The sequence below is a fragment of the Undibacterium pigrum genome (assembly GCF_003201815.1).
GTDB classification, from domain to species: domain Bacteria; phylum Pseudomonadota; class Gammaproteobacteria; order Burkholderiales; family Burkholderiaceae_D; genus Undibacterium; species Undibacterium pigrum.
The window spans coordinates 1-55,191 of sequence record NZ_QJKB01000005.1; the positions used below are offsets into that span (position 1 = coordinate 1).

A 55,191-nucleotide genomic window follows, 5' to 3' on the forward strand; every position below is an offset into this window, starting at 1 on the left:
AACCCGATCGCGATGGAAGAAGGCTTGCGCTTCGCTATCCGTGAAGGTGGCCGTACAGTCGGTGCTGGCGTTGTTGCTAAAATCATCGAGTAATATCTGCTGTAATTTGTAGTATACTAGTTGGCTGTCGTATTGAATTTAATGCGGCAGCCAATTTAGTTTTCGCTCTTTATTAAATATGCCGGCGGCTCTGCCGTACCTGGCTCGCTCTTTATAGGAATGAACATGTCCACACAAAATCAAAAAATCCGTATCCGTCTGAAGGCTTTCGATTACAAACTGATCGATCAGTCCGCTCTGGAAATCGTAGAAACAGCCAAGCGCACTGGCGCTGTTGTTAAAGGCCCAGTTCCTTTGCCTACACGTATCCAGCGTTTCGACGTACTGCGTTCCCCGCACGTGAACAAAACTTCCCGTGATCAATTTGAAATCCGTACTCACCAGCGTTTGATGGACATCGTTGACCCAACTGACAAAACAGTTGACGCGTTGATGAAACTCGATCTGCCAGCTGGCGTTGACGTAGAAATCAAACTGCAATAATTCTTATTGATTTGAAAATACTGATGCAAATTAGTATTTTCAGAAAAATACTGAAAATTCGACATACCACAATTTTTCGAAAATTCAAATAAATTAGTCTTGTAAATAAAAAATTTGCGGGCTATAATCGAAGGCTTAGATGTAGGTCAGCTCCGGCTGGCCTATTCGTTTAAGTTTTTTAAACATCAGCCTCACCCAATCGTAGGTGAGAATGGAGAAAACAAATGAGCTTGGGCCTAGTTGGTCGCAAGGTTGGTATGATGCGCATCTTTACAGATGATGGGGATTCGATTCCTGTTACTGTTTTGGACGTATCCAACAACCGCGTGACGCAAGTCAAAACTCCTGAAACAGACGGTTACTCCGCTGTTCAGGTAACTTTCGGTCAGCGCCGTGCATCCCGCGTAACAAAAGCGGCTGCCGGTCACCTCGCAAAAGCAGGTGTTGAAGCTGGTACTGTATTAAAAGAATTCCGTATTGATGCTGCTAAAGCTGCTGAACTGAAAGCAGGCGATGTTGTGCCTGTTGGTATGTTCGAAGCTGGTCAAAAAGTAGACGTGCAAGGCGTAACGATTGGTAAAGGCTATGCCGGTACTATCAAACGTCACCATTTCTCTTCTGGTCGTGCAACTCACGGTAACTCCCGTTCGCATAATGTACCTGGTTCTATCGGTATGGCGCAGGATCCAGGTCGTGTATTCCCTGGTAAGCGCATGACTGGTCATCTGGGTGATGCAACTCGCACTGTGCAAAATCTGGAAATCGCTCGCGTAGATGCAGAGCGTCAGTTGTTGCTGGTGAAGGGTGCCGTGCCGGGTGCAAAAAATGGTCAGGTGATTGTATCTCCTGCTGTTAAAGTTAAAGCCAAGAAGGGAGCCTAATCCATGGAACTGAAGCTCCTAAACGAACAAGGTCAAGCAGCGTCGAACGTAGTCGCTCCTGATACTATCTTTGGTCGTGACTACAATGAAGCCTTGATCCATCAAGTCGTCGTTGCATTCCAAGCCAATGCTCGTAGCGGTAATCGCAAACAAAAAGATCGTGAAGAAGTCCATCACACAACCAAGAAGCCTTGGCGTCAAAAAGGTACTGGTCGTGCACGTGCTGGTATGTCTTCTTCTCCATTGTGGCGTGGCGGTGGTCGTATATTCCCGAACACACCTGATGAGAATTTCTCTCACAAAGTTAACAAAAAGATGTATCGCGCAGGTATCTGCTCGATTCTGTCTCAGTTGGCTCGTGAAGGTCGTTTGAATGTGGTTGACGATGTTACTGTTGACGCACCTAAGACAAAACTGTTGTCCGACAAACTGAAAGCAATGGGTTGCCTGGATTCCGTCCTGATCATCACTGACGAATTCAACGAAAACCTGATGTTGGCAGCGCGTAACCTGGTAAACGTTTTGGTTGTTGAGCCACGTTATGCTGATCCAGTTTCTTTGGTGTTCTACAAGAAAGTGTTGATCACTAAGCCAGCACTGGCAAAGATTGAGGAGATGCTGGCATGAGCGCACAAGTCAAAATTAGCGAAGAACGCCTGATGAAGGTGTTGCTGGCTCCTGTTATTTCTGAAAAAGCAACTATGGTTGCTGAAAAGAATGAGCAAGTGGTTTTCCTGGTTATGCCAGATGCAACCAAGCCAGAAATCAAAGCTGCCGTCGAATTGCTGTTCAAAGTACAAGTTGAATCCGTACAAGTAGCGAATCGTCAAGGTAAACAAAAACGTACCGGTAAATTTAATGGCCGCCGCAATCATACAAGACGCGCTTTTGTATGCTTGAAGCCAGGTCAGGAAATTAACTTCACTGAGGGGGCATAAGCATGGCACTCGTTAAGATGAAGCCAACCTCACCAGGTCGTCGTGGTATGGTGAAGGTAGTGACAGAAGGCCTGTACAAAGGTCGTCCGTTCGCTGCTTTGTTGGAAAAGAAATCAAAAACTGCTGGCCGTAATAACAACGGTCACATCACTACCCGTCATATCGGTGGTGGTCACAAGCAGCATTATCGTCTGGTTGACTTCAAACGCACCAAAGATGGTATCCCTGCAAAAGTAGAACGTATTGAATACGATCCTAACCGTACAGCACACATTGCTTTGTTGTGCTACGCGGATGGTGAACGTGCATACATCATTGCCCCTAAAGGCATGGCTGCTGGTGATCAGGTCATGAACGGCTCTCAAGCGCCGATCAAATCTGGTAACTGCTTGCCTATCCGTAATATCCCGGTCGGTACAACTATGCATTGCGTAGAAATGCTGCCAGGTAAAGGTGCTCAGATTGCACGTACAGCTGGTGCTGGCGTTGTCCTGATGGCACGCGAAGGTACTTACGCTCAGGTTCGTCTGCGCTCCGGTGAAGTTCGTCGTATTCATATCGAATGCCGCGCGACTATCGGTGAAGTAGGCAACGGTGAGCATAACCTGCGCAAAATCGGTAAAGCTGGTGCAATGCGTTGGCGCGGTGTTCGTCCTACCGTTCGCGGTGTGGTCATGAACCCGGTCGATCACCCGCACGGTGGTGGTGAAGGTAAAACTGCAGCCGGCCGTCACCCAGTATCACCATGGGGTCAGCAAACCAAGGGTAAGAAGACTCGTCGCAACAAGCGCACTACTTCGATGATCGTCTCACGCCGTGGCAAGAAATAAGGGATAAAACATGACACGTTCATTGAAAAAAGGGCCGTTTTGCGACGCCCACCTGGTGAAGAAAGTCGAAACCGCGCAAGCGACTAAAGACAAAAAACCAATCAAGACTTGGTCCCGTCGTTCGACAATTATGCCGGACTTCATCGGTTTGACCATTGCGGTTCATAACGGTAAGCAACACGTACCAGTTTATGTTTCCGAAAACATGGTTGGTCACAAGCTCGGCGAATTCGCGCTGACCCGTACGTTCAAGGGTCACGCTGCCGATAAAAAGGCTAAGAGATAAGGACCGATGATGGAAACTAAAGCAAATTTGCGCGGTGTGCGTCTGTCTGAGCAAAAAGGTCGCCTGGTGGCTGACCTGATTCGCGGTAAAAAAGTAGATCAGGCATTGAATATCCTGGCATTCAGCCCTAAAAAAGGTGCTGCGATCATCAAGAAAGTGTTGGAGTCTGCAATTGCAAACGCCGAGCACAATGATGGCGCGGATATCGACGAGCTGAAAGTAAAGACTATCTATGTCGAAAAAGGTGCGATTCTGAAGCGCTTCACAGCACGCGCTAAGGGTCGTGGTGATCGTATCTCTAAACAATCCTGTCACATTTATGTGACCGTTGGTAACTAAGGAGTCACGATGGGACAGAAGATACATCCAACCGGTTTTCGTTTGGCAGTAACACGTAACTGGTCTTCTCGTTGGTATGCTGGCAATGGTAACTTTGCCACTATGCTCATCGAAGATCTGAAGGTACGTGAATACCTGAAGAAGAAACTGAAAAACGCGTCTGTAGGCCGCATCGTTATTGAGCGTCCTGCTAAAAACGCACGCATCACGATATACAGCTCCCGTCCAGGCGTTGTGATCGGTAAAAAAGGCGAAGACATTGAAGTATTGAAAGCCGACTTGTCGAAATTGATGGGCGTGCCAGTGCACGTCAACATCGAAGAAATTCGCAAGCCAGAAATCGATGCTCAACTGATCGCTGATTCTATCGCTCAGCAACTGGAAAAACGCATCATGTTCCGCCGCGCGATGAAACGTGCGATGCAAAATGCAATGCGTTTGGGCGCTCAGGGTATCAAGATCATGTCTGGTGGTCGTTTGAACGGTATCGAGATCGCACGTAAAGAATGGTATCGCGAAGGCCGTGTGCCTCTGCATACTCTGCGTGCTGACATCGACTACGGCTTTGGCGAAGCATCCACAACTTACGGCATTATTGGCGTAAAAGTATGGGTCTACAAAGGCGATCGTTTGGCAAATGGCGATGCGCCTGTTATCGAATCGACACCGGAAGACGACAAAAAACGTCGCGGTCCACGTCGTGATGATGGCAAGCCAAATAGCCGTCCACGCGCCAAGCGTCCAGAAGGACAAACACCGACGACCGGCGCAGCAGCCCCGGCAGCCAAGCGCGTACGCGCAAAAGCTGACGCTGCAGCACCGGCTGAGAAAGCAGGAGAATAATCATGCTGCAACCAGCACGCAGAAAATATCGTAAGGAACAGAAAGGCCGTAACAAGGGTATCTCGCATACTCGTGGTACAGCAGTTTCCTTCGGTGAGTTTGGCTTGAAGGCAGTTGGTCGTGGTCGTATCACAGCGCGTCAGATTGAAGCAGCGCGTCGTGCAATGACTCGTCACATTAAACGCGGTGGCCGTATCTGGATCCGCATTTTCCCGGACAAGCCAATTTCCCAGAAACCAGCGGAAGTCCGTATGGGTAATGGTAAAGGTAATCCAGAGTACTACGTTGCCGAGATTCAACCAGGCAAAATGTTGTACGAAATGGATGGTGTCGATGAGACGCTGGCACGCGAAGCGTTCCGCTTGGCTGCAGCTAAATTGCCGCTGTTGACAACGTTCGTCGTCCGTCAAGTCGGCCAATAATAGGAGTTGTAAATGAAAGTATCTGAACTCCAAGGTAAGGATCAGGCGGCTTTGACCAAAGAACTGAATGAATTGTTGAAGGCACAATTCAGCCTGCGTATGCAAATCGCTACGCAACAGCTGACTAACACTTCTCAATTGAAGAAAGTTCGTCGTGACATCGCACGTGTGAAAACCGTCATGAACCAGAAGGATGCCAAATAATGAACGATCAAGTTAAAGTCGCACTGAAGCGCACATTGATTGGCAAGGTTGTTTCCGACAAGATGGACAAAACCGTAACAGTGGTTGTTGAACGTCACGTTAAGCATCCTTTGTACGGCAAGATCATCGTCCGTAGTGCTAAGTACCACGCACACGATGAAGCGAACCAGGCAAAGGCCGGCGACACCGTTGAAATTCAAGAAGGTCGTCCTATCTCCAAGACTAAAGCTTGGACAGTGACACGTGTGGTTCAAGTCGCACAAGTAGTATAAATTTATTGCACAAAAAGTTTTTTGGTGTAATAATGATGGGCTGTCATTTGCAAAGTATGCGAGTGGCAGCCTAAATGTCTTTCATAACGCCCTCTTGTTGTGAAAGTGGTTAAAAAATCGTCCACCTAATCAGTTGGCTCGTGCATTGTAGGTTATGTAGGGGTTAGCTGGCGGGACCAAGACTGACTACAAATTTGCATTGTGCAAGTTGTGTGGATTAAGTTGGGAAAGAGAACATTATGATTCAAACAGAAAGCCGGCTGGAAGTGGCTGACAATACTGGTGCGCGCGAAGTTCTGTGCATTAAAGTGTTGGGCGGTTCCAAGCGTCGTTATGCGGGTATTGGTGACGTAATTAAAGTCACTGTTAAGTCTGCTGCTCCGCGCGGTCGTGTAAAAAAAGGTGAAATTTACAACGCCGTTGTCGTGAGGACAGCTAAGGGTGTTCGTCGTCAAGATGGCTCGTTGGTCAAATTTGATGGCAATGCTGCAGTATTGTTGAATGCAAAACTTGAGCCTATCGGTACTCGTATTTTCGGCCCAGTAACACGCGAACTGCGTACTGAGCGCTTCATGAAAATCGTGTCTTTGGCTCCAGAAGTGCTGTAAGGGGTCGTGATGAATAAAATTCGTAAAAACGACGAAGTCATCGTCTTGACGGGTAAAGACAAAGGTAAACGCGGTCAGGTGCAAGTTTGCATCGATAGCGATTACGTTGTTGTTGCAGGTATTAACGTCGCTAAAAAAGCTGTTAAGCCTAACCCAATGACTGGCGCAGTAGGTGGCATCGTGGATAAAGTGATGCCGATTCATGTGTCGAATGTTGCATTGTTTAATGCAGCGTCTGGCAAAGCAGACCGTGTAGGCTTCAAGGTAGTGGATGGCAAGAAAGTCCGTATCTACAAGTCGACTGGCGAAGTTGTGAAGGCATAACATCATGGCCCGTCTACAAGCAATATATAAAGATAAAATCGTTGGTGAACTGACTGAAAAGTACGCGTACAAATCAGTTATGGAAGTTCCACGCATCTTGAAAATCACCCTGAACATGGGTTTGTCTGAAGCAATTGCAGACAAAAAGATTATTGAGCATGCAGTTGGTGACCTCACCAAGATTGCTGGTCAAAAACCAGTAGTTACCAAAGCTCGCAAAGCGATCGCTGGTTTTAAAATCCGTGAAGGTTATCCAATTGGTTGTATGGTAACTTTGCGTGGCGCTCAGATGTATGAATTCCTGGACCGTTTCATCACAGTGGCTCTGCCACGTGTACGTGACTTCCGTGGCGTTTCTGGTCGTGCGTTTGATGGTCGTGGTAACTACAATATCGGTGTCAAGGAACAGATCATTTTCCCTGAAATCGAATACGACAAGATCGACGCGTTGCGTGGTATGAATATCAGTATCACGACAACAGCAAAGACCGACGACGAAGCGAAAGCACTCCTCGCCGCATTTAAATTTCCGTTCAGAAACTGAGGTCGCCATGGCAAAACTGGCACTGATTAATCGTGAGCAAAAGCGTGCAGACCTGGTGAAGAAATTCGCTGGTAAGCGTGCCGAATTGAAGGCCATCATTGATGACCAATCAAAGACTGAAGAAGAGCAGTACGCTGCCCGTCTGAAGTTGCAGGCATTGCCACGTAACTCCAATCCGACTCGTCAGCGTAACCGCTGCGCTTTGACAGGTCGCCCACGTGGAACATTCCGTAAATTCGGTTTGGGCCGTATTAAACTCCGTGAAGTCGCCATGCGTGGTGAAATCCCGGGTATGACTAAAGCCAGCTGGTAATAGGAGAATAAGCAATGAGTATGAGCGATCCTATCGCCGATATGCTGACCCGCATCCGTAACGCACAAGTTGTTCAAAAGACTGTCGTCGCGATGCCGTCCTCCAAAGTAAAGATCGCAATTGCGAACGTACTTAAAGACGAAGGTTACATTGAAGATTTCGCAGTTTCTGAAACTGCAGGTAAGTCCGAATTAAAAATCGGCTTGAAATATTACGCAGGACGTCCTGTGATTGAACGCTTGGAACGTGTATCACGTCCAGGTCTCCGTATTTACAAAGGTAAAGACGAGATCCCAAGTGTCATGAACGGTTTGGGAGTGGCGATCGTTTCCACACCACAAGGCGTCATGACTGACCGCAAAGCGCGCGCAACCGGTGTCGGTGGCGAAGTGATTTGCTACGTCGCCTAAGGAGTGAAAGATGTCTCGAGTAGGTAAGATGCCAATCGCTTTGCCGGCAGGTGCTGAAGTCACCATTTCGACAGAGCAGATTACAATTAAAGGCCCACAGGGCGTGTTGTCTCAAGCCTTGAACGGCCTGGTGACAGTTGCGAACGACAATGGCACTTTGAGTTTTTCCCCAGCTAATGATGGTCGTGAAGCCAATGCGATGAGCGGTACCCTGCGTGCCCTGGTCAATAACATGGTTAACGGCGTCACTAAAGGTTTCGAAAAGAAACTGAATCTGGTCGGTGTTGGTTACAAAGCGCAAGCGCAAGGCGACAAATTGAATTTGTCTCTTGGTTTCTCGCACCCGGTTGTTCACGCAATGCCAGCTGGCGTTACATGCGCAACACCAACTCCAACTGAAATCCTGATCAAAGGGATTGATAAGCAAAAAGTTGGTCAGGTTGCCGCTGAAGTTCGTGCATACCGCAGTCCAGAGCCTTATAAAGGCAAAGGCGTTCGCTATGCGGACGAAGTGGTTGTGATTAAAGAAACCAAGAAGAAGTAATAGGGGTTGACGATGGACAAGAAACAATCACGTCTGCGCCGCGCACGTCAAACCCGTGCCAAGATCGCAGAACTCAAAGTGAACCGCCTGGCCGTGCATCGCACAAACCTGCACATCTATGCAAACATCATTGGCCCAGACGCCAAAGTGTTGGCATCGGCTTCTACCGTAGAGGCAGAAGTACGTGCAGAGTTGGCTGGCAAGTCTGGTGCAGGCGGCAACGCTGCTGCAGCGAGCTTGATCGGCAAACGTGTTGCAGAGAAGGCAATCAAAGCAGGGGTTACCGAAGTTGCGTTTGACCGCTCCGGTTTCCGTTACCACGGTCGCGTCAAGGCGCTTGCAGAAGCAGCCCGTGAAGCTGGCTTGAAGTTCTAAGGAAAATTTGTCATGGCAAAAATGCAAGCAAAAACAGCAGCCGACAAGCCGGATGATGGCATGCGCGAAAAAATGATCGCGATCAACCGCGTGACCAAAGTGGTCAAGGGTGGTCGTATCATGGGTTTCGCGGCGCTGACAGTCGTTGGTGACGGCGATGGCCGTATCGGTATGGGCAAAGGGAAATCGAAAGAAGTTCCTGTTGCTGTACAAAAAGCGATGGAAGAAGCACGTCGTAAGATGATCAAAGTGACTTTGAAGAACGGTACTCTGCAACACACCGTTACTGGCAAGCACGGCGCGTCTTCCGTCATGATTTCTCCAGCAAAAGAAGGTACTGGCGTTATCGCCGGTGGTCCAATGCGCGCGATTTTTGAAGTAATGGGTATTGTTAACGTCGTGGCGAAATCCAACGGCTCCACAAATCCATACAACATGGTTCGTGCAACTTTGAATGGTTTGGCCAAGATGAGTACTCCATCTGAAATCGCTGCAAAGCGTGGCAAAACTGTTGAAGAAATTCTCGGTTAAGGAGCACCTCATGTCTAAGACAGTAAAAGTGCAATTGGTTAAAGGTTTGATCGGCACACGCCAGGATCACCGTGCAACTGTACGTGGCCTGGGTCTGCGTCGTGTTAATTCAGTTTCCGAATTGGAAGACACGCCATCCGTACGTGGCATGATCAATAAAGTCTCGTATCTTGTGAAGGTTGTATCGTAAGCCGTCAGGTTTGCGATCGGAGCAAATTATGGAATTGAATACAATCCAGCCAGCTGATGGCGCAAAACACTACAAACGTCGTGTTGGTCGCGGTATCGGTTCAGGCTTAGGTAAAACAGCGGGTCGCGGTCATAAAGGCCAAAAATCCCGTTCAGGCGGCTTTCATAAAGTCGGTTTTGAAGGCGGTCAGATGCCTCTGCAACGTCGTTTGCCAAAACGTGGTTTCAAATCACTGGCAACACCGTACAAAGCAGAAGTTCGCCTGACAGATCTGGAAAACCTGCCAGTCACAGAGATCGACGTTTTGGCTTTGAAACAAGCTGGCGTAGTTTCTGAACTCGCACGTGTAGTCCGCGTGATCTTGTCTGGTGCTATCACCAAGAAAGTTTCTTTGAACGGCTTGATCGTCACTAAAGGCGCTAAAGCTGCAATCGAAGCTGCTGGTGGCACAATCGCTTAATTAAAGCAGACAACCGGAGCATTAATTGGCAACATCTCCACAACAAGCTAAAAGTGCTGCAAGCGGGTTTCCCTGGGGGCGACTCTGGTTCTTGCTGGCAGCACTGGTTGTCTACAGGATTGGTGCACATGTTCCTGTACCGGGTATAGACGCCAAAGTGCTGGAAGATATGTTCAAACAAAACCAGGGTGGTTTGCTGGGTATGTTTAATATGTTCTCTGGTGGTGCGATGCAGCGATTCACTGTATTTGCACTCGGTATCATGCCGTATATCTCTGCATCTATCATCATGCAGTTGATGTCGATAGTTTCTCCGCAACTGGAAGCTCTCAAAAAAGAGGGTGAATCCGGTCGTAGAAAAATTACGCAATTTACCCGGTATGGCACTGTGGTTCTGGCCTTAATCGAAAGTTACTTTATCGCATTTGGTCTGGAAGGTCAGGCCGGTCTGGTACTTGATCCTGGCATGGCATTTCGTTTAACGACGGTATTGTCGCTGGTGACGGGCACCATGTTCCTGATGTGGTTAGGTGAGCAAATCACTGAGCGAGGTCTGGGAAATGGTATTTCGATCATCATTTTCGCTGGTATCGCAGCAGGTTTGCCTGGTGGTCTGAGTAATTTGTTTGAACTGGTTCGCACCGGTCAGATGAGTAACTTTGCTGCTCTGGTTATCTGTGTTGTTGTACCTGCAGTAACGTTTGCAGTGGTGTATGTCGAGCGTGGTCAGCGCAAGATCCTGGTGAACTATGCAAAACGTCAGGTTGGTAACAAGATTTATGGTGGTCAAAGCAGTCATTTGCCACTGAAGCTGAATATGGCTGGTGTAATTCCTCCTATTTTTGCTTCTTCCATCATCTTGTTCCCGGCGACGATTACCAGCTGGTTTACTAAAGGTGCAGAGTCTTCAACAAGTGGTTTTATCACTTTCCTGAAGGATCTGGCTGCGTCGATGGCGCCTGGTGAACCTATACACGCTTTGTTGTATGCAATAGCGATCATTTTCTTCTGCTTCTTTTATACCGCTTTGGTATTCAACAGCAAAGAAACCGCTGATAACTTGAAGAAGAGTGGCGCTTTTGTTCCTGGGATACGTCCTGGCGACCAGACCGCACGCTATATCGACAAGATCTTGATGCGTTTGACGCTGGCAGGTGCGATTTACATTACGCTGGTTTGTCTGTTGCCAGAATTTTTGATTGCGAAGTGGAAAGTACCATTTTATTTCGGCGGAACGTCTCTGCTGATTATCGTGGTGGTGACCATGGACTTTATGGCGCAGGTACAGAACTATGTTATGTCCCAGCAATATGAATCGCTTCTTCGTAAAGCAAATTTCAAGGGCGGGATTCCTTCGAGGTAATCGCCCAGGGGACAGCAGATCGAATGGCAAAAGACGACGTTATACAGATGCAGGGCGAGATTCTTGAGAATCTTCCGAATGCAACATTTCGAGTTAAGTTGGAAAACGGGCATGTTGTACTTGGCCATATTTCAGGGAAGATGCGAATGAACTATATTCGTATTCTTCCAGGTGATAAGGTGACAGTGGAATTGACGCCTTATGATTTGAGCCGGGCGCGAATAGTGTTCCGTACCAAGTAAATTTAAAATGAACTAGAAGGAAAGAGGGCAAAAATGAAAGTTCTCGCATCAGTTAAGCGGATCTGCCGCAACTGCAAAATCATCAAGCGCAAGGGTGTTGTTCGTGTTATATGCACAGAACCACGCCATAAGCAGCGCCAAGGTTAATTTAACGTTATTGAACGAGGAATAACGAATGGCACGTATCGCAGGGGTTAATATCCCAAATCATCAGCATACCGTAATCGGCTTAACAGCTATCTATGGTATTGGCCGTCAACGCGCACAGAAAATCTGTGACGCAACAGGTGTTTTGACCAATAAAAAGGTTAAAGATCTGGATGACAACGAACTCGAGAAGCTTCGCGACGAAATCGGTAAATTTATCGTCGAAGGCGACTTGCGTCGTGAACTCTCCATGAACATCAAACGTTTGATGGACTTGGGTTGCTACCGTGGTCTCCGTCATCGTAAAGGCTTGCCTTGCCGTGGCCAACGTACACGCACAAATGCGCGTACTCGTAAGGGTCCACGTAAAGCAGCGCAATCTTTGAAGAAATAATCCAGGCTAGCCCGGATCCAAGGAAAACATTATGGCAAAAGCTCAAAATAACGCTGCAGCAGCACGTGCGCGTAAGAAAGTTAAAAAGAACGTTGCAGAAGGTATTGCTCACGTTCACGCTTCTTTCAACAACACCATCATCACGATCACTGATCGTCAAGGCAATGCGTTGTCTTGGGCAACTGCCGGTGGTGCTGGCTTCAAAGGCTCACGTAAGTCTACTCCGTTTGCAGCGCAGGTTGCAGCAGAGGCAGCTGGTAAAGTTGCGGTTGAATGCGGTATCAAAAATCTGGAAGTTCGTATCAAAGGCCCAGGCCCAGGTCGCGAATCTTCAGTACGCGCTTTGAACAATCTGGGTATCAAGATCTCCCTGATTCAAGACGTTACTCCAGTTCCACATAACGGCTGCCGTCCTCCAAAGCGTCGTCGTATCTAAGGAACACTAAGATGCTTGTTATTTGAGCATCTTACTAAGCAGATTTATTCTCTGCTGGCATTCTGGCGGAATCTCCGTTAGAATGCAGACCCGCCATTTCGTTGGCGGGTTTTGTGTTGTGGAAATTCTAGAGTGCACAAAAAATAATCAAAGGCTTAGCCTTTGTTGTTAAGACCACCGTCTGTTCGCAGGTAGATCAGACTAGCGTAGTGTAGAAAACATTACGTCATTTACAAGGAAAACATCGTGGCACGTTATATCGGACCAAAAGCAAAACTTTCCCGTCGCGAAGGCACGGACCTGTTCTTGAAGAGCGCACGTCGCTCCCTGGACTCTAAATGCAAACTGGACGCAAAACCAGGTCAACATGGTCGCACTTCTGGTGCTCGTACCTCTGACTACGGTAACCAATTGCGCGAAAAGCAAAAAGTTAAACGTATGTACGGCGTTTTGGAACGTCAGTTCCGCCGCTACTTCGCTGAAGCTGACCGTCAAAAAGGCAACACAGGCGAAACACTGTTGAAATTGCTGGAATCCCGTCTGGACAACGTTGCTTACCGTATGGGCTTCGGCTCCACACGCGCTGAAGCACGTCAGCTGGTGAGCCATAAAGCATTCACAGTCAACGGTATCGTTGTTAACATCGCTTCTTACCAAGTTAAAGCTGGTGACGTAGTTGCTGTTCGTGAAAAAGCGAAGAAACAAGTTCGTATCGCTGAAGCTCTGTCTCTGGCAGAACAATCCGGCATGCCTTCATGGGTAGCTGTTGATGCGAAAAAACTGGAAGGTACTTTCAAGTCCATGCCAGATCGTAGCGATATCGCTCACGATGTCAACGAATCCCTGATCGTTGAATTGTATTCTCGTTAATACTCAAGTTTCACCGCCTGCCTGTTTTACTACAGGCAGGCTTTTTTCTTTAATGCCGTCAGCCTTATCGGTGTAACGAACCGAGGGTATTGAAAAGGACATTCATGCAAAACAATCTGTTAAAACCACGTATTATCGATGTGGAAATGTTGGGTGCCGGTCACGCTAAAGTCGTGATGGAACCGTTTGAACGTGGCTATGGCCACACACTGGGCAACGCATTGCGTCGCGTACTGTTGTCCACTATGGTTGGTTATGCGCCGACTGAAGTTGTGATCGCTGGTGTAGTTCATGAATATTCTTCCCTCGATGGCGTGCAAGAAGACGTAGTCGACATCCTGTTGAACTTGAAAGGCGTAGTCTTCAAGTTGCATAACCGTGATGAAGTCACGCTGACATTGAAAAAAGATGGCGAAGGCGCTGTATTGGCTTCCGACATCGATCTGCCGCATGACGTAGAACTGATTAACCCAGATCACGTTATCGCCAATCTGACAGCCGGCGGTAAGCTGGACATGCAGATCAAGGTAGAAAAAGGCCGCGGCTATGTGCCAGGTAACGTTCGTCGCTTGTCTGAAGATGCGAACAAAACCATCGGTCGTATGATACTGGATGCGTCTTTCTCCCCAGTACGTCGTGTTTCTTACGCTGTGGAATCTGCCCGCGTTGAACAGCGTACTGATCTGGATAAACTGGTTATCAATATTGAGACCAACGGCGTTATCTCCCCAGAAGAAGCAATCCGTCAATCTGCCCGCGTGCTGGTTGATCAATTGAATGTCTTCGCTGCACTGGAAGGTACTGAAGCCGCTGCTGAAGCTCCATCCCGCGCACCTGCAGTTGATCCTGTCCTGTTGCGTCCAGTCGATGATCTGGAACTGACAGTACGTTCAGCTAACTGCCTGAAAGCAGAAAACATTTACTACATTGGTGATCTGATCCAGCGTAGCGAAAATGAACTGTTGAAGACACCAAATCTGGGTCGCAAGTCCTTGAATGAAATCAAGGAAGTTTTGGCTTCCCGTGGTTTGTCTCTGGGCATGAAACTGGAAAACTGGCCACCTGCTGGCCTGGAAAAATAATTTTGTCCAACGGGTGGGCTGAGACAGCCTGCCCGTTTTTTAACCGTAGTAAAAATAATTACCGGCCCGCGATAAGTTTGCTTATCGATAGAAGAGCTGGCATTTAAATCTGAAAGGAAATACCATGCGTCATCGTCACGGCTTACGTAAGCTGAATCGTACTTCTTCCCACCGTCTGGCAATGCTGCGCAACATGACAGTATCCCTGTTGCGTCACGAAGCCATCAAAACAACTTTGCCAAAAGCCAAAGAACTGCGCCGCGTTATCGAGCCGATTCTGACTTTGGGTAAAACCGACACACTGGCTAACAAGCGTCTGGCTTTCTCCCGTTTGCGCGACCGCGAAATGGTAGTCAAGCTGTTTGCTGAACTGGGCCCACGTTACGCAAATCGTAACGGCGGCTACCTGCGTATCCTGAAAATGGGTTTCCGCGTTGGCGACAATGCTCCTATGGCATACGTTGAACTGCTGGACCGCCCAGAAGGCGTAGATGCAGCTGATGCACCAGTTGCTGAGTAATTAGGCCTGGGCTTCATGCTCAATCCTGCTTAAGCTTAAAAAAGCCGTTCAGTGTAAACTGAACGGCTTTTTGCTTATGGGGCGCTGATGTATGCGCTCATCCGCATGGCAAGTCGCGACTAATACTCATGTAAGTCAATCATTTTCTTTCATGTGTGCTGTAATGCTTTTGTATGATGCACGACCAAATATCATGCAGGTTTTATTCAACTGATTGACGCTTTCAGCCTGGGAATAGCGATGGATAATGATAATGTGATCCTGGTATTGACCAATCTGCCAGACCGCGAAACCGCCAAAAAACTGGCCAGCCTGATCGTTACTGAAAAATTGGCTGCCTGCGTGAACATTTCTGCTGATATATTGTCCATCTACAACTGGGATGGTGAACAACAGGCCGACACTGAAGTGCAATTGATGATCAAAACCCGGCAAGCTTGCTATGCCGGGCTGGAAGCACTGATCATCGCCCAACATCCCTATGATCTACCCGAAATAATAGCCATCCCCCTGGTGGCCGGATTGCCGGCTTACCTGGACTGGGTGAGAAAAGAAACCGAAACGCCATGAATGCCTCAATACCGCTGTTTTCTGCACCCCTGCCAGCCAAGTCACAGAACTTCCGGATAGCACAGCTATGGCGCCTGTGTGCCCTGGTGTTTGCCATGTTGTTCGCATCCTTATTCTCATCCTTCGCCAGCGCAGAAGACTTCCTCGATCCTGAAGTCGCGTTCAAGGTATCCGCCAAAATGGCAGAGCCAGGCGTGGCCGAAGTCACTTTTACCATAGCAGACGGCTATTACCTTTACCGCGAACGTTTCAAATTCAGTTCCGACGATGCCAAACTCGGCGAAATCGACATGCCCAAGGGCAAGGTCAAGTTTGATGAAACCTTCCAGAAAGAAGTCGAGACTTACCGTAAATCCCTGGTGGTGCGCATACCTGTACAGGCTGCAGCAGATTTCACGCTGAACATAGGTCGTCAGGGCTGTGCCGATGGTGGTCTTTGTTATCCGCCGCTGGAAACGCCTGTCAAATTGCAGATAGCTGATGCGAGTGCCGCAAGCACACAATCAGCTGTGAATGCAGGCACTAACTCCGCTGCCAGTGCTGGTACAGAAAATAATGTCAAAACGGCAGAAGCCAGTCATGATGAAGAGACTAGCAGTATCAGTGCAGCCTTGAAGAGCGGCAGGCTGGTGCTGATCCTGCCCTTGTTTCTGTTGCTCGGTCTGGGTCTGTCGTTTACGCCCTGCGTCTTGCCCATGGTGCCTATCCTGTCTTTCATCATCGTGGGCGAAGGCACAGGCATCAAACGTAGCCGTGGTTTTCTCCTGTCCTTGTGCTATGCCCTGGGTATGGCGCTGGTGTACACCGCACTTGGTATTGCCGCTGGCCTGGTCGGTGAAGGCTTGTCGGCAACTTTGCAAAACCCCTGGGTACTGGGCGCATTCGCCTTGTTGATGGTGATACTGTCACTGTCCATGTTCAATGTGTATCAATTGCAGGTGCCAGCCGCCTTGCAAACCAAGTTGACTCAGGCATCTGAAGGCCAGCGCAATGGCAAACTGATAGGTGTGTTTTTCATGGGGGCTATTTCAGCCCTGATCGTCGGCCCTTGCGTGGCCGCACCACTGGCAGGTGCTCTGGTGTATATCAGCCAGACCCGTGATGTTGTTGTCGGTGGTTCTGCCCTGTTTGCCATGGCGATGGGCATGAGTGTACCTTTGCTGCTGGTAGGTATCTCGGCTGGCAGCCTGTTGCCACGTGCAGGCATGTGGATGGAAAGCATCAAGCGTTTCTTTGGTGTCCTGATGCTGGCCATGGCCTTGTGGATGATTAGCCCAGTGATACCTGTCTGGGCACAAATGCTGGGTTGGGCTATCTTACTGATCGCCTATGCCAGCTATCAATTATTCTTCCAGCGTAGCGGTATGTTTGCCAAAGCAGTATCTGTCATATTTTTCCTCCTGGGGACTGCGCAACTGGTCGGTGTTGCCACAGGCGGCCGTGATGTATTTTCCCCTGTTGCCCACTTGTACGGCGGTAGCACAGAACATGTGAAATTTACCCGTGTGCGCAGCATTGCCGAGCTCGATGCTGCCGTGGCGCAATCCAAGGGCAAGACGGTCATGCTGGATTTCTATGCGGACTGGTGTGTCTCCTGTAAAGAAATGGAAAAACTGACTTTCCCCGAAGCTAAAGTCAAAGCCAGGCTGGACAATATGCTCTTGCTGCAAGTCGATGTCACCGCCAATAATGCCGACGACAAAGCCTTGCTGAAGCGCTTTGGTCTGTTTGGTCCGCCAGGCATTATCTTCTTTGACGCACAGGGTAAAGAAATCCAGGGCCAGCGTGTCATCGGTTATCAGAATGCAGACAAGTTCCTGCAATCACTGAATCGTGCAGAAGGAAAATAAGACATATTCGAAGAATGTATAAGCATGCAACTAATCTATCCTTGAGTAAGCAGGGTAGAGCGGCTATATTCGAGTTCTCGTTTCTTTTTGGAGAAAAAAATGACTTTGCGTTTAGGCGATATCGCCCCTGATTTCGAGCAAGATTCTTCTATTGGTCCTTTGAAATTTCATGAATGGGCAGGCAATTCCTGGGTGGTTTTGTTTTCTCATCCAGCTGACTTCACACCTGTCTGCACGACAGAACTGGGCCTGACTGCAAAGCTCAAGCCAGAGTTTGACAAGCGCAATGTAAAAGCAATCGCCTTGTCAGTCGATGGTGCAGAATCCCATCTGCAATGGATCAAGGATATTGAAGATACACAAAAAACCGTCGTCGGTTTCCCTATCGTTGCTGATGCTGACAAGAAAGTTGCAGCACTGTATGACATGATCCATCCTAACCAGTCCGAGACTGTTACGGTGCGTTCTTTGTTCGTCATCGATCCGAACAAAAAAGTTCGCCTCATCATCACTTACCCGCTGACTACAGGCCGTAATTTTGACGAAGTCTTGCGCGTCATTGATGCCCTGCAATTGACAGATGGTTATACCGTTGCGACACCAGGTAACTGGCGCGATGGCGATGACGTGATCATTCCTCTGTCTATCAAGGATGAAGAAGTCATCAAACAAAAATATCCTAAGGGTTATACCGCGGCACGTCCGTACCTGCGTGTGACGCCACAACCCAACAAGTAAGCCGATATCTAGTTACCAAAAGCAAAAAGCCACGAATGTATCGTGGCTTTTTGTTTTGCTGTTCTGGAAAGAAGATGACGCTTATCTCGACGGCACTATCATTTCAGCATAGTCATACAAAGCACCCAAAATCTCTTCTGCCGCTTCATCTGCTGTTTCTGACAAAGTATCGATCTCATTGAAATACATTTCCACCGTCCTGGCATTGCCCGCACCATCAAGCAGACGTGCGGCGCGGTGTTCTTCCCAGTTTTCCTGTTCTTCCATGCTCAGGCTGTCATGGAAGTTGCGTGCGCGGTAGCGGAACAGTAATTCAGTCAGGCGCGGGTCCTGGAAGCTGACGCTGGCCTTGGCCAGTTGCGTGCCATTCATGCGGCGCAAGTCATTCAAGACACGACGGTCACCGGCACCGACAAAGCCGCCGTACAAATCTTCGTCGACATCGCTGACTGCGGCCTCAGGGCGGGCATATACCTCTTCCCATATCGCCTTGGCAGAGTCCGGCAGGGACGCTGCCTTGATGATGTGCTCTTGCACCTGATGCATATTGATCTTCCAGCGCTCAGCCATGGGCGCTGACAAGGTTTTCAGGTTGCCGATGACGATGGGGGATTTGTTGATGTGTATACTTTTTACCGGCAGGCGCTGCACGCCTTCAGGCAAAGCATCGCTCTTGCTGAACATGCGTAGCTGTATGGTCTCAGCATCCAGTCCGGCCAGTTCTGACGGATCATGGGCCAGGTCCCAGGCGATGACTTCATTCTTGTTCTTGGGATGCATGGCCAGTGGCCACATGACGGCCAGGCAACCGCGTTCAACCGGGAACATGCCAGACACATGCAGAAACGCTTTGTTCAGGACCGGCATATCAATTTCTGCCGCTACCTTGTCTTTCTTGTGCAAGGCAAAGCAAAAATCAAATAGCTTGGGCTGGCGTTCGCGTATCAGGCGTGCCAGTGCTATCGTGGCACGCACATCTGACAAGGCATCATGGGCTGCTTCATGTGCAATGCCATTCGCCTTGGTCAGATGCTCAAGGCGAAAGCTGGGCTTGCCTTCATCATTCTTTGGCCAGTTGATACCCTCAGGGCGCAACGCATAACAGGTGCGCACCATGTCCATGATGTCCCAGCGGCCGCAATTGTTTTGCCATTCGCGCGCGTATGGATCGATAAGGTTGCGCCAGAACATGAAGCGGGTAATTTCATCATCGAAGCGTATGGTGTTATAGCCCACGCCTATGGTGCCGGTCTTGCCCAGTTCCTGTTCTATCTTTGCTGCAAATTCATGTTCAGGTATGCCGCGCTCCAGGCAGGTTTGTGGCGTGATATGGGTGATCAGGCAAGACTGTGGGTCAGGCAAAAAATCATTGGCGGGCTGGCAGTACAGCATGACTGGTTTGCTGATTTCATTAAGCTCGGCATCGGTGCGGATGGCGGCAAATTGCGCAGGCCTGTCGCGACGAGCGACAGCGCCAAAGGTTTCATAGTCATGCCAGAGAAAAGTATGTTCTTGCATTGGTATTTAAATTTTTTTGTGTGTTCTGAAATAGAAAATTTTGCAGCTTACTCTATCCTGCGACTGGCCTGGTCTTGCAAATAACGCTGGCTGCGGAAATAAATCAGCAAGAGCACGACGATGACACCCATGCCCCCCATGGTGTACCAAAAGCCGGATGCATGCTTGAGCAAGGGCATGACTTCAAAGTTCATGCCAAAGATGCCTGTGATTAATGTCAGTGGCATGAACAGCGCAGTAATCACAGTCAGGGTGCGCATGATTTCACTGGTTCTGTGTGCCATCGCTGCAAAGTGGATTTGCACTGCAGATTCCAGTGAGGCCTCAAGCCTGCGCGCATGATTCAGTACGCGGCTGATATGTTCCATCACATCATTGGTACGCACCAGCAGCAAGTCCTTGGCACGGCTATTGCCATCGTGGGTGTCGACGATGTGGTCGCGCAATTCCTGCATGGCATCGCGCTGTTCTTCGCACAGGTTATCGAGCTTGCGCAATTCCACACGAGAGTCGAGCAAGGCCAGCCAGTTATTGAAAGGGCGGCGCGGGTCCAGCAAGGCATGTTGCCAGCGATCTAGCTGCTGGGTCAGCGGCTGGCGCAATTCCAGGTATTGATCGACCATGGCATTCAAGAGCCGTAACATCAGCTCTTCCGGCGAGGCTGGGAGGCGGCTGCCATGGGTATTATTTTCAGCCCGCAATTTATAATCCAGCAGGCGCTGACGTGCCAGTTCTACCGTGCGGCTTTGTGCCGGGCGCACCGTCACTAACGCATTTTGCATGAGTAAGAACGAGACAGGTGTGGTCGCCAGTTTATTCAATGCGGCAGGTATCTTGCGCTTCACACCATTCTTGTTATCGCCATTCGCTTCTGTCAGTGTCAGCTTGCGAAACACCACCATCTCATATTCTTCAGTCGCATCGAAATAAGAAGGGTGGGAGAGATTGCTGACATCTTTCAAATGCAATTCATAAATCTGTGTACCTGTGATGGCTTCAACACGGTTGCGCCAGGCTTCGGGGTCAGCAGCAACTTCTTCATGACTGGCATCCAGCCATAAAAAACCACCGACATTGATCAGGGTTTCAGGTTGCTCAGGATTTTGCAAGACCTGCGTATCGTTAATGTGGAAGATGTCCATGCGTCTTTTGTCGTGAAAAAATAAGCCAGAGTCCAGCCAGCGAAATCAGGCAGGTGGCAGTAAGCAATGCCTGCACTGGTGTGGATAAAGCAAAAGAATAAAACCAGCTGGCAGTCAATAAATTCATCATCAGTATGCACAGTATACGCAGGGTTTCAGGCAACAGATAAATACGGCCTCTTTCCATCAAACCGCCTATACACCACAAACCCATGACCAGCCAGCTAAGATAGATGGCTGCATTCAAGGCGCTGATGGATTTATACACGATCAGATAATGCGTCGCTGCCTGCAACAGCAAGATGAACTGCACTATGCAATACCAGGTGGTGGCCTTGCTCATGACAGGGTCATAAGTGGGCCTGTGAATATCAAATGTTGAAGCGGCAGATTGTGCCATGAGGTCAGCAGGGCGCCAGCCTGGAGGGCGCAACCATATCTGCAATTTATCCAGCCAGCTCTTGGTATGCCAGGCATCACGCCAGACTTGCTCATATACTTCAAGATTAGCCCATAAGGGGTTCCAGCTACGCAGCGGCTTGCGCGTGCCGTAGACTATATCCACATGATCAAGTTCTTCTATAAATGTACCAAACAGCCTGTCCCAGACCACCAGTATGCCGCCAAAATTCTTGTCCAGATACATGTCATTGACAGCATGATGCACACGGTGGTTCGAGGGGGAAACAAACACACGGTCAAACCAGCCCAGCTTGCCTATTTGCTCGGTATGCACCCAGAACTGGTACAGCAAATCAATGAGGGCAACAGCAATAAACACTTCCAGCGGAAAACCTATCAGTGCCATCGGCAAATAAAATATCCAGCCAAACAAGGGACCGGTGCTGGTTTGCCGCAATGCCGTACTCAGATTGTATTGTTCACTCTGGTGATGTACCACATGGGCAGCCCATAGCAGGTTGGTCTGGTGCCCCATCCTGTGCAGCCAGTAGTATAAAAAATCGTAGAGCAGCAGTGCGCTTATCCATACCCAGACACTGTCTGATGGCAGGCTGAACAGTGAAAGATGCTTGAGCACCAGGGCATACATGCCTATCGAAAACAGCTTGGAAAATGCGCCTATTATCTGGCTCATGACGCCCAGGGAGAGGCTGTTGAGCGAATCATTAATGCGGTATAAGTGACGCTGCCGCTTGCGTGCCACGACAAACTCAAGGGCGATCAGGATGAAGAAAATCGGGCTGGCAAAGGTGATGATTTTTTCATGCATGATCCTGGCCCTGTTCAGTATTTATTCTGTGGTGGAGGTGACCGAAGCTGCAATCAGCCACAGCGCCAGATAATAGCTGCTGAGGATGAGTAAAGGAGAATGCGCAATAGGTGCGTAAAAACGGTGATAGGCCAGCAGCGTGTCAGACAGCATGAAGCACAGGCCACCAATCAATGCCAGGCGGCCAGAAATGCTGCGCAATTGCAGGCCGCGGCTGATGGCTTGCGCCGTCATGCAAAGCAGCAGGCAGACATAGGCAACAACAGGAATTTGCAAGGCAGCTGGCAAATCCGGCCAGAGTACCACCAGATTGAGTATGCCAAGTGCAGCAATGCCAGCAAAGGCCAGCGGCTTTGCGGCGAAGCAGCTATCGGTGAGCAGGGCGCGCAAGAAGCAGATATGGGCCAGCAAAAAACTCAAGAGGCCACACAAAAAACCATGACGAAATACTGTGCCCGGTAACATCAGAAAGATGTCGCCAATCAGCGAAAAAACTATGCCTGCCAGTATGGCTTTTTGATAGCTGTGACTGATGACAGGTTGACTGCGCCAGGCAAAAAAGAAGATGCTGAGCGTCGTCAGCGGCTTGAAAATATAGTGAAGATATTGCGCACTGCTGATTTCTTTCCCCAGTTCTGCGCCGACGATGGTCAGCGCAGCGAAAATAAAAATAAAGGCAGAGCGCAACATCGCAGACATGGCGGTCAGCCAGTATGTTTCAGCAGGCGCGCAATGTCGCGGGCGAAGTAAGTCAGGACGCCATCAGCACCGGCGCGCTTGAATGCCAGCATGGATTCCATCATGGTCTTATTATGATCTAGCCAGCCATTTTGTGCGGCTGCCTTGATCATCGCATATTCACCGCTGACCTGATAGGCAAAGGTCGGTACCTTGAATTCGTCCTTGACCCTGCGCACGATATCCAGATAAGGCATGCCGGGCTTAACCATGACCATGTCAGCACCTTCGGCGAGGTCCAGCGCTACTTCGCGCAAGGCTTCATCGCTATTGGCCGGGTCCATCTGATAATTGGCCTTATTGCTCTTGCCCAGGTTGGCAGCAGAACCTACGGCTTCGCGGAAAGGACCGTAAAAGGCCGAGGCATATTTGGCTGAGTAAGCCATGATACGGGTGTGGATGAAATTATTGGCTTCGAGTGCATGGCGTATCGCGCCTATGCGGCCATCCATCATATCGCTGGGGGCAACGATATCGACACCAGCCTCTGCCTGCACCAAGGCCTGGCGTACCAGCATGGCGGTGGTTTCATCATTGAGGACATAACCGTCTGCATTGATCAGGCCATCCTGGCCGTGGCTGGTATAGGGATCAAGTGCCACGTCAGTCAGCACACCCAGTTCAGGAAAGCGGCTTTTCAGTTCGCGCACAGCGCGCGGGATCAGGCCTTTAGGATTGGTGGCTTCTATGCCATCCGGTGTTTTCAATTGCGGGTTGATGGCGGGGAATAGCGCCAGCACCGGTATGCCCAGGGCGACGCAATCTTCGGCCACGCCCATGAGCAAATCTATCGTTACTCTTTCCACGCCAGGCATGGATGAAATTTTTTCACTTTGATTGACGCCGTCGATGACAAAAACCGGGTAAATCAAATCCGACGCAGTCACCGTATTTTCGCGCATGAGCGCGCGGGAAAATGCGTCCTTGCGCATGCGGCGCATACGGATTGCAGGGAAGTGTGCAGAGGGGTGAGATGGCTTTATGGATGACATAGTCAGATGGAAATCAAATGAAAAGAATTTTATGCAGGTTAATGAAACTTTTTTTAAGTTGCAACATCTTAATGCATAGGTTGGATCAACTCCACGCCTACCGCTTCTCCTCCCTGAGCGGGCACCGTGCGTCCCTATTCGTAACGGTGTTATTACCCCGGCAAAAACTAATTTTGCCGGGGTTTTTTTATTCTGCGTCAGCTAGCTTGTTGGCCTGCGTTTCTGCGGGTGCTGCCGATGCGTTTTCTTCAGCTTCTGCATCAACGGTATCAACGATAGGATCACGGTCCAGTCCCACCAGACGTTGCACTGCTGCATCGGCTTCTTCCAGGCCTATGCGTTTCAGTGCAGAAAATAATTGCAGGCTAAAAGGGAAGAGCGGGCCTTCATCATCAACGTAACTGTCGAGCACTGCTTTGGCCTTGCGCAAAGCATCGGTACATTCGCTGCGATTAAGTTTGTCGGCCTTGGTCAGGATGCAGTGGATGGGGCGGCCTGTTGGTGCAAACCATTCCAGCATCTGTATATCCAGATCAGTGAAAGGACGGCGGGCATCCATGATCAGGACCAGGGCAGCCAGTTGCGTGCGTCTTTGTACGTAGGCACCAAGTAACTGGTTCCAGTGTTGTTTCGCTGCACCCGGTACTTCGGCGTAGCCATAGCCTGGCAAATCCACCAGCAAGGCGCGAATTTCATCGACCCTGGTTTCATCCTTGCGATGCTGGCCCACATGGGCACCACCGATGGAAAAATAATTGATATGTTGTGTGCGGCCCGGTGTTTTTGAGGCGAAACAGAGTTTTTTCTGGTTGCACAGGGTATTGATTGCGGTCGATTTGCCAGCGTTGGAGCGGCCAGCGAAAGCAATTTCCGGCACGTGGGTGCGCGGGAGATCGCGCAGATGATTCACCGTAGTGAAGAAGCGGGCTTGCCAGAGGATAGACATAGAGGAAAGGAATAATGGAAAAATGCAACATAAGGCAGTAAAAACGCCTGAAAGCTATTGTACAATAAGGGGTTAGGTCTTGGGCAGCGATTAAAAAACATGCTCACTTACCGGTTTTGAACGTATTTTGTTGCCAAAAAGTGCTGTTTACGTATCAAATTAGCTGCAAAGCGTCGCCAATAGGGCAGATTTCCATTATTTAGTCTCAGGGTGTTTGAATGAACCGTGCTTTTTTATCGTTTACTAAGTCCATCAGCGTCGCAGTCCTGGCGGTGTCTTCTTTTGCTTCTTCAGTTTACGCTAATGAAGTAGCCAAACCAGCCAAAGCTGATCCAGCCAAAGGCGAAGCGCTGTATACCAACGGCGATGCAGCACGCGGCATTACTGCCTGCGCATCCTGCCATGGTGCAGCTGGTAACTCCACCATCGCTGCCAATCCTAAACTGTCTGCCCAGCATGAAGCTTATCTGGTCAAGCAATTGACAGATTTTACTGGCGACACACGCAAAAATGCCATCATGACTACCTTTGCCAAGGCCATGACTGCAGATGACATTAAAAACGTTTCCGCTTACCTGTCCACGCAAAAATCCAAGCCAGGCACAGCAAAAAACAAAGACATCGTAGAACTGGGCAAGCAAATCTATCGCGGTGGTATTGCTGAGAAAAATGTTCCAGCCTGCGCAGGCTGTCATAGCCCGAATGGTGCTGGTATCCCTGCACAATTCCCACGCATCGCTGGCCAACACCAGGACTACACTATTGCCCAGCTGACTGGCTTCCAGAACGGCTCTCGCAAGGATGGCGCAAAAATCACTGGCGCACGCCAAAACAGCGCACAGATGATGACCATTGCCAAGAAAATGTCTGAAGATGAAATTAAAGCTGTCGCGGATTACGTTGCAGGTTTGAAATAATAAATAAAGATTAAGTAATTGAGGAGGGGGTGGCAATAGCCATCCCCTTTTTTCATGATGGACGCGGCTAAGTACCTGGCTAGGCGTGTTTCAGCCAGTTTTTGATGAAGCGTGTACTATTCGTGGCACCTGGATGTTGATGTAAAACACTTCCTGGTCAGGATGTTTGCACTAACATCTGCCTCAATTATTTTCACAGCGCAAGCTTACTAAGCAACATCATCAGTAATTATCGGCAATTATTAGTAATAAGCAGAGAGTATGGAAAACAAGACAGACGGCGATCAGCCTGCAGATACGGGTGGCATACAGTTACAAACACGGCGTGCCTGGCTGGCAGACGCAGTGGAGTTGCTGTCATCCATGCGCTTTGCCATTAGCCTGCTGACACTGATTGCGATTGCGTCAGTGATAGGTACGGTGCTCAAGCAGAATGAGCCCATGCCTAATTATGTCAATCAATTTGGCCCGTTCTGGTTCGAGATTTACGGCAAACTCAGCCTGTACTCATTGTACTCGGCATGGTGGTTCCTGCTCATCATGACTTTTCTGGTGACATCGACATCGCTGTGCGTGATACGTAATGCACCCAAGATGCTGAAAGACATGCGCAGCTGGCGCGATACTGTGCGTGAGCAATCGCTGCGCAATTTCCATCACCGCTCTGAGTGGTATAGCAACAATGCCAGGGCAAAGGTGACGGAACAAATCCTGGCCCACCTGAGCAGGATAGGCTATCGCTTCAAGCTAGTCGAAAAAGATGGCGCAACCCTGATTGCAGCCAAGCAAGGGGCGGCAAACAAATGGGGTTATATTTTCGCCCATAGCGCTATCGTCATCATTTGCATAGGCGGCTTGCTGGATTCTGAATTGCCTATCCGGTTTCAGCAATGGTTCATGGGTAAAGTGCCTTTCGAAGGCAGCGGCGTTATCTCCAAGATACCTGAGCAACATCGTTTGTCGCTGTCTAACCCTACCTTCCGCGGCAATACCATGATCCCTGAAGGGGCTAGCAGCAGTACCGCCATCCTGCCGCAGGCTACTGGAGTGCTGGTGCAAGACTTGCCTTTCACGATCAAGCTGAAAAAATTCACGATAGATTTTTACTCCACAGGCATGCCCAAGCTGTTTGCCAGTGATGTAGAAGTGACTGATCATGAAAGCGGCAAATCATTTTCCTCTGTCATCAAGGTCAATGAACCTTTGATCTACAAGGGCATTGCTGTTTATCAATCGAGTTTTGAAGATGGCGGTAGCCGTTTGCAGGTCAAGGCTTACCCCATGCTGGGGCCGGATATCAGTACCTTGCCCATGAATGGTGAAATGGGTGGCAGCACCGCCCTTAAGACAGGTACGGGCAATGACTATACTATTGAGTGGTCAGGCTTCCGGCCTTTCAACGTCGAGAATATGGCGCGCAATGGTACCGATGTCAGGGCGGTTAATCCAAATCAAAGCCTGAATGAAAAAATTACGGCTGACCTGGACAAGCATCTGGGTTCCGCCGCCAAGAATGCCAATAGCAAGGACTTAAAAAACGTCGGCCCCAGCCTGCAATACAAGCTGCGTGATAAAACCGGCCAGGCCAGGGAATTCCACAACTATATGCAACCTGTCCTGATTGATGGCGCGTATATGATTTTGGCGGGTACCCGCGATACGCCGTCCGAGGCTTTCCGTTACCTGCGCATACCGGCAGATGATGAAGACAGCGTCAAGGAATGGATGCGTTTGCGTGCTGCTGTGCAAAACCCGGAGTTGCGTGAACTGGCAGCAAAACGCTATGCCAAACGTGCACTGCCAGCCAATATGCCAAATGTAGAGCAGGTACAGGCGCAATTGACAGAATCAGCCAGGAAAAGCCTGAGCATTTTTGCTGGAGATGAAAAACAATCCGGCTTTGTGGCGATTTCCAAATTCCTGGAGCAAATTCCGGCGGCAGAGCAGGGCAAGGCTGCCGATGTCTTCATGAAGATTTTGAATGGCAGCATGTGGGATTTGTGGCTGGTCGCCCGGGAAAAAGAAGGCTTGCCAGCGCTGGAGCTGGATGAAAAACATGCGCGCTTTTTGCAACTGGCGACGGGGGCGATTTCTGATGCGTTTTTCTATGGCGCACCAGTTTTCCTGCAACTCACCGGTTTTGAAGAGGTCAAGGCATCTGTACTGCAAGTGACGCGCTCACCAGGCAAGAATGTCGTGTATCTGGGCTGTTTATTGCTGGTACTGGGTGTTTTTTCCATGTTTTATATCCGTGAACGCCGTCTCTGGGTCTGGATAAAGGATGACTTTGCTGGAACACATGCACTCATGGCACTCAGTTCCCAGCGCAAGACCCTGGACTTTGAAAAAGAATTCGAGCAATTGAAGATGCACTTACAGCAATTGAGTACGCAGCCTTAAGGTGGTAAAGAACCGCGGTAAGAAGCTGTAGTAATAAGCCACGGCAAGAAGCGAAAATAACAGCGTAATCGACTACACTATGAAGCATACGGCCCAAGGGTCATGCATCTGGGGACATATGATGGAAATCACACAGAACTACACACCCTACCAGAGTTTTTTTAAACGACTCTCCATTGCTGACTGGCTATATGCAGCGGTCTTGTGCCTGGCATCGCTGTATGCCTTCAGCCGTTTTGGTGCCTATATGGATGTCTATGAAAAAGGCATACTCCTGCTGGCAGCGCCTACGTTTGCCGTATTGGGCTGGCATTGGAAATCAGTGCGCACTTTGATGTTGATACTGGCGGTATTAAGCTTGCTGGCCATACAGATGTATGGCGGCTCGCTGGATATGGCGAACAAGAAATTCTTTTTGAAATATCTCTTGTCCAGCCAGTCTGCCATTCTGTGGATGAGCACTTTGTTTTTTCTGTCCACCCTGTTTTACTGGGGTGGCCTGATTGCCCGTTCAGACTTTGGTGCCTCCGTCGGCTCAGTGCTGTGCTGGTCTGCCGTGGTTATGGGTTTCACAGGCATGCTGGTGCGCTGGTATGAGTCTTACCTGATAGGTGCGGATGTTGGGCATATTCCTGTATCGAATCTGTATGAAGTGTTCATCCTGTTTTCCATGATTACAGCCTTGTTCTATTTATATTATGAGCAGCAATACCGCACTCGTCAGTTAGGCCCGTTTGTCATGCTGATCATTTCGGCGGCAGTTGGTTTCTTGCTGTGGTACACCGTCAGCCGCGATGCTGCTGAAATCCAGCCTCTGGTGCCTGCCCTGCAAAGCTGGTGGATGAAAATCCACGTACCCGCCAACTTCATTGGTTATGGCACTTTTGCCCTGGCAGCCATGGTATCTGTGGCTTATTTGCTCAAGTCCAAAGGCTATCTGGTTGACCGCCTGCCTGCTCTGGAAGTGCTGGACGATGTCATGTACAAGGCGATTGCCGTGGGCTTTGCCTTCTTTACTATTGCCACTATTCTCGGTGCCCTGTGGGCCGCTGAAGCCTGGGGTGGCTACTGGTCATGGGACCCGAAAGAAACCTGGGCACTGATCGTCTGGCTCAATTATGCGGCCTGGTTGCATATGCGTCTCATGAAGGGTTTGCGTGGTCAGGTTGCTGCCTGGTGGGCGCTGGTAGGCTTGCTGGTGACTACTTTCGCTTTCCTGGGCGTGAATATGTTCCTGTCCGGTCTGCATTCTTACGGCACGCTGTAAGTTTTATTGTAAATTTGCGTTAAATTTGTAAGGATCAGCAGGATTCTGCGACTCATGAGAAACTAGGGCGCGACGGTGATGTCAAATGATCGTTGCGCCAGTCTCAACCACGGAGTCCACCATGCTGATCAAACGTAGTCCCAATGGCATAGACCTGCCTTATTCTTCTGAAATCACACCCCGCGAGGTATTCGAGGCGCGTCGCGATTTTATCCGCAAGATGGCGGTGGGTTCCATCGCTGGTACTGCTCTGTTTGAAATGGCTAATCGCGCCGCTTTTGCCCAAAATGCAGGCGCACAAAAACTGGCAGCCAACCTCAATTCTGCCTATGCCCTGGTGGAAAAGAAGACAGCCTACAAAGACGCAACGACTTACAATAATTTCTATGAGTTCGGTACTGACAAGGCCGATCCGGCAGTGACTGCTCACACACTCAAGCCACGCCCATGGTCTGTCAGCATAGAAGGTGAAGTCAAAAAGCCAATGACGCTGGACCTGGACAGCCTGATGAAACTGGCCCCGCTGGAAGAGCGTATCTACCGATTGCGTTGCGTAGAAGGCTGGTCCATGGTGATACCGTGGACAGGCTATTCACTCTCCAACCTGATCAAAAAAGTCGAGCCCACTGGCAATGCCAAATATATTGAATTCGTTACCCTCGAAGACAAAAAGCAAATGCCAGGCTTGCGCAGCCCCGTGCTGGAATGGCCGTATGTAGAGGGCCTGCGCATGGATGAAGCCAATCATCCTTTGGCCTTGTTGACCTTTGGCATGTATGGCGAAGTCTTACCCAATCAGAATGGCGCACCGGTACGCATGGTCTTGCCCTGGAAATATGGTTTTAAATCAGCCAAATCCATCGTCAAGATCCGCTTTGTCAAAGACCAGCCGCGCACGGCCTGGAATATTGCTGCACCCAGCGAATACGGTTTTTATTCGAATGTGAACCCGGATGTCGATCACCCGCGCTGGTCGCAGGCGACCGAGCGCCGTATTGGTGAAGATGGCCTGTTTGCCCGCAAGCGCAAGACGCTGATGTTCAATGGCTATAGCGAAGTGGCGTCGCTGTATTCTGGCATGGACTTGAAAAAGTTTTTCTAGGATACACGCCCTATGTTGCTTACCAATAAGCAGGTTTCCCGCTTCAAGATAGTCTTGTTTATCCTGGCGCTCTTGCCGTTTATCCGGCTGGTCAGCTTTGTGTTTCTGGATAAGCTGGGGGCAAATCCGGTTGAATTTATTACCCGTAATACCGGCGACTGGACCCTGTATTTCCTGTGCATGACTCTGGCAGTGACGCCATTGCGCAAGCTCTTGCACATGCCCTGGCTGATACGCTGCCGCCGTATGCTGGGCGTGTACGCCTTCTTTTATGCCTTCCTGCATTTCATGACTTTCCTCTGGTTCGATCATTTCTTTGATGTCGCAGAAATGTGGAAAGATGTGATCAAGCGGCCCTTTATCACTGTCGGTTTCATTGCCTTTGTTTTGCTGATCCCGTTGGCTGCGACCAGTACCAATGGCATGATCAAAAGACTGGGCGGCAAGCGCTGGCAGTGGTTGCATAGATTGATCTATGTGATAGTTCCACTGGGCGTGTTGCACTACTTCTGGATGAAAGCGGGCAAGCATGATTTTTCCCAGCCAGTGCTGTTTGGCATCATCGTTGCTGCTTTGCTCATGATACGTCTTTGGTGGCGCTGGTCTGGCCGTGACTCTGCCGTTGCCACTGGAGCCTGAACCCTGCCTGCAAGCTGAATTTCATGCTGCAGGCGCACATTGATCCTGTTTTACATCGCATATTTCTTCGCGGCATAATCGCGCATTTGAAGAATGCAGGCAAAGACCTGCTCACGTGCATAGAACATGGCAGATTATTTACTCGAAAAGAACACCGTAGCGACGCGTACCCAGCGTGTCGCCATCAGTATCCTGGGTATAGTTGGCTGGCGCGTACGCTATCGGCCCTTGCCTGGTCCGCGTGGTGTCATCATCGTTTATCCGCATACGTCCAACTGGGATTTTGTCGTCGGTGTGCTGGCCAAGCTGGCGATAGGCATGCCTTTTCACTTTATCGCGAAGTCTTCCCTGTTTGAAGGTGTGACGGGAGCGACCATTGGCAGGCTGGTGCGTTACCTGGGTGGTGAACCCGTGGAACGCGGCACATCCACCGGGGCAATTGCCCGTCTGGCAGAAAAAATCAATCGTTCTGACTGGTACTGGATGGCAATCACGCCTGAAGGTACGCGCAGCCATAAACCCTATTGGCGCAGCGGTTTTTATCATATTGCGACAACGGCAAAAGTGCCGCTGGGTTGTGCCTCGTTTGACTTCGTCAAACGCGAAGTCGCTCTGGTCGATTATCTTGAGCTGACAGGTGAGCGCGAACAGGATATGGCCAATATCGCGGCAATCTTTCACGGTGTGCAGGGCTGTGTGCCTGCATCGGCTGGCCCGATTGCCTTACGTCCCGATGAGGGAAATTCTCAGTGCTGAGGTGCTGTGCTGCTGGCTGGTATAGGGGCAGGTTTGGCTGGCATCACCAGCGGACCTTTTTGGCCGCATGCTGTCAATAAAGACATGATGAAAAATAGGCTAATCAGTTTGCGCATCTTGTATTCCCTGAACACCGTATAGAATGGCGTTTTTACATATTAAGACGCTGGAGTGTAGCATGACTGAATCTGAATTCCTGGTACTGGCAGATACTTGCTTGCGGCAAGTGGAGGAATTATTTGAGCAAGCCTTTGAAAATGATGAATACGATGTCGAATGCAGCCGTAGTGGCAATGTATTGACGGTGGAATTTATCGATACCAACTCAAAAATCATCATTAACAGCCAGGCACCGATGCAAGAGATGTGGGTGGCTGCGCGTAGCGGTGGCTTCCATTATAAGTATGATGGACAGCACTGGCTCAATACCCGCGATGGTTCTGAATTGTTTGCGACCCTGTCCCGCGTAGCGCAGGAACAAGGTCGCTGATCTGAAGACTTATTCTTCTATGACGGTCAGGGGTGGTGCCAGCGTGCTGACTCCTGATCCGGGTGGATTTTCTGCATAGTAATAATCACCGTCCACCGCAATAATGCCTTTCGGTACCGGTCTTTCTTCTATAGGGAAATCCTTCAAGACTTTTTGCATATAGCCTATCCAGATAGGCAGCGCCAGGCCACCACCGGTTTCTTTATTGCCCAGGTTCCTGGGTTGATCAAAGCCTATCCAGGCAATGCCTACGACTTTGGATTGATAGCCAGCAAACCAGGCATCAAAAGAATCATTGGTCGTACCGGTTTTGCCAGCGATATCCGGGCGCTTCAGTATCAGTGCCTTGGTTGCTGTACCCATTTTGACCACGTCGCGCATCATGCTGTCCATCAGGAAGGCATTGCGTTCATCGATGACGCGATTGGCTTCATCACCTGCCATGTCTGGCTTGGTTTGCACCAGCAATTGCCCATTGCTATCAGTGATTTTGGAAATCAGATAAGGGTTGACCTTGTAGCCGCCATTGGCAAACACTGAATAGGCACCGGCCATTTGCAAAGGTGTGACAGCACCTGCACCCAGGGCCAGGGTCAGGTAAGGCGGATTTTTCTCAGGCAGGAAGCCAAAGCGGCTGGTATATTCCTGGCCATATTTCGCACCTATCCTGTGCAGGATGCGAATAGAGATCATGTTCTTGGATCTGGTCAGGCCACGGCGCATGGTCATCGGGCCTTCATACTTGCCATCATAATTCTTGGGTTCCCATGCCTGGCCACCAGTTTGTCCCGCATCAAAGCTGATAGGTTCATCATTGATGATGGTGGAAGGTGACAAGCCTTTTTCCAGGGAAGCAGAATAAATAAATGGCTTGAAGCTGGAGCCAGGCTGACGCCAGGCTTGAGTGACGTGATTGAATTTATTCAGGTTGTAATCAAAGCCACCGACCAGAGCACGGATGGCGCCATCCGTCGTATTGGCCGCAACAAAGGCGGATTGCACTTCCGGCATTTGCGTGATGGCCCAGCTCTTGCCTTCCAGCACTACACGAATGACCGCACCGCGCTGTATGCGTTTATTCGCCGGGGTCTTGGCCGACAAGCCGCTGGCGGCAAACGTCAGGCCAGCGTCTTCGATACGGATTTCTTCGCCCGATGACAAGACTGCCCGCACCAGCTTGGGTGTTGCTTCAAGTACCATGGCCACTTGCAAGTCATCGCTGTCGCTATGCTCGGCCAGTTCTTTTTCTATGGCATCTTCAGCCGCTTCCTTGCCATCAGGGATGGCGATGATGGCTTCAGGTCCACGATAGCCATGGCGTTTTTCATAATCCATGACGCCGCGACGCAGGGCCAGATAGGCAGTATCCTGATCGGCCTTGGTAATCGTGGTGTATACATTCAGGCCGCGGGTATAGGTTTCTTCCTTGAACTGGTCATACACCAGTTGACGCGCCATTTCTGCAACATATTCGGCATGGATGCCAAACTGGCCGCTATCTGTCTTGGTGACCAGTTCCTCATTCTTTGCCTGCTCATATTGCGCCTCGGTGATGTAGCCAAGATTGCGCATCCTTTGCAAAATGTATTGTTGTCTGACTGTCGCGCGTTTTGGATTGGCTACCGGGTTATAGGCAGATGGCGCTTTTGGCAAGCCTGCCAGCATGGCTGCTTCGGCAATGGTCAGGTCTTTCAAATCCTTGCCAAAATAAATTTGTCCCGCAGAAGAGAATCCATAAGCGCGCTGTCCCAGATAAATCTGGTTCATATAGATTTCCAGGATCTGGTCCTTGCTGAGATTTTGTTCTATCTTCCAGGCCAGCAGGATTTCATAAATCTTGCGTTTGAAAGTCTGCTCACTGGACAGGAAGAAATTCCTGGCAACTTGCTGGGTAATGGTCGATGCGCCTTGCTTGGCACCGCCAGTCAGATTGTGCAGGGTCGCACGGGTGATGCCCAGGTAATCCACGCCGCCATGCTCATAGAAGCGGTCATCTTCAATCGCCAGCACGGCTTTCTTCATGATTTCAGGGATATCCTTGAAGCGCACGACATTACGGCGCTCTTCACCGAACTCGCCGATCAGCATATTATCTGCCGAAAAAACCCGCAAAGGCATCTTGGGACGGTAACTGGTAATCGAGTCCAGTTCAGGCAAGTTAGGGTAGGCCATGGTCAGCGCAAAACCGACAATAAGTACTCCTGATACAACTAATCCGAATAAAACACCCGTAGTTCCGAGTACAATGCGGGCCAAAAGCTTTCCTGTAGAGCGTTTTTGTGGCTCAGGGAGATTGTCGGGCTCTTTATTTTGTTCTGACATAGCGGCTAATTGTAAATAAGGCAGCGGACATTATAGCCGCCTTCGGTGGGCATGAGACGACCGGCGCTTAGACGGATTTGTAAGCAAATTTTCAGAATATTCTTGATATACGTGGATATTTGGCAACGCATAGGGGTAGTGCTGCGTGGAAATTGCTTTACCAATGCCAGTCTTATTGCTAGGATTTCATGTAAGCTTGGATGATTGTCTCGTAAATAGCGGTTTTTAAAGACAATTTATTTTTGGCAATAGAATGATTCGCACATGTAATTTTGTGTAAATTGAAATGATGATGTAATCGTGAGGGGATATTCTTGGCTTTAGATCTGGCTTCGTTGCTCGGCAGAAAAAATCCGCCACTATTTGGTCTGGATATCAGCTCTCTCGATATCAAGCTTGTTGAACTTTCGGAAGGAAGCAACAAGTCGTATCGACTTGAGCGTTATGCCTCTGAACCACTGCCTAAAGGGGCGGTGCTGGATGGCAATATCGAGAATATTGAACAAGTGACCGAGGCGGTTCGCAAACTGGTTAAGAAAAGCGGAACCTCGGCAAAGAACGTAGCAATGGCAATGCCGGCTTCAGCCGTCATTACCAAAAAAATCATACTCGCCGGAACCTTGACCGAACAGGCATTAGAAGTGCAAGTCGAGTCTGAGGCTAGTCAGTACATACCTTTTTCCATGGATGAAGTCAGCCTGGATTTTTGTGTGCTGGGGCCGGCGGCAAATGCGGAAGAAGATATAGAAGTGATGCTTGCTGCGTCGAGAAAAGAAAAAATTGAAGATCGTGTAGCCGTCATTCAGGCCGCGGGTTTGCAAGCCAAAGTTATGGATATTGAATCCTATGCTGCGCGTGCTGCTGTGTCACGTCTGATCGATCAGCAGGCAAATGGTGGTAAAGACCAGATTTACGCAGTTTTCCAGGTAGGTTCCAAACGTACTTATATCTTTATCATTTTGAATGGTGAAGTTATTTATGAGCGTGAGCAGCAATTTGGTGGTGCGCAACTGACTCAGGATATCGTCAGGAATTATGGCTTGTCTGCCGAAGAAGCAGAAATTAAAAAGAAAAATGGCGATTTGCCCGATACCTATGAAATGGAATTGCTTGAGCCCTTCCTTGAAAGTGCAGCTTTGGAAGTGACGCGGGCCATACAATTCTTCTTCACTTCCACACCCTATACCCGAGTGGACCAGATCTATCTGTCTGGTGGTTGTGCAGTAATCCCTGGATTGGTCGATATTATTGCCGAGCGTACCAAGATTTCCACTGCAGTGGTCAGTCCGTTTAAAGGAATGGAGTTGGGTTCTGGTGTGAATGAAAAAACCTTGCGCATAGACGCCCCTGCTTACATGGTTGCTTGTGGTTTGGCATTGCGGAGATTTGGCTAATGATCAAAATTAATCTCCTGCCGCACAGGGAAGAAAAGCGCAAGCAGTTAAAAAGTGACTTTTATGGTTTCTTATTATTGTCAGCAATTTTTGGCGCCTTGATTGTTGTGGTGGTTAGTGCTTACTTTTCAAGGGAGTTGAGCACCCAAAATGATAAGAATGCTTTCATCAAGAAAGAAAATGCCAAACTCGATGATCGCATAAAAGAAATTGCGACACTGCGACAAGAAATTGATGGCTTGAAAGCACGGCAGCAAGCGGTAGAAGATTTGCAGGGTGACAGGAATCAACCGGTTTATTTGCTGGATGAGCTTGTCAAATTGACGCCAGAAGGTGTTTATTTACGCACTCTGAAACAAGAAGGGCAAAAAGTCGTCCTGAATGGCAATGCGCAGTCTCAAGACAGGGTTGCTGAATTTATCAGAAACCTGGGTACCAAGTCAGAGTGGATGTATAAGCCTGACCTTGATGATATCCATTCTGCAGCCTTGGTCACTGGTAAAGAATCTAAAAAAGTTTACGAATTCCAAGTGAATGTAAGCATAAAGCGCCCTCGTGAGAAAGAAGATGCGGCATCTCAGGCTGCTGCGTCCCAGACTGCTGCATCTCAGGCTGTTCAAACAGTTAAAACCCCTGGTACGCCTTAGAGCGTAATAATATGCAATACAACGGAAGATTGTAAATGGCGATTAATCTGAATGAAATTGGTCAGTCTGTTAATGCCCAGTTTCAAGGTCTAAGTGGACTTCATCCTGGTCTTTGGCCAATTGCGCCGCGCGTCGCTTCGGCAGTAGCTGTGTTAATTGCCGTAGTTGCTTTGGGGTGGTTTGTGCAATGGGATGGGCAGATGCAGGCCATCGAAACCGGGCAGGCTGAAGAAGTTAAGCTCAGGGCTGAGTATAAGTCCAAGCTGCAACAAGCGATCAACCTGGATGCCCTGAAAGAGCAGCGCAAGCTGGTGCAGCAGTATGTCGCCACCATGGAAAAACAACTGCCTAGCCAGGCTGAAATGGCTGCTTTGTTGGCAGATATTAATCTGGCTGGTACTGGGCGTGGTTTGCAGTTTGATTCTTTTAAACCAGGTTCACCTGCAGTCAAAGACTATTATGCTGAATTGCCTATCGCTATCAAGATCCAGGGTAGTTATCATGATCTGGGGCAGTTTGTTGGCGATATCGCCAAGTTGCCAAGGATTGTGACGCTGAATAATCTCGGTATCACCACCTCGAAAGACGGCGGATTGACCTTGGACGTGACGGCAAAAACTTTCCGCTATCTCAATAAGGATGAGGTTCAGGATCAGGCTGATAAGAAGAAAAAGGAGCCTAAGAAATGATGAAGATTCTCATTAGGCCGACAGTTTGTGTAATGCTGACTTTGTCCTTGTCTGCATGTGGTGAGGCAGAGGAAACGGAGTTGAAAGCATGGATGGATGCGGAGCAAAAACAGGCTAAGGCTGTGATCCCGAAAATCAATCCACCTAAAGTATATACACCTTTCTCTTATGCTGGAAAAGGTGAGATAGAGCCATTTGATCCAGCCAAGTTGCTGGTGGTTCTTGCTCGCTTGAAGGCGGCCTCAGGTAATGGTATTCAAGCCCCTAATCCAGACAGGCCCAGGGAGGCGCTGGAAGCGTTTCCTCTGGATTCCTTGAAGATGGTAGGGACGATAGAGAAAAATAAAATGGTCTATGGCTTGGTGCAAGTGGATAAAACAGTTTATCAGGTCAAGTTGGGTGCTTATCTGGGGCAAAATTACGGACTGATTACCAAGATCGTTGAAGGCGAAATCGAAATCAAGGAAACAGTCCAGGACGCAGCAGGTGATTGGACTGAGCGCCAGACCAAGTTAGAGTTGCAGGAGGCTAAGAAATGAATGCGTTGATAAATACAAGTAAAAGGGGCGCCAAATTGGTTAAATTTATTTTATTTGCTTTGCTAGGTTTTTGTAGTGCAGCGTTTGCACAAACAAACTCCATAGAATCGCTGACGGCAAATCAGCAGGGTGCCAACATTATTGTGAAAATCACCTTGAAGCAGCCTTTGCAAAAAGTGCCGGTTGGTTTTTCCATCGCCAATCCTTCGAGGATAGCACTGGACTTTGCTGATGTCAGCAATAACACTGGCAAGACAGCTTTCGAAATGAATATGGGAGACTTGCGTGCCATCAATGTGGTTGAGGCAGCAGGTCGTTCGCGCGTTATTTTCAATCTTAATAAATCTCTAAACTACGCTACCGCGTTAGACGGCAATTCATTGATTGTGACGATAGATGCTTCAGGTGGTGTTGCAACTGCTGTTAATTCACAAGGCTTGCCTGCTGTTGTGCAGCCGGTTACCACAGGAAAACGTCTGTTGCGTGATATCGATTTCCGTCGCGGCAGTAATGGCGAGGGCAGGGTTGTCATCGACTTGCCGCTGGATCAGGTGGCGGTGGACATTCGTCAACAAGGCCAGAAAATCATCGTTGATTTTCTTAAAGTCAGTTTGCCGGAAACGCTGCGCCGCCGTCTTGATGTCACAGATTTCGGTTCTCCGGTGCAACTCATTACCACTACACCATCTGGTGAGAATGTCCGTATGGTCATTGAGCCTACAGGTTTGTGGGAACATAGTGCCTACCAGAGTGATACTCAATTTGTTGTTGAGGTCAAGCCTATCAAGGAAGATCCAAATAAGTTAACCCAAGGTACGCAGGGTTATCGTGGTGAGCGTTTGTCTTTCAACTTCCAGAACATCGAAGTTCGTGCCATCTTGCAGATTATTGCGGAAATCAGTGGCTTGAATGTGATCGCCAGTGATACCGTCAATGGCACGATTACCTTGCGTCTGAAAGATGTGCCATGGGACCATGCCCTCGATATCATCATGCAATCCAAAGGGCTGGATATGCGCAAGAATGGTTCTGTCATCTGGATCGCACCTAAAGAAGAATTGCTGACTAAAGAAAAGCTGGAGCTGGAACAAAAGGCGCAAATCGCAGAATTGGAGCCTTTAAAAACAGAATCATTCCAGTTGAATTATCAAAAAGCTGAATCCTTCAAGAAAGTTTTTGGAGACGAAGGCGGAACGACTAATCGCATGTTGTCAAAGCGGGGTAGTGTGGTGATTGAACCACGTACCAATCAGTTGTTTGTAACTGATATCTCTTCCAAACTGGAAGAAGTGCGCAGATTAATTGCAAAAACCGATATTGCCTCCAGGCAGGTTTTGATCGAGGCCCGTATAGTCGAGGCCGATGACAAGTTCAGCAAGAGCCTTGGCGCAAAACTGGGTTTCCTGGATATGCGCGGTTTTCGTGGTGGTGATGTTGGCTATCAGGTCGCCGGTAACCAGCGTGTTGGTCTGACAGGTAATTATCTTGGCTTGGGCGAGCAACAAGGTACAGCAAAACCTACCGATGCAAGTTATGCACCAAATAGCCAGTTTGTTAATTTGCCAGCATCAGGGATTAATGGTTTAAATCCAGGCAGTCTGGCAGTAAGCTTGTTTTCATCGGCAGCCAACCGCTTCCTGAATCTGGAGCTGTCTGCATTGGAAGCTGACGGTAAAGGTAAAATAGTGTCCAGCCCCAGAGTAGTCACTGCCGATCAGTTGAAAGCATCGATAGAACAAGGTACTGAGTTGCCTTACCAGGTAGCTACTTCCAGTGGCGCAACTTCCATCTTCTTCCGTAAAGCATCTTTGCGACTGGAAGTGACGCCTCAAATTACACCTGATGGCAATGTAATTCTGGATGTTGATGTACACAAGGACAGTGTCGGGCAAGAAACCAGGGCTGGTTTTGCGATCGATACCAAAGAAGTAAAAACCATTGTTTTGGTTGAAAATGGCGGTACTGTAGTGCTTGGTGGTATTTTCCAGCAAACTGAGCGTGACAATATTACCAAAGTTCCATTTTTCGGTGATTTGCCCCTGTTTGGGAATTTGTTCAAGTCTACTGGACGTACCAATGACAAAACTGAGCTGTTGATTTTTATTACCCCCAAAATTATTGCTGAAAAATTCAGTGGTAAACAATAGCCGTATATGATGTTGAAAGCATATTGATCATATGCAAACCGATTTCCTGAGTTCGTAAAATTATAGGTGTTTCATGATGAAGTATATTCGCGGTCTATTCGCATTACTCTTACTTATTGGCCTGACGGCTTGTGGTGGCGGTGGTGGTTCACCAGGCTCCACTACCAACGTCAAGTTTTTTACTACTGCGCCTGATAGTATTACAATCGCTCCTGGTGCGAGCCAGACGTTCACTATAGGTGGCGGTATTCCAGGTTATCAGGCCAACAGTAGTACTGCGGCTGCTTCAGTCAGCATATCCGGTACTACTCTGACTATCACCGGCAGTGGCGGTGGTTCAGCCACCGTGACCGTCAAAGACTCAACTGGTGCATTTGTTACTATAAGTGTGAAGGTCGGCACTGGACTGGACTTGTTCACCACAGCCCCAAGCGATGTCATCGTGGGTGTAGGCGCGCAATCTTCAGAGTTCACTATCGGTGGCGGTAGTGCCGTCTATGCTGTGACTAGCGGTAATTCAGCAATCGCGCAAGTTGTCTCTTCAGGCAATCGCTTCGTCATTGTTGGTGTTACTGGCGGTAAGACGGTAGTGAGTGTCAAGGATACTATTGGTGGCGTAGTCAACATTAACGTGACAGTAGGTTCAGCAGATCCTTTATTCTCCACTGCTGCAGGCGACATTAGTCTGGGTGTTGGTGCTGCAACAACTTATACAGTTGGTGGTGGCGCTGGTCCATATACTGTAGGCAGCAGCAATGTTGCGGTAGCTACGGCCTCCATCTCTGGTACCAAGCTGACTATTACTGGCGTTAGCGTCGGTACTGCCAGTGTTGTCATTCGTGATGCTACAACTGGCAATGTTACTATTAAAGTAACAGTAGGTTCGACTGCAGATTTGTTTACGTCGGCGCCTGCGGCCCTGGTAGTTGGCATCGGTACTTCTACTCCTACTTTCACGATAGGCGGCGGTAGTCAGATATACACCATTTCCAGCAGTAATACGCAAATAGCAACTGTAGGTATCAATGGAAATAAATTTACTATTACTGGTATTTCTGCTGGTACCGCACAGGTAGTAGTCCGTGACAGTAATGGTCAGATTTCACCAATCGCTGTGACAGTTGGCTCTGGTGCCAAGTTCTATACAACAGCTCCTACTGCTATTACATTGACAGCTAACGGCTCCGGTACTTATGTTCTCGGTGGCGGTAGTGCTCCATATACGGCCACTAGCAGTAACACTGCTGTCGTGACGACAGCGGTATCAGGAAATAATCTGACACTGACTGGTGTTGCCTCTGGTACAGCAACTGTGGTCTTGCGTGATGCTGCCGGGGATGTCATTCCATTAAGCATTACCCTGGGTTCCGGCACTGTTAATGCTATATTTACAACAGCGCCAAGCACAGTAACTATTGCAATTGGTGCCAGCCCTGCGTACCAAATTGGTGGTGGTGTTGCACCTTATTCCATCAGCAGCAGCAATGTCGGTATCGCAACAGCTACGCTGACAGGTTCCAACTTCACTATTACGGGTATCGCGACAGGAACTGCAAACATCGTAGTAAAAGATGCTGCTGGTATTCCTGTAACTATTATCGTTAATGTGGGTGCTGGTGCTGTTGTGCCTCTGTACACATCTGCTCCTGGTACCATCACTCTCGCTCCTGGTGCCGCTCCTACCTATGTCATAGGTGGCGGTAGCTCACCATACTCAGCGAGCAGCAGTGATACTAAAGTGGCAACAGTGGCAATTTCTGGTAGTGCGATGACCATTACAGGTGTTGCGGCAGGCACTGCAACAGTCAGGATAGTGGATAATTTGGGTACACCTCTGACCGTTGTTGTTAATGTGATTTCTGGCGTCAATTCACCCTTGTCCGTAGCACCAGGCACTATTAGCGGCTTTGTAGGGGATACAGTTACCATACGTGTAGATGGTGGTAGTGCACCTTATACCGCTGTGTCCAGCATCCCTGCAAATGGAACTATTACAAGTGGAGCGGCTCTGAGTGGTGCAGGTAATATCACAGTGCTCCTGGCGCGCATCGGCACCACAAGCGTGGTTGTAACCGACGCTAAAGGAACTGTCTCGGCTGTGTCTATTAGTATTGCTGCTCAAACGTCCAATATGGTCTTGAGCCCGGTAGCATGGAATATCAATGAAACCAATACGGCAGTGATTCCTTTGACTATCTCCGGTGGTAATGGTCCGTTCCAGGTGTTCACAAGCAATACTCTGTTGTCTACAGTGGATGGCACCAGTCCTGATCCTGTTAATCCATTGACTTTCAATGGTCGTACAATAAATGTCAGCCTGGGTACTTTGGGTGCACGTTGTGTTGCTGCAGATACTGCAGTAACTATCACAGTCAAGGATAGCGTGAACGCAACAACAACCAGTGTCATGACCATTAAAGACTTGAATGGTGGTGCTGGCTGTTAATACGGCTGGAAAGGTTTGCCTGAAGCGGAAAATTTCTACACAATAGCTGTTTATTTGCTTCGAACCAGTTATATTCTCCAGAGCCTCAGGCTCTGGGGAGTTCAGCAAAAGTCATAAGCCAGGTAAACAGTTTTGAAGAATATTTTTCTAGTAGGCCTGATGGGCTCCGGCAAAACCACGGTTGGCCGGGCCCTGGCAAAAAAACTAAATAAGCGTTTCATTGATACTGATCACGAAATTGAGGCACGAACCGGTGTCTCGATCCCCGTGATTTTTGAGATTGAAGGCGAAGCTAGTTTCCGACAGCGGGAAGCGGATGTGATTCGTGATCTGACTGGGCAAGAAAACATAGTTTTAGCTACAGGTGGTGGTGCCGTGTTGAATGCAGAGAGCCGTAAATATCTGCATGAACGCGGCATTGTCATTTATTTGCGGGCAGGTATACACAGCATTTTGCAGCGTACCCGTCACGACAAGAACCGCCCCCTTTTGCGCACCGCAGACCCGCGCAAGAAACTCGAAGAGCTGGAGTCCCAGCGTTCCCCCCTCTACCAGGAAGTTGCCCATATCAGCATTGAGACCGGAAGGCCCAATGTACAGTTTTTGGTGCAAACCGTATTGGACAAATTAGCTCAGGAAAAATTACTCGACATTCCTGATGCCCTACTTAGCAATAGCAAAACAACTATGTCAGCAGAAAGTAACGCCAGCACCAGTACCAGCACTACGCTCCTGAATGTGGATCTTGGTGAGCGCAGCTATCCCATCGCGATAGGCAGCTCCCTGTTATCCGACAGTCAGTTTCTACAATCAAAAATCAAGGGCAAGAAAACTGTCATCGTCACCAATACCGTAGTCGCACCCCTGTATCTTGCTACGCTCGAAGCCGCCTTGCGCGCCGCTGGCAAGGAAGTATTGTCAGTAGTGTTGCCCGATGGCGAAGAGCAAAAAAACTGGGCCAGCCTGATGCTGATCTTTGATGCCCTGCTAGCAAATAAATGCGATAGAAAAACCACCTTGCTGGCACTTGGTGGTGGTGTCATCGGTGACATGACAGGCTTTGCCGCCTCGGCCTATATGCGCGGCGTGCCTTTTGTGCAAATTCCTACCACCTTGCTGTCCCAGGTTGATTCGTCAGTCGGTGGCAAGACTGGCATCAACCACCCGCTGGGCAAGAACATGATAGGGGCGTTTTACCAGCCCGAGGCAGTGATAGCCGATATAGGCAGCCTGCAAAGCCTGCCCGACAATGAACTCTCTGCCGGTCTGGCAGAAGTCATCAAGCATGGTGCGATCATTGATCCTGTGTTCTTTGACTGGATAGAAGCCAATATGCCTGCCTTGCGCGCCAAGGATGCCAAGGCACTCACGCATGCGATTTTGCGTTCTTGCGAAATCAAGGCAGATATAGTCCGCCAGGACGAGCGTGAAGGTGGCCTGCGTGCCATCCTCAATTTCGGCCATACCTTTGGCCACGCCATAGAATCTGGACTGGGCTATGGCAAGTGGTTGCATGGCGAAGCAGTGGGCTGTGGCATGGTCATGGCTGCTGATTTATCTTGCCGCCTGGGCTATATCGATTACGTGACCAGAACCCGTATCAAGCAAGTGGTGGAAGCGGCAGGCTTGCCGAGTATTGCACCTGACCTTGGTGAAGAACGCTGGCTGGAATTGATGGAAGTCGACAAGAAAAATGAAGGCGGTAAAATCAAGTTCATTTTATTGAAACCTCTGGGGCAGGCACATATCACCACAGTACCCAAAGAGATTTTGTTGCAAACCCTGCGCAGCAGCATCAGCAATTAACACCATGTTTACCGACGCCCACCTCGCCCCCTATGCTGCACAGTCAGCCAGCTCGCGAGGGCGGCGTTGCTCTGAAGAATCTTCTTCCTCGCGCAGTGAATACCAGCGCGACCGTGACCGCATCATCCATAGCACCGCATTTCGCCGCCTTGAATACAAGACCCAGGTCTTCGTCAATCACGAAGGTGACCTGTTCCGCAACCGTCTCACCCACAGCCTGGAAGTTGCCCAGATAGGCCGCTCGATAGCACGCAACCTGCATTTGAATGAAGACCTGGTAGAGGCTATCTCGCTGGCGCATGATCTCGGCCACACTCCCTTCGGTCACGCAGGCCAGGACGCGTTGAATGCCTGCATGAAGCCCTTTGGCGGCTTCGAACATAATCTGCAAAGCCTGCGAGTGGTCGATGAGCTGGAAGAGCGCTACGGCGCTTTTGACGGCCTTAACCTGACCTACGAAACCCGTGAAGGCATACTCAAGCACTGCTCCATCACCAATGCCCGATTGCTGGGTGACGTGGGCCAGCGCTTCATTGATAAACAACGGCCCACGCTGGAAGCACAAGTCACCAATCTGGCAGATTCCATCGCCTACAGCAATCACGATATCGATGATGGCCTGCGTTCCGGCCTGCTGCTGGAGTCGCAATTGCTGGAAGTAGATATCTACGCGCGTCATCGTGCCATTGTTGATGCTACCTATCCTGGCATCAGTGGCCGTCGCGGCATCGCTGAAACCATACGTCGCATGATCAATACCCTCATCGTTGATCTGATTGAGACCTCGGCAAAAAAAATCCAGGAGTGTGCGCCTGCTACGGTGGATGACGTGCGCCAGATGGAAAGAATGATTGCCTTTTCAGACAGCATGTTTCAGGAGGCACAAGACCTCAAGCAATTCCTGTTTGAAAACCTCTACCGTCATTACCAGGTCAATCGCATGACCTTCAAAGCCAGGCGCACCATCAGAGAATTATTTGATGCCCTGCATGCCGAGCCTAATCTCTTGCCCACTGACTATCAGGTTCACAGGCAAGACAACCAGGACCCACAATTACAAGCCAGGAAAATCGCCGATTACATCGCTGGTATGACTGACCGCTATGCCATGCGTGAACACAGGCGCCTTTACATGGTTGATGAGATTTAGAATAAGTTGCACATCTGCTTTCTGGTCAGGATTTACATAATTTGTACTTTTAAAGTCAGGATATACACTGGGCTTTGTATAGAATATCAACTCTTTACCAGGAGAAAGCCATGTCATCCATTTCAACTTTATTTACCCGCCTGCTGTTCGCCAGCAGCCTGGTGGTCGCAACTGCAACAGCACACGCCATCTCTTTTGCCGATCTCAGCAACCAGGATGCCAGCACTGGCTTGAAAGCTGCACTTGATAAAGGCTCCGCGGCGGCAGTAAGCAAGCTGGGTGTCGATGGCGGTTTCCTGAATAATGACAAGGTCAAGATACAACTCCCGTCCATACTCGAAAAAGCCCGTCCGATACTGCAAATGACAGGCAAGGGCCAGCAACTCGATGAACTGGTGGTTTCCATGAACCGCGCCGCTGAATCTGCCGTGCCCATGGCCAAGCCTTTGCTGGTGAATGCCGTCAAATCCATGAGCCTGACTGACGCCAAGAATATCCTGACCGGTGGTGAAACCTCAGTGACAGATTTTTTCAGGGAAAAAACTTCCACCCCTTTAAGCGCAAAATTCTTGCCCTTGGTCAAAGGCGTAACCGACAAGGCAGGTCTGTCATCCAAATACAATAGCATCATGGGGCAGGCACAGAAATTTGGTGCAGTGTCGCAGCAAGAAGCGACGGTCGAAGGCTATGTCACTCAAAAAGCCATGGATGCCCTGTTCCTGATGATAGCCGAAGAAGAAAAAGCCATACGGCAGGACCCACTGGGTGCGGGCAGCAAAGCCATCAGTAAAGTCTTCAGCCTGTTGAAATAAGGCGCTTACACGCAAGCCAGGATGGCAGGACAACGCATTTCCTCTGCAAAGCGATACGGCTTAACAACGCTGGATGCCAGATCAAGTCTGGCCTGACAATATGGAGGCTGCTTGCTGGCGATAGATGTGGCTGTGCATTGGGCAGCAGATCAAAAGGCAGCTTCTCAACACGGATACCACAATTAAAACTCACAGCCTCAAACTCGTCATGCCGGACTTGATCCGGCATCCAGTGGCGTCGTTGGCATGCTGATGCTTCCGCTCACAGGCAGGGGGGAAATCCCCGCTTTTCTGTGAGTACCGTGAAGCCATTGATTTTTATCCTACAAGAATTCTGCAGTTTTTTTGTACGGGTTTCACCACATTTGGTGAAACCCGTGCAAATGGGATGAAATTCTTTCATCGCAAGCTTGAAAGAGTTTCCTCCAGCCACAATTTGTACCCCTATTTTCTGTCAATAGAAATGGGCTGTAATCTTCAAAGCCTTGCCACATAAGGCTTTGCGCAGCTATCCCTCTCCGTGCATCGTCTTTTCTGCAAAACTTGCGTAGTTTTACTTAAGTAGAACGGAGCCTGAGTTTTTTTCATTTTCCTGTTAATTTATAGCGGTAATTCATGAATTCATTTTTTTGAAGTACCTATATAAAAAATCAGGAGACCAAGATGTCATACAAAGTCAAAACCCTAGTCGCATCCATCGTTCTGGGCATGGCTGCCGCCAGCAATGCAGCAGAGCCTATCAAAATTGGTGTTGCCGGTCCTTTCACTGGTGGTTCTGCCCCTATGGGTGTATCCATGCGTGATGGCGTCAAGCTGGCCGTCAGTGAAATCAATGCCAAAGGTGGTGTGCTGGGCAGACAGTTGCAATTGGTCGAACGAGATGATGAAGCAAAAAATGAGCGTGGCGTACAGGTAGCGCAAGAGCTCATCAACAAAGAAAAAGTAGTCGCTACAGTAGGCTATATCAATACCGGTGTAGCACTGGCTTCCCAGCGTTTTTACCAGGAAGCAAAAATACCTGTGCTCAACAATGTGGCGACAGGCAGTGTGGTGACCAAGCAATTTGTGGCACCTGAACACAAGGATAATTACATCTTCCGCACGGCAGCCAATGACACCATACAATCCGCCATGATTGTGGACGAAGCTGTCGTCAAAAATAAATTCACCAAGGTCGCCATCCTGGCTGACTCGACCAACTACGGTCAACTGGGTCGTGAAGACTTGGAAAAAACTCTGGGTGCCAAAGGCATCAAACCTGTCGCCGTAGAAAAATTCAATATCAAGGATGTCGACATGACACCTCAGTTGTTGAAAGCCAAGCAGGGCGGTGCGCAAGCCGTGCTGACTTACGGTATTGGCCCTGAGCTGGCCCAAATCGCCAACGGCATGGAAAAACTGGGCTGGAAAGTACCTATCATCGGCAGCTGGACTTTGTCCATGGGTAACTTCCTCGACAACGCTGGTAAAAACGGTGATGGCGCGACCATGCCGCAAACCTTCATCCAGGATCCAAACACACCAAAACGCAAAGCCTTCATCGAAGCCTATCAAAAGGCTTACAAGGTTGACCGCATGCCTTCCGCCGTGTCTGCAGCACAGGGCTATGATTCCATTTACCTGCTGGCCGCAGCCATCAAGCAGGCCGGTGGTACAGACGGTGTCAAAGTGCGCGAAGCACTGGAAAACCTGAATGAAAAAGTCGAAGGCGTGATCACCACCTATAACAAGCCTTTTACACATGATGATCATGAGGCCATCAAACCTGGCATGCCTGTCATGGGCCTGGCCAAAGGCGGCCAGATCGTCCAGGCTAAGTAAAAGTCAGGGCATGACACCAGTCACTGCCCTCAATTAGCCCCGGGCTCAGCCATCCGCAAGTGGCTGGGCTTGTTATTCAGACAGACAACTGCCATGTTTCACCAATATCCCTTGGTGAAATATGGTGGGTTGCCATTCCACGGGTGAAAAAATGGAAATATTACTTCAGCTCGTCTTCAGCGGCATTGCCCTGGGGATGATTTATGCTGTCATCGCATTCGGCTATCAACTCACATTCGCGACTTCAGGCACACTCAATTTCGGCCAGGGTGAAGCCCTGATGCTGGGGGCCCTGGTAGGCCTCAGCGTGGTTGGCAATGTACATGGTGGCCCGTATATGAACTATTGGCTCATGATACCAATAGTACTGATCTTTGGCGGCCTGCAAGGCATGGTCGTTGAATGGATAGGCGTGCGCCCGGCCATCAAGATCAAGTCCGAATTTGGCTGGATCATGTCCACCATCGCGCTCGCCATTATCTTTAAAAACGTCGCAGAAAATATCTGGGGCAAGGATGATCTGACCTTTCCGTCGCCCTTGTCTGCTGCACCTTTCCAGGTGTTTGGTGCCAACGTGCAGGCCATGCAAGTCGTGGTCGTTATCGGTGCACTGGCAATGATGCTGGCGGTTGAATTCTTTAACCGCAAATCCATTTACGGCAAAGCCGTCGTGGCAACATCGAATGACAGGGATGCAGCTGGCCTCATGGGCATCAATACCAGCATGGTCATCACCTTCTCTTATGCGCTGTCATCTGCTACTGCTGCCTTCGCAGGCGTGCTGGTAGCACCGTTGACACTGACAGGTGCGACCATGGGCTCGGCACTGGGCCTGAAAGCCTTTGCCGTAGCGATTATCGGCGGCCTGACTTCCGGCGTGGGTGCTATCGTCGGCGGCCTGATCCTGGGCATTGCTGAAACCCTGACTGGCTTCTATATCTCCACCGGCTACAAGGAAGTACCTGGCCTGGTATTACTGCTGCTGGTGCTGGCCGTCAAACCTGCCGGTTTGTTTGGCAAAGCTGCCATCAAGAAAGTGTGAGGTCCGGATAATGAATAAGCAGACTCTCGTTCTTTCCGTCCTGGGTATAGGCGCACTGGCGCTGACACCTGTGGTCATGCATAACCCCTACTACCTGCATCTGGCGGAGACCATACTGATCTACGCCATCCTGCTGTTTGGCCTCGATATCGTGGTTGGTTACACTGGCCAGGTATCACTCGGCCATGCTGGCCTGTTTGGCATAGGCTCGTATACGACCGGTGTGCTGGTCTACAAGCTTGGCATGTCGGTATTTGTCGCCATCCCTTGCAGTATCGCCGTTACGGCCCTGTTTGGTGCCTTGCTGGCCCTGCCTGCACTGCGTGTGACCGGACCTTACCTGGCCATGGTGACGCTGGCCTTTGGTACCATCATCCAGATTCTCATCAATGAAATGAGTTTCCTGACTGAAGGCCCAATGGGTATCAAACTCACCAAGCCTGTCATATTTGGGCAAAAGCTGGGTGAGGTTGGTTTCTTCTATCTGGTTGCCATCATGCTGGTACTGGCACTGGTCGTGGTACACCGCGTTTTACGCTCCCACTATGGCCGCGCTTTCCAGGCTTTGCGTGATAGCCCTATCGCGTCTGACTGCATGGGTGTGTCCGTCTATAAATACAAAGTCATTGCCTTCGTTATCAGTGCTGCACTGGCTGGTTTGGCGGGTAGTCTGTATGCGTATTCAGAAGAATATATTTCGCCGAATACCTACAACTTTGAGCTGACCATCATGTTCCTGCTGGCCGTCATCATGGGCGGGCGCAAGACTCGTACCGGCTCATTGCTGGGTGCTTTGATTGTCGTGATGCTGCCATCGCTGCTGGCTGATATAGAACTGTTCCGCAAGATTGCTACAGTAGCTGCAGTCATTGCCGTCATTGCAGGTGGCGTGGCAATCAGCAAAAAACGCAAGACAGTCAGGGAGCTCATGGTGCCAGTCGTCGCGACTGTTGCCATGGCCTTGTTCTCTTACAAGCTGGAAAACATCACTGACTGGCGTCTGACCATCTTTGGCTTGATGACCTTGTTCGTCGTGTATTACCTGCAGGATGGTATCGTTGGTTTCGTCAACGGTTTGCTGGGTAAGGGGCAGACGCATCTCATCATCAATGCCGGTAAAGACAGCAAGGCTGGCGATGCCATCGTCCATGCCAGCGATACCCGCATGGGCGTCTTGCTGACAGGCCGGAAAATCCTCATGCAATTTGGTGGTCTGAAAGCCCTGAACCAGGTTGATCTGCAAATCCATAAAGGGACGGTGCATGGTTTGATTGGCCCCAATGGTTCTGGCAAAAGCACCATGATGAATGTACTGACCGGCATTTATAAACCTACCGATGGTGTGGTGGAGTTTTCTGGCAAGGTCATCTCTGGCAGCACGCCATCGGCGATCGCACTGGGTGGTGTGGCGCGCACTTTCCAGAACGTGCAATTGTTTGGTGAAATGACGGCGACAGAAAACATCCTGGTTGGCTTGCACAATACCTTCCGCAGCAATGTGGGTGATGCCATGTTGCATACCCCACGTTATCTGCGTGAAGAGCAACAGGCAAGGGAACGTGCAGCAAGCATACTGCAATTTGTGGGCCTGGCTGACCTGGCCAATGAAGAGGCGCGCAATCTGCCTTATGGCAAACAACGCCTGCTCGAAATTGGCCGCGCACTTGGTCTCAATCCACAACTGCTGTTGCTGGATGAACCTGCTGCTGGCCTGACTGCACCTGACATCAAGGATCTGATTGCCATCATACGCAAGATACGCGAACACGGCATCACCATCATCCTTATCGAACATCATATGGATGTGGTCATGTCGATTTGCGATACCGTGACTGTGCTGGATTTTGGTCAGAAAATTGCAGAAGGCAAACCGGCTGCAGTGCAAGCCGACCCTAAAGTCATTGAAGCCTATCTGGGTGGCAGCATTGCTGACACGACCGATACCGCTGATACTGCCGCAGCCTGAGGAGAGAGCAATGTTAACTATTTCAAATCTGCATGCGGCTTATGGCAAGGTCGAAGTCTTGCATGGTATTTCCATGGAAGTACCCAAGGGTAAAGTCGTCACACTGATAGGTTCCAACGGTGCTGGCAAGACCACCACCATGCGCGCTATATCAGGCATGTTGAAACCCAAAGAAGGCACGGTGACCCTCGCTGGCAAAGATGTCACCGGGCTTGATTCCCACAAGATCGCCAGGGCTGGTCTCGCGCATTCGCCAGAAGGCCGGCGCGTGTTTGCCACCATGTCGGTGACTGACAATCTCTTGCTCGGCGCTTTCCCGCGTTTCACCCGCAGCCGCCCTCGCGGTGATATAGAAAGTGATCTGCAAAAAGCCATGGAATTGTTCCCGCGTTTGAAAGAACGCAAGAACCAGCTGGCGGGTACACTGTCTGGCGGCGAACAACAAATGCTGGCGATGGCGCGGGCCGTCATGCTCAACCCTGATGTGGTTTTGCTGGATGAACCATCCATGGGCCTGGCACCTATCCTGGTAGATGAAGTTTTGCGCATCATCGTGCGTCTCAAAGAGCAAGGCACGACCATGCTGCTGGTGGAACAGTTTGCGGCAGCGGCTTTGGCTGTCGCGGACTATGGTTATGTGCTGGAAAACGGCAGGATATCCGTGCATGGTCCGGCGGCCAGTTTGCAGAATGACCCGGCAGTAAAAGCTGCTTATCTTGGTGGTGGTGCACAGCATTAATTAGTATTAGATGCATCACGAAGATATTGCGTAAAAATGGGGAGCTTGCTCCCCATTTTCTTGTTTTGACGCATCAATTTTTGCTTGAATTGTGATATTTTGCCATGCTGAAATGCGATCGTTCGCATTTCACATTGATCACTATTGAGCATACCTATGAATTCCATTTCTTCACAAATCCGCCTTAGCATTCTGGTGTTGACTTCACTTTTTAGTGTCTCCTGCATGGCCGCGCCAGTGCTGCAAGAACACACAATAAAAATCGATGGCAAGCAAAGACGCTACTTTCATTTATCCAACACGGCCGCAGCACATAGTGGACCGGCCATCCTCCTGGTCAGTGGCTCGGGTTGCGATGACTTTTCTGTGCGCCTCTCGATGTTTTTTGAACGCTATTCCACTGCCGTCAATGTTTATTATCTGGAAAAACCTGGCGTCATCAAAAATGCCGATGGCAGCAAATGCAGCAAAGAATTCCAGGCAGCAGACAAATTTGATCAGCGCTTGTCTGATCATATAAAGTTCCTTGAACAAGAGCCTGAATTGAAAAAAATGCCAGCGCGTTCGATTGCTGTCCTGGGCTTTTCTGAAGGCGGTGCAGTCGCCCCCTATATTGCCAGGGATAGCAAGAAGATAGGCTGGCTGGCAACTGCTGGTAGTGGTGGTTTGAAGCAGAGTGAAGAATTCCTGATCTTTGCAGATCGTGGCGTGGAGCCTTATGCCAAGCCATTCTCTCGCGATTATTTCTTGCACATCTATGCCGAGATCATGAAAGACGGCAAGAGCCTCAGTAAAGAATTTTTTGGCCATCCCTATGCTTATTGGTCAGGTCGTTTATTCACAGATCCTTTGAGTGTATATGCAAGCCTGGATATTCCCATGGTAGCGGCAATGGGTGAGAAGGATGATAGTGTGCCGATAGAATCAGGGCATGCCTTGCGGGATTATTTCTTGAAACATCCTGAGAAGGATTTTCATTTCGTGGAATTTCCTGGGGCCAGTCATGGTTTGAAGACTCCGGACAGGAATGGGGCGCAGGAATTTGTTGCGGGGTTGGAGGGATGGTTTAAGGGGGATAAGAAGGCGTTTGAGTTGAAGTGATTATCACACTTCTTGAGTTGCTTAGTTTGGAATTTAGGGCAATCTTATTGGCGTCATTCCACCGGGCTGGCGCTCCAGCGTGGGGTTAGCTGGAATCCAGTGTCGCTCTTGGTATATCGTGGCGTCATTTAACTTCAGATCTTTATTGTTTTACGTCTTTGCTTCTCAAATGCCTGCACATGTTATTTAAGATCGCCGGCCGGTGGTAGACCGGCGGCTACCCACCTTTTTGTCTCGCCAAAAAAGGTGGGCCAAAAAGGCGACCCAGGCGTCGTCGCCCCCTAAAGGGGGTTCCCGTTTGTGCAGTACAAAAAATGGGAAGGCCCGAAACTCGCTACCCTTGCAGGGCGCACAATCGCTTGCAAGCGATTGCCGTTACGCTGGCGAGATGCATGCATCTCGAAACCCCAGCTACACCTCAGACAGCGGTCCTTCTTTTTCCATTTTCTGTACAGCACAAACGGCGTCGACACATGGGAACTGCGAAAATCAAAAGCAACCGCAACTTCAAAAGCGACGTCACCACGACCTTAGTTCAAATTTTTTGATCTGCGATTGATCAACTCAGATCAGTCAGCCTTTCAACTCATCCTTCCAAATACCGCAAAGGATGCGCATGAGCAGGCCAGGCTTCTGCAAAGAATCCTGTCACTTGTTCCGTCGTTACTTCAGCCAATGTCGCAGGTGACCAGCGTGGTGTATTGTCTTTGTCTACCACCAGGGCGCGCACACCTTCCAGCACTTCACCATGCTTGAAGCAATGGCGTACCATGTTTCTTTCCATGCGCAGACAAGCAGATACGTTCATGTCTTTACTGCGGCGCAGTTGTTCCAGTGTGACTGACATCAGTAATGGCGAACGCTTTTGCATGGTAGTCAGGGTTTGTTGGGCAAATTCGCTGTTGTCCTGCTGTAGTTTTTCACTGATGGCAGCAACGCTACTGCCTGCGAATATGTCGTTGATTGCAGCGTGTTGTATCGCCAGTTTGCTGGCATCCGGTTTTGCCTGGTCTGCAAAAGTTGCTGCGAAATCGCGTATCGCTACACGCAGGTCTGTAGCTGTGCTTTCACTCAGCAAATTCATCAGTGCAGGAATTTCTGTCGTCGGAATATACACATCCGCCAGACAAGCATAGATGGCATCAGCGGCGGTGATGATTTCGCCAGTCAATCCCAGATAAGTACCAATTTCACCCTCAGTGCGTGATAGGAAATAGCCGCCACCTACATCAGGGAAAAGACCGATATTCACTTCAGGCATGGCCATCTTGGTACGCTCAGTGACGATGCGCAAGCGGCAATCTGGTCCTGCCTGGGCGATACCCATACCACCGCCCATGACCACGCCATTCATCAGCGCGATGTAGGGTTTGGGATAGAAATGGATTAAATGATTTAAGGCATATTCTTCAGTGAAAAAATCTTCCAGCAGGGCTGAGTCGCCTTTGGGTGTGGCAGTACCTACGTCATAGAAAAAACGGATATCACCACCGGCACAAAATGCCTTTTCGCTGCTGCTATGGATAAACACGGCACGCACATTCTGATCATCCTGCCAGGCCAGCAAAGTCGTTGTCAGTGCTCTTACCATATCGAGAGACAGCGAGTTCAAGGCTTTGGGTCTGTCGAGGGTGATGTAGCCTATATTGTTCTTGACGGAGGTAAGTACAAATTCGCTCATGATGGTTGACTATGCAGGGTAGGGGATGAAGCTGCTATTTTAACTTTGTCAGGCTTGGGCGTCACGGGGTGTATATGTTTATGAGGAAATAGAGTAAGGCTGCATGCTCGTTGCTGTTGCTGCTGCTGTTGGGTTTGACGTTGCGGTTGTTTTTGACTTTCCGCAGTTCCCATGTGTAGACGCCGTTTGTGCAGTACAGAAAATGGATCAAGAAATGCCCGTGTCTGAGGTGTAGCAGGGGTTTCGAAGTGCATGCACTTCGCCTGCGAAACGGCAATCGCTTGCAAGCGATTGTGCGCCCTGCAAGGGGAGCGAGTTTCGGGCATTTCCCATTTTTTGTACTGCATAAACGGGTACCCCGAAGGGGCGGCTACGCCTGGGTCGCCTTTCTTTGAATACTTACTTTGGCGACGCAAAGAAAGTATTTCGGCTGCCGGGCCGAGACCCGGCCTGTATCCACGGAGGGCAAGCGTTTTAGTCAAAGCGCTGCATGCAACAAAAACGCCACGACATGCGACGAACGCCGCTGGATTCCAGCCAAAAGCACGCTGGAATGACGTTAATACACGCACGGAGTTGTCGCAGCGCATTGATACTACGAACGCACTCGTCAGGTGGGTTCCAGCTAAATCCACTCTGGAGTTCCGGCCTTGTGAAATGACGGTTAATACGTGTACGGATT

63 protein-coding genes are annotated in these 55,191 nt (G+C 49.6%); 54 read left to right on the forward strand and 9 right to left on the reverse strand.

From position 1 onward, the window contains the following. From DFR42_RS15385 to DFR42_RS15545, 33 genes are all read left to right on the forward strand, one after another. Window positions 1-93, forward strand: a 93-nt coding sequence (locus DFR42_RS15385) for an EF-Tu C-terminal domain-related protein (protein ID WP_484418525.1), incomplete at its 5' end; no start/stop codon positions are given. Window positions 94-225: 132 nt separating this feature from the next. Further along, window positions 226-543: a 30S ribosomal protein S10 gene (gene rpsJ / locus DFR42_RS15390; protein WP_110255911.1), complete on the forward strand. Its 318-nt coding sequence runs from the start codon at window positions 226-228 to the stop codon at window positions 541-543. 224 nt (window positions 544-767) lie between these two features. Next, complete coding sequence (gene rplC, locus DFR42_RS15395) at window positions 768-1,424, forward strand: 50S ribosomal protein L3 (RefSeq protein WP_110255912.1); 657 nt, start codon at window positions 768-770, stop codon at window positions 1,422-1,424. Between the two features lie 3 nt (window positions 1,425-1,427). Beyond that, complete coding sequence (gene rplD, locus DFR42_RS15400) at window positions 1,428-2,051, forward strand: 50S ribosomal protein L4 (RefSeq protein ID WP_110255913.1); 624 nt, start codon at window positions 1,428-1,430, stop codon at window positions 2,049-2,051. After that, the gene (gene rplW / locus DFR42_RS15405; RefSeq protein ID WP_110255914.1) at window positions 2,048-2,362 is read left to right on the forward strand and encodes a 50S ribosomal protein L23; all 315 of its coding nucleotides are present in this window, start codon (window positions 2,048-2,050) and stop codon (window positions 2,360-2,362) included. Before rplD ends, rplW begins: the two co-directional genes overlap by 4 nt. Before the next feature lie 2 nt (window positions 2,363-2,364). Then, window positions 2,365-3,192: a 50S ribosomal protein L2 gene (gene rplB / locus DFR42_RS15410; protein WP_110255915.1), complete on the forward strand. Its 828-nt coding sequence runs from the start codon at window positions 2,365-2,367 to the stop codon at window positions 3,190-3,192. 10 nt (window positions 3,193-3,202) lie between these two features. Then, window positions 3,203-3,478, forward strand: coding sequence for a 30S ribosomal protein S19 (gene rpsS, locus DFR42_RS15415; RefSeq protein WP_110255916.1), 276 nt, complete (start codon window positions 3,203-3,205; stop codon window positions 3,476-3,478). A 6-nt stretch (window positions 3,479-3,484) separates the two neighbouring features. Then, window positions 3,485-3,817, forward strand: a complete 333-nt coding sequence (gene rplV / locus DFR42_RS15420; protein ID WP_174244915.1) for a 50S ribosomal protein L22 — start codon at window positions 3,485-3,487, stop codon at window positions 3,815-3,817. 9 nt (window positions 3,818-3,826) lie between these two features. Then, the gene (gene rpsC / locus DFR42_RS15425; RefSeq protein ID WP_110255917.1) at window positions 3,827-4,660 is read left to right on the forward strand and encodes a 30S ribosomal protein S3; all 834 of its coding nucleotides are present in this window, start codon (window positions 3,827-3,829) and stop codon (window positions 4,658-4,660) included. 2 nt (window positions 4,661-4,662) lie between these two features. Next, window positions 4,663-5,082: a 50S ribosomal protein L16 gene (gene rplP / locus DFR42_RS15430; protein ID WP_110255918.1), complete on the forward strand. Its 420-nt coding sequence runs from the start codon at window positions 4,663-4,665 to the stop codon at window positions 5,080-5,082. Window positions 5,083-5,094: 12 nt separating this feature from the next. Then, window positions 5,095-5,286: a 50S ribosomal protein L29 gene (gene rpmC / locus DFR42_RS15435; protein ID WP_110255919.1), complete on the forward strand. Its 192-nt coding sequence runs from the start codon at window positions 5,095-5,097 to the stop codon at window positions 5,284-5,286. After that, complete coding sequence (gene rpsQ / locus DFR42_RS15440; protein WP_110255920.1) at window positions 5,286-5,558, forward strand: 30S ribosomal protein S17; 273 nt, start codon at window positions 5,286-5,288, stop codon at window positions 5,556-5,558. The genes rpmC and rpsQ overlap by 1 nt, the downstream gene beginning before the upstream one ends. Before the next feature lie 239 nt (window positions 5,559-5,797). Next, the gene (rplN, locus tag DFR42_RS15445) at window positions 5,798-6,166 is read left to right on the forward strand and encodes a 50S ribosomal protein L14 (protein WP_006464924.1); all 369 of its coding nucleotides are present in this window, start codon (window positions 5,798-5,800) and stop codon (window positions 6,164-6,166) included. Window positions 6,167-6,175: 9 nt separating this feature from the next. Then, window positions 6,176-6,490, forward strand: a complete 315-nt coding sequence (gene rplX, locus DFR42_RS15450) for a 50S ribosomal protein L24 (protein WP_110255921.1) — start codon at window positions 6,176-6,178, stop codon at window positions 6,488-6,490. Window positions 6,491-6,494: 4 nt separating this feature from the next. Continuing rightward, on the forward strand, window positions 6,495-7,034 hold the full coding sequence (gene rplE / locus DFR42_RS15455) for a 50S ribosomal protein L5 (RefSeq protein WP_110255922.1): 540 nt from the start codon (window positions 6,495-6,497) through the stop codon (window positions 7,032-7,034). Window positions 7,035-7,041: 7 nt separating this feature from the next. Continuing rightward, window positions 7,042-7,347 (forward strand): 30S ribosomal protein S14, encoded by a 306-nt coding sequence (rpsN, locus tag DFR42_RS15460; protein ID WP_110255923.1) that lies wholly within the window; start codon window positions 7,042-7,044, stop codon window positions 7,345-7,347. Between the two features lie 14 nt (window positions 7,348-7,361). After that, entirely contained in the window at window positions 7,362-7,757 is a 396-nt protein-coding gene (rpsH, locus tag DFR42_RS15465) for a 30S ribosomal protein S8 (RefSeq protein WP_110255924.1), read from the forward strand. Window positions 7,758-7,767: 10 nt separating this feature from the next. Continuing rightward, the gene (rplF, locus tag DFR42_RS15470; protein ID WP_110255925.1) at window positions 7,768-8,301 is read left to right on the forward strand and encodes a 50S ribosomal protein L6; all 534 of its coding nucleotides are present in this window, start codon (window positions 7,768-7,770) and stop codon (window positions 8,299-8,301) included. Between the two features lie 12 nt (window positions 8,302-8,313). Next, window positions 8,314-8,676 (forward strand): 50S ribosomal protein L18, encoded by a 363-nt coding sequence (rplR, locus tag DFR42_RS15475; RefSeq protein ID WP_110255926.1) that lies wholly within the window; start codon window positions 8,314-8,316, stop codon window positions 8,674-8,676. 12 nt (window positions 8,677-8,688) lie between these two features. After that, complete coding sequence (rpsE, locus tag DFR42_RS15480; protein WP_110255927.1) at window positions 8,689-9,207, forward strand: 30S ribosomal protein S5; 519 nt, start codon at window positions 8,689-8,691, stop codon at window positions 9,205-9,207. 10 nt (window positions 9,208-9,217) lie between these two features. After that, window positions 9,218-9,397 carry a 50S ribosomal protein L30 gene (gene rpmD / locus DFR42_RS15485; protein WP_110255928.1) on the forward strand — a complete coding sequence of 60 codons (180 nt, stop codon included), beginning with the start codon at window positions 9,218-9,220 and terminating at the stop codon, window positions 9,395-9,397. A 28-nt stretch (window positions 9,398-9,425) separates the two neighbouring features. After that, window positions 9,426-9,857: a 50S ribosomal protein L15 gene (gene rplO / locus DFR42_RS15490; protein WP_110255929.1), complete on the forward strand. Its 432-nt coding sequence runs from the start codon at window positions 9,426-9,428 to the stop codon at window positions 9,855-9,857. Between the two features lie 25 nt (window positions 9,858-9,882). After that, window positions 9,883-11,220: a preprotein translocase subunit SecY gene (gene secY, locus DFR42_RS15495; RefSeq protein WP_110255930.1), complete on the forward strand. Its 1,338-nt coding sequence runs from the start codon at window positions 9,883-9,885 to the stop codon at window positions 11,218-11,220. Between the two features lie 23 nt (window positions 11,221-11,243). Further along, window positions 11,244-11,462, forward strand: coding sequence for a translation initiation factor IF-1 (infA, locus tag DFR42_RS15500; RefSeq protein ID WP_005663428.1), 219 nt, complete (start codon window positions 11,244-11,246; stop codon window positions 11,460-11,462). 33 nt (window positions 11,463-11,495) lie between these two features. Continuing rightward, window positions 11,496-11,609, forward strand: coding sequence for a 50S ribosomal protein L36 (gene rpmJ / locus DFR42_RS15505; protein ID WP_014004415.1), 114 nt, complete (start codon window positions 11,496-11,498; stop codon window positions 11,607-11,609). A 28-nt stretch (window positions 11,610-11,637) separates the two neighbouring features. Further along, a complete protein-coding gene (gene rpsM / locus DFR42_RS15510) occupies window positions 11,638-12,003 on the forward strand; it encodes a 30S ribosomal protein S13 (RefSeq protein WP_110255931.1) in 366 nt (121 codons plus the stop codon). A gap of 31 nt (window positions 12,004-12,034) precedes the next feature. Continuing rightward, window positions 12,035-12,439 (forward strand): 30S ribosomal protein S11, encoded by a 405-nt coding sequence (gene rpsK / locus DFR42_RS15515; RefSeq protein ID WP_110255932.1) that lies wholly within the window; start codon window positions 12,035-12,037, stop codon window positions 12,437-12,439. A 246-nt stretch (window positions 12,440-12,685) separates the two neighbouring features. After that, window positions 12,686-13,309, forward strand: a complete 624-nt coding sequence (gene rpsD / locus DFR42_RS15520; protein ID WP_110255933.1) for a 30S ribosomal protein S4 — start codon at window positions 12,686-12,688, stop codon at window positions 13,307-13,309. Window positions 13,310-13,413: 104 nt separating this feature from the next. Continuing rightward, the gene (locus DFR42_RS15525; protein WP_110255934.1) at window positions 13,414-14,391 is read left to right on the forward strand and encodes a DNA-directed RNA polymerase subunit alpha; all 978 of its coding nucleotides are present in this window, start codon (window positions 13,414-13,416) and stop codon (window positions 14,389-14,391) included. Between the two features lie 124 nt (window positions 14,392-14,515). Continuing rightward, window positions 14,516-14,911, forward strand: a complete 396-nt coding sequence (gene rplQ / locus DFR42_RS15530; RefSeq protein WP_110255935.1) for a 50S ribosomal protein L17 — start codon at window positions 14,516-14,518, stop codon at window positions 14,909-14,911. Between the two features lie 240 nt (window positions 14,912-15,151). Beyond that, window positions 15,152-15,481, forward strand: coding sequence for a divalent-cation tolerance protein CutA (gene cutA / locus DFR42_RS15535; protein ID WP_110255936.1), 330 nt, complete (start codon window positions 15,152-15,154; stop codon window positions 15,479-15,481). Next, the gene (dsbD, locus tag DFR42_RS15540) at window positions 15,478-17,331 is read left to right on the forward strand and encodes a protein-disulfide reductase DsbD (protein WP_110255937.1); all 1,854 of its coding nucleotides are present in this window, start codon (window positions 15,478-15,480) and stop codon (window positions 17,329-17,331) included. Before cutA ends, dsbD begins: the two co-directional genes overlap by 4 nt. 99 nt (window positions 17,332-17,430) lie before the next feature. Then, the gene (locus DFR42_RS15545; RefSeq protein ID WP_110255938.1) at window positions 17,431-18,069 is read left to right on the forward strand and encodes a peroxiredoxin; all 639 of its coding nucleotides are present in this window, start codon (window positions 17,431-17,433) and stop codon (window positions 18,067-18,069) included. A gap of 81 nt (window positions 18,070-18,150) precedes the next feature. On the opposite strand, the gene sbcB is transcribed toward DFR42_RS15545, so the two are convergent. From sbcB to yihA, 6 genes are all read right to left on the reverse strand, one after another. Continuing rightward, window positions 18,151-19,587, reverse strand: a complete 1,437-nt coding sequence (gene sbcB, locus DFR42_RS15550; protein ID WP_110255939.1) for an exodeoxyribonuclease I — start codon at window positions 19,585-19,587, stop codon at window positions 18,151-18,153. 47 nt (window positions 19,588-19,634) lie between these two features. Beyond that, on the reverse strand, window positions 19,635-20,729 hold the full coding sequence (locus tag DFR42_RS15555; RefSeq protein ID WP_110255940.1) for a magnesium transporter CorA family protein: 1,095 nt from the start codon (window positions 20,727-20,729) through the stop codon (window positions 19,635-19,637). Then, on the reverse strand, window positions 20,710-21,960 hold the full coding sequence (locus DFR42_RS15560) for a sterol desaturase family protein (RefSeq protein ID WP_110255941.1): 1,251 nt from the start codon (window positions 21,958-21,960) through the stop codon (window positions 20,710-20,712). The genes DFR42_RS15555 and DFR42_RS15560 overlap by 20 nt, the downstream gene beginning before the upstream one ends. Before the next feature lie 21 nt (window positions 21,961-21,981). After that, window positions 21,982-22,659, reverse strand: a complete 678-nt coding sequence (locus DFR42_RS15565; RefSeq protein WP_110255942.1) for a lysoplasmalogenase — start codon at window positions 22,657-22,659, stop codon at window positions 21,982-21,984. Window positions 22,660-22,664: 5 nt separating this feature from the next. Beyond that, a complete protein-coding gene (gene hemB / locus DFR42_RS15570; protein WP_110255943.1) occupies window positions 22,665-23,690 on the reverse strand; it encodes a porphobilinogen synthase in 1,026 nt (341 codons plus the stop codon). 187 nt (window positions 23,691-23,877) lie between these two features. After that, window positions 23,878-24,636, reverse strand: coding sequence for a ribosome biogenesis GTP-binding protein YihA/YsxC (gene yihA / locus DFR42_RS15575; protein WP_110255944.1), 759 nt, complete (start codon window positions 24,634-24,636; stop codon window positions 23,878-23,880). A gap of 218 nt (window positions 24,637-24,854) precedes the next feature. Here yihA and DFR42_RS15580 point away from each other — a divergent pair, with 218 nt between their 5' ends. From DFR42_RS15580 to DFR42_RS15605, 6 genes are all read left to right on the forward strand, one after another. Continuing rightward, window positions 24,855-25,553: a c-type cytochrome gene (locus DFR42_RS15580; RefSeq protein ID WP_110255945.1), complete on the forward strand. Its 699-nt coding sequence runs from the start codon at window positions 24,855-24,857 to the stop codon at window positions 25,551-25,553. A 261-nt stretch (window positions 25,554-25,814) separates the two neighbouring features. After that, on the forward strand, window positions 25,815-27,953 hold the full coding sequence (locus DFR42_RS15585; RefSeq protein ID WP_110255946.1) for a cytochrome c biogenesis protein ResB: 2,139 nt from the start codon (window positions 25,815-25,817) through the stop codon (window positions 27,951-27,953). Between the two features lie 118 nt (window positions 27,954-28,071). Then, window positions 28,072-29,220: a c-type cytochrome biogenesis protein CcsB gene (gene ccsB / locus DFR42_RS15590; protein WP_425450881.1), complete on the forward strand. Its 1,149-nt coding sequence runs from the start codon at window positions 28,072-28,074 to the stop codon at window positions 29,218-29,220. A 121-nt stretch (window positions 29,221-29,341) separates the two neighbouring features. Then, window positions 29,342-30,322: a protein-methionine-sulfoxide reductase catalytic subunit MsrP gene (gene msrP, locus DFR42_RS15595; protein WP_110256241.1), complete on the forward strand. Its 981-nt coding sequence runs from the start codon at window positions 29,342-29,344 to the stop codon at window positions 30,320-30,322. A 12-nt stretch (window positions 30,323-30,334) separates the two neighbouring features. Beyond that, complete coding sequence (locus DFR42_RS15600; RefSeq protein ID WP_110255947.1) at window positions 30,335-30,961, forward strand: protein-methionine-sulfoxide reductase heme-binding subunit MsrQ; 627 nt, start codon at window positions 30,335-30,337, stop codon at window positions 30,959-30,961. A 126-nt stretch (window positions 30,962-31,087) separates the two neighbouring features. Then, window positions 31,088-31,717 (forward strand): 1-acyl-sn-glycerol-3-phosphate acyltransferase, encoded by a 630-nt coding sequence (locus DFR42_RS15605; protein WP_110255948.1) that lies wholly within the window; start codon window positions 31,088-31,090, stop codon window positions 31,715-31,717. On the opposite strand, the gene lptM is transcribed toward DFR42_RS15605, so the two are convergent. Beyond that, window positions 31,708-31,833, reverse strand: coding sequence for an LPS translocon maturation chaperone LptM (gene lptM / locus DFR42_RS30005; protein WP_110255949.1), 126 nt, complete (start codon window positions 31,831-31,833; stop codon window positions 31,708-31,710). The genes DFR42_RS15605 and lptM overlap by 10 nt on opposite strands. Window positions 31,834-31,895: 62 nt before the next feature. On the opposite strand from lptM, the gene cyaY reads away from it, so the two are divergent. After that, window positions 31,896-32,207, forward strand: a complete 312-nt coding sequence (gene cyaY, locus DFR42_RS15615; protein WP_110255950.1) for an iron donor protein CyaY — start codon at window positions 31,896-31,898, stop codon at window positions 32,205-32,207. Between the two features lie 9 nt (window positions 32,208-32,216). Here the strand turns inward: cyaY and DFR42_RS15620 are convergent, their stop codons facing one another. After that, window positions 32,217-34,379, reverse strand: a complete 2,163-nt coding sequence (locus DFR42_RS15620) for a penicillin-binding protein 1A (RefSeq protein WP_425450882.1) — start codon at window positions 34,377-34,379, stop codon at window positions 32,217-32,219. Between the two features lie 464 nt (window positions 34,380-34,843). Here DFR42_RS15620 and DFR42_RS15625 point away from each other — a divergent pair, with 464 nt between their 5' ends. From DFR42_RS15625 to DFR42_RS15690, 14 genes are all read left to right on the forward strand, one after another. Beyond that, window positions 34,844-35,923, forward strand: a complete 1,080-nt coding sequence (locus DFR42_RS15625) for a pilus assembly protein PilM (RefSeq protein ID WP_110255952.1) — start codon at window positions 34,844-34,846, stop codon at window positions 35,921-35,923. Next, window positions 35,923-36,570 carry a PilN domain-containing protein gene (locus DFR42_RS15630; protein WP_110255953.1) on the forward strand — a complete coding sequence of 216 codons (648 nt, stop codon included), beginning with the start codon at window positions 35,923-35,925 and terminating at the stop codon, window positions 36,568-36,570. Before DFR42_RS15625 ends, DFR42_RS15630 begins: the two co-directional genes overlap by 1 nt. 35 nt (window positions 36,571-36,605) lie before the next feature. Next, entirely contained in the window at window positions 36,606-37,259 is a 654-nt protein-coding gene (locus DFR42_RS15635) for a type IV pilus inner membrane component PilO (protein WP_110255954.1), read from the forward strand. Further along, complete coding sequence (locus DFR42_RS15640) at window positions 37,256-37,798, forward strand: pilus assembly protein PilP (protein ID WP_110255955.1); 543 nt, start codon at window positions 37,256-37,258, stop codon at window positions 37,796-37,798. The genes DFR42_RS15635 and DFR42_RS15640 overlap by 4 nt, the downstream gene beginning before the upstream one ends. After that, window positions 37,795-39,945: a type IV pilus secretin PilQ gene (locus DFR42_RS15645; RefSeq protein ID WP_110255956.1), complete on the forward strand. Its 2,151-nt coding sequence runs from the start codon at window positions 37,795-37,797 to the stop codon at window positions 39,943-39,945. The genes DFR42_RS15640 and DFR42_RS15645 overlap by 4 nt, the downstream gene beginning before the upstream one ends. A 73-nt stretch (window positions 39,946-40,018) precedes the next feature. Continuing rightward, on the forward strand, window positions 40,019-42,391 hold the full coding sequence (locus tag DFR42_RS15650; protein WP_110255957.1) for a beta strand repeat-containing protein: 2,373 nt from the start codon (window positions 40,019-40,021) through the stop codon (window positions 42,389-42,391). A 159-nt stretch (window positions 42,392-42,550) separates the two neighbouring features. Then, a complete protein-coding gene (aroKB, locus tag DFR42_RS15655; protein WP_110255958.1) occupies window positions 42,551-44,197 on the forward strand; it encodes a bifunctional shikimate kinase/3-dehydroquinate synthase AroKB in 1,647 nt (548 codons plus the stop codon). Between the two features lie 4 nt (window positions 44,198-44,201). Beyond that, the gene (locus tag DFR42_RS15660; RefSeq protein WP_110255959.1) at window positions 44,202-45,347 is read left to right on the forward strand and encodes a deoxyguanosinetriphosphate triphosphohydrolase; all 1,146 of its coding nucleotides are present in this window, start codon (window positions 44,202-44,204) and stop codon (window positions 45,345-45,347) included. A 110-nt stretch (window positions 45,348-45,457) separates the two neighbouring features. Continuing rightward, window positions 45,458-46,159, forward strand: a complete 702-nt coding sequence (locus DFR42_RS15665) for a DUF4197 domain-containing protein (protein WP_110255960.1) — start codon at window positions 45,458-45,460, stop codon at window positions 46,157-46,159. Between the two features lie 663 nt (window positions 46,160-46,822). Beyond that, window positions 46,823-47,980 carry an ABC transporter substrate-binding protein gene (locus tag DFR42_RS15670; RefSeq protein WP_110255961.1) on the forward strand — a complete coding sequence of 386 codons (1,158 nt, stop codon included), beginning with the start codon at window positions 46,823-46,825 and terminating at the stop codon, window positions 47,978-47,980. Window positions 47,981-48,131: 151 nt separating this feature from the next. Further along, entirely contained in the window at window positions 48,132-49,022 is an 891-nt protein-coding gene (locus tag DFR42_RS15675) for a branched-chain amino acid ABC transporter permease (RefSeq protein WP_110256242.1), read from the forward strand. Between the two features lie 10 nt (window positions 49,023-49,032). Next, window positions 49,033-50,988 carry a branched-chain amino acid ABC transporter ATP-binding protein/permease gene (locus DFR42_RS15680; RefSeq protein ID WP_110255962.1) on the forward strand — a complete coding sequence of 652 codons (1,956 nt, stop codon included), beginning with the start codon at window positions 49,033-49,035 and terminating at the stop codon, window positions 50,986-50,988. Between the two features lie 10 nt (window positions 50,989-50,998). Next, window positions 50,999-51,727, forward strand: coding sequence for an ABC transporter ATP-binding protein (locus DFR42_RS15685; protein ID WP_110255963.1), 729 nt, complete (start codon window positions 50,999-51,001; stop codon window positions 51,725-51,727). Window positions 51,728-51,883: 156 nt separating this feature from the next. Beyond that, window positions 51,884-52,828: an alpha/beta hydrolase family protein gene (locus tag DFR42_RS15690; protein ID WP_110255964.1), complete on the forward strand. Its 945-nt coding sequence runs from the start codon at window positions 51,884-51,886 to the stop codon at window positions 52,826-52,828. A gap of 586 nt (window positions 52,829-53,414) precedes the next feature. Here DFR42_RS15690 and DFR42_RS15695 read toward each other — a convergent pair. Then, window positions 53,415-54,509 (reverse strand): enoyl-CoA hydratase/isomerase family protein, encoded by a 1,095-nt coding sequence (locus DFR42_RS15695; protein WP_110255965.1) that lies wholly within the window; start codon window positions 54,507-54,509, stop codon window positions 53,415-53,417. Window positions 54,510-55,191 lie beyond the last annotated feature (682 nt).

Excerpts from the sequence above, each read along its gene's own strand:
- rpsJ (WP_110255911.1), top strand. The coding sequence starts at position 226 with ATGTCCACACAAAATCAAAAAATCCGTATCCGTCTGAAGGCTTTCGAT.
- rplC (WP_110255912.1), top strand. The coding sequence starts at position 768 with ATGAGCTTGGGCCTAGTTGGTCGCAAGGTTGGTATGATGCGCATCTTT.
- rplD (WP_110255913.1), top strand. The coding sequence starts at position 1,428 with ATGGAACTGAAGCTCCTAAACGAACAAGGTCAAGCAGCGTCGAACGTA.
- rplW (WP_110255914.1), top strand. The coding sequence starts at position 2,048 with ATGAGCGCACAAGTCAAAATTAGCGAAGAACGCCTGATGAAGGTGTTG.
- rplB (WP_110255915.1), top strand. The coding sequence starts at position 2,365 with ATGGCACTCGTTAAGATGAAGCCAACCTCACCAGGTCGTCGTGGTATG.
- rpsS (WP_110255916.1), top strand. The coding sequence starts at position 3,203 with ATGACACGTTCATTGAAAAAAGGGCCGTTTTGCGACGCCCACCTGGTG.
- rplV (WP_174244915.1), top strand. The coding sequence starts at position 3,485 with ATGATGGAAACTAAAGCAAATTTGCGCGGTGTGCGTCTGTCTGAGCAA.
- rpsC (WP_110255917.1), top strand. The coding sequence starts at position 3,827 with ATGGGACAGAAGATACATCCAACCGGTTTTCGTTTGGCAGTAACACGT.
- rplP (WP_110255918.1), top strand. The coding sequence starts at position 4,663 with ATGCTGCAACCAGCACGCAGAAAATATCGTAAGGAACAGAAAGGCCGT.
- rpmC (WP_110255919.1), top strand. The coding sequence starts at position 5,095 with ATGAAAGTATCTGAACTCCAAGGTAAGGATCAGGCGGCTTTGACCAAA.
- rpsQ (WP_110255920.1), top strand. The coding sequence starts at position 5,286 with ATGAACGATCAAGTTAAAGTCGCACTGAAGCGCACATTGATTGGCAAG.
- rplN (WP_006464924.1), top strand. The coding sequence starts at position 5,798 with ATGATTCAAACAGAAAGCCGGCTGGAAGTGGCTGACAATACTGGTGCG.
- rplX (WP_110255921.1), top strand. The coding sequence starts at position 6,176 with ATGAATAAAATTCGTAAAAACGACGAAGTCATCGTCTTGACGGGTAAA.
- rplE (WP_110255922.1), top strand. The coding sequence starts at position 6,495 with ATGGCCCGTCTACAAGCAATATATAAAGATAAAATCGTTGGTGAACTG.
- rpsN (WP_110255923.1), top strand. The coding sequence starts at position 7,042 with ATGGCAAAACTGGCACTGATTAATCGTGAGCAAAAGCGTGCAGACCTG.
- rpsH (WP_110255924.1), top strand. The coding sequence starts at position 7,362 with ATGAGTATGAGCGATCCTATCGCCGATATGCTGACCCGCATCCGTAAC.
- rplF (WP_110255925.1), top strand. The coding sequence starts at position 7,768 with ATGTCTCGAGTAGGTAAGATGCCAATCGCTTTGCCGGCAGGTGCTGAA.
- rplR (WP_110255926.1), top strand. The coding sequence starts at position 8,314 with ATGGACAAGAAACAATCACGTCTGCGCCGCGCACGTCAAACCCGTGCC.
- rpsE (WP_110255927.1), top strand. The coding sequence starts at position 8,689 with ATGGCAAAAATGCAAGCAAAAACAGCAGCCGACAAGCCGGATGATGGC.
- rpmD (WP_110255928.1), top strand. The coding sequence starts at position 9,218 with ATGTCTAAGACAGTAAAAGTGCAATTGGTTAAAGGTTTGATCGGCACA.
- rplO (WP_110255929.1), top strand. The coding sequence starts at position 9,426 with ATGGAATTGAATACAATCCAGCCAGCTGATGGCGCAAAACACTACAAA.
- infA (WP_005663428.1), top strand. The coding sequence starts at position 11,244 with ATGGCAAAAGACGACGTTATACAGATGCAGGGCGAGATTCTTGAGAAT.
- rpmJ (WP_014004415.1), top strand. The coding sequence starts at position 11,496 with ATGAAAGTTCTCGCATCAGTTAAGCGGATCTGCCGCAACTGCAAAATC.
- rpsM (WP_110255931.1), top strand. The coding sequence starts at position 11,638 with ATGGCACGTATCGCAGGGGTTAATATCCCAAATCATCAGCATACCGTA.
- rpsK (WP_110255932.1), top strand. The coding sequence starts at position 12,035 with ATGGCAAAAGCTCAAAATAACGCTGCAGCAGCACGTGCGCGTAAGAAA.
- DFR42_RS15525 (WP_110255934.1), top strand. The coding sequence starts at position 13,414 with ATGCAAAACAATCTGTTAAAACCACGTATTATCGATGTGGAAATGTTG.
- rplQ (WP_110255935.1), top strand. The coding sequence starts at position 14,516 with ATGCGTCATCGTCACGGCTTACGTAAGCTGAATCGTACTTCTTCCCAC.
- cutA (WP_110255936.1), top strand. The coding sequence starts at position 15,152 with ATGGATAATGATAATGTGATCCTGGTATTGACCAATCTGCCAGACCGC.
- dsbD (WP_110255937.1), top strand. The coding sequence starts at position 15,478 with ATGAATGCCTCAATACCGCTGTTTTCTGCACCCCTGCCAGCCAAGTCA.
- DFR42_RS15545 (WP_110255938.1), top strand. The coding sequence starts at position 17,431 with ATGACTTTGCGTTTAGGCGATATCGCCCCTGATTTCGAGCAAGATTCT.
- sbcB (WP_110255939.1), bottom strand. The coding sequence starts at position 19,587 with ATGCAAGAACATACTTTTCTCTGGCATGACTATGAAACCTTTGGCGCT.
- DFR42_RS15555 (WP_110255940.1), bottom strand. The coding sequence starts at position 20,729 with ATGGACATCTTCCACATTAACGATACGCAGGTCTTGCAAAATCCTGAG.
- DFR42_RS15560 (WP_110255941.1), bottom strand. The coding sequence starts at position 21,960 with ATGCATGAAAAAATCATCACCTTTGCCAGCCCGATTTTCTTCATCCTG.
- DFR42_RS15565 (WP_110255942.1), bottom strand. The coding sequence starts at position 22,659 with ATGTCTGCGATGTTGCGCTCTGCCTTTATTTTTATTTTCGCTGCGCTG.
- hemB (WP_110255943.1), bottom strand. The coding sequence starts at position 23,690 with ATGTCATCCATAAAGCCATCTCACCCCTCTGCACACTTCCCTGCAATC.
- yihA (WP_110255944.1), bottom strand. The coding sequence starts at position 24,636 with ATGTCTATCCTCTGGCAAGCCCGCTTCTTCACTACGGTGAATCATCTG.
- DFR42_RS15580 (WP_110255945.1), top strand. The coding sequence starts at position 24,855 with ATGAACCGTGCTTTTTTATCGTTTACTAAGTCCATCAGCGTCGCAGTC.
- DFR42_RS15585 (WP_110255946.1), top strand. The coding sequence starts at position 25,815 with ATGGAAAACAAGACAGACGGCGATCAGCCTGCAGATACGGGTGGCATA.
- ccsB (WP_425450881.1), top strand. The coding sequence starts at position 28,072 with ATGATGGAAATCACACAGAACTACACACCCTACCAGAGTTTTTTTAAA.
- msrP (WP_110256241.1), top strand. The coding sequence starts at position 29,342 with ATGCTGATCAAACGTAGTCCCAATGGCATAGACCTGCCTTATTCTTCT.
- DFR42_RS15600 (WP_110255947.1), top strand. The coding sequence starts at position 30,335 with ATGTTGCTTACCAATAAGCAGGTTTCCCGCTTCAAGATAGTCTTGTTT.
- DFR42_RS15605 (WP_110255948.1), top strand. The coding sequence starts at position 31,088 with ATGGCAGATTATTTACTCGAAAAGAACACCGTAGCGACGCGTACCCAG.
- lptM (WP_110255949.1), bottom strand. The coding sequence starts at position 31,833 with ATGCGCAAACTGATTAGCCTATTTTTCATCATGTCTTTATTGACAGCA.
- cyaY (WP_110255950.1), top strand. The coding sequence starts at position 31,896 with ATGACTGAATCTGAATTCCTGGTACTGGCAGATACTTGCTTGCGGCAA.
- DFR42_RS15620 (WP_425450882.1), bottom strand. The coding sequence starts at position 34,379 with ATGGCCTACCCTAACTTGCCTGAACTGGACTCGATTACCAGTTACCGT.
- DFR42_RS15630 (WP_110255953.1), top strand. The coding sequence starts at position 35,923 with ATGATCAAAATTAATCTCCTGCCGCACAGGGAAGAAAAGCGCAAGCAG.
- DFR42_RS15635 (WP_110255954.1), top strand. The coding sequence starts at position 36,606 with ATGGCGATTAATCTGAATGAAATTGGTCAGTCTGTTAATGCCCAGTTT.
- DFR42_RS15640 (WP_110255955.1), top strand. The coding sequence starts at position 37,256 with ATGATGAAGATTCTCATTAGGCCGACAGTTTGTGTAATGCTGACTTTG.
- DFR42_RS15645 (WP_110255956.1), top strand. The coding sequence starts at position 37,795 with ATGAATGCGTTGATAAATACAAGTAAAAGGGGCGCCAAATTGGTTAAA.
- DFR42_RS15650 (WP_110255957.1), top strand. The coding sequence starts at position 40,019 with ATGATGAAGTATATTCGCGGTCTATTCGCATTACTCTTACTTATTGGC.
- aroKB (WP_110255958.1), top strand. The coding sequence starts at position 42,551 with ATGGGCTCCGGCAAAACCACGGTTGGCCGGGCCCTGGCAAAAAAACTA.
- DFR42_RS15660 (WP_110255959.1), top strand. The coding sequence starts at position 44,202 with ATGTTTACCGACGCCCACCTCGCCCCCTATGCTGCACAGTCAGCCAGC.
- DFR42_RS15665 (WP_110255960.1), top strand. The coding sequence starts at position 45,458 with ATGTCATCCATTTCAACTTTATTTACCCGCCTGCTGTTCGCCAGCAGC.
- DFR42_RS15670 (WP_110255961.1), top strand. The coding sequence starts at position 46,823 with ATGTCATACAAAGTCAAAACCCTAGTCGCATCCATCGTTCTGGGCATG.
- DFR42_RS15675 (WP_110256242.1), top strand. The coding sequence starts at position 48,132 with ATGGAAATATTACTTCAGCTCGTCTTCAGCGGCATTGCCCTGGGGATG.
- DFR42_RS15680 (WP_110255962.1), top strand. The coding sequence starts at position 49,033 with ATGAATAAGCAGACTCTCGTTCTTTCCGTCCTGGGTATAGGCGCACTG.
- DFR42_RS15685 (WP_110255963.1), top strand. The coding sequence starts at position 50,999 with ATGTTAACTATTTCAAATCTGCATGCGGCTTATGGCAAGGTCGAAGTC.
- DFR42_RS15690 (WP_110255964.1), top strand. The coding sequence starts at position 51,884 with ATGAATTCCATTTCTTCACAAATCCGCCTTAGCATTCTGGTGTTGACT.
- DFR42_RS15695 (WP_110255965.1), bottom strand. The coding sequence starts at position 54,509 with ATGAGCGAATTTGTACTTACCTCCGTCAAGAACAATATAGGCTACATC.